The 43,963-nt window shown below is 57.7% G+C and carries 41 protein-coding genes; 21 read left to right on the top strand and 20 right to left on the bottom strand.

Annotated elements, in window-relative coordinates:
* On the top strand, positions 1–723 hold a 723-nt coding region (locus tag GSQ73_RS10565; RefSeq protein ID WP_216844763.1), incomplete at its 5' end, for a hypothetical protein.
* A 148-nt stretch (positions 724–871) separates the two neighbouring features.
* Here the strand turns inward: GSQ73_RS10565 and GSQ73_RS10560 are convergent.
* From GSQ73_RS10560 to GSQ73_RS10550, 3 genes are all read right to left on the bottom strand, one after another.
* Positions 872–2,230, bottom strand: coding sequence for a metallohydrolase (locus GSQ73_RS10560; RefSeq protein WP_254063380.1), 1,359 nt, complete (start codon positions 2,228–2,230; stop codon positions 872–874).
* A gap of 115 nt (positions 2,231–2,345) precedes the next feature.
* Entirely contained in the window at positions 2,346–2,846 is a 501-nt protein-coding gene (locus tag GSQ73_RS10555; protein WP_158883787.1) for a hypothetical protein, read from the bottom strand.
* A gap of 47 nt (positions 2,847–2,893) precedes the next feature.
* Positions 2,894–3,358: a nuclear transport factor 2 family protein gene (locus GSQ73_RS10550; RefSeq protein ID WP_158883785.1), complete on the bottom strand. Its 465-nt coding sequence runs from the start codon at positions 3,356–3,358 to the stop codon at positions 2,894–2,896.
* Between the two features lie 148 nt (positions 3,359–3,506).
* Between GSQ73_RS10550 and GSQ73_RS10545 the strand changes: the two genes are divergently transcribed.
* Positions 3,507–4,262: a M90 family metallopeptidase gene (locus GSQ73_RS10545; RefSeq protein ID WP_158883783.1), complete on the top strand. Its 756-nt coding sequence runs from the start codon at positions 3,507–3,509 to the stop codon at positions 4,260–4,262.
* Positions 4,263–4,540: 278 nt separating this feature from the next.
* Positions 4,541–5,515 carry a hypothetical protein gene (locus GSQ73_RS10540; RefSeq protein ID WP_254063379.1) on the top strand — a complete coding sequence of 325 codons (975 nt, stop codon included), beginning with the start codon at positions 4,541–4,543 and terminating at the stop codon, positions 5,513–5,515.
* A gap of 182 nt (positions 5,516–5,697) precedes the next feature.
* Here GSQ73_RS10540 and GSQ73_RS10535 read toward each other — a convergent pair whose 3' ends face one another.
* Positions 5,698–6,417, bottom strand: coding sequence for a hypothetical protein (locus GSQ73_RS10535; RefSeq protein ID WP_158883781.1), 720 nt, complete (start codon positions 6,415–6,417; stop codon positions 5,698–5,700).
* 406 nt (positions 6,418–6,823) lie between these two features.
* Here GSQ73_RS10535 and GSQ73_RS10530 point away from each other — a divergent pair, with 406 nt between their 5' ends.
* From GSQ73_RS10530 to GSQ73_RS10505, 6 genes are all read left to right on the top strand, one after another.
* Positions 6,824–7,672, top strand: coding sequence for a hypothetical protein (locus GSQ73_RS10530; protein WP_158883779.1), 849 nt, complete (start codon positions 6,824–6,826; stop codon positions 7,670–7,672).
* A 491-nt stretch (positions 7,673–8,163) separates the two neighbouring features.
* Entirely contained in the window at positions 8,164–10,299 is a 2,136-nt protein-coding gene (locus GSQ73_RS10525) for a TonB-dependent siderophore receptor (protein ID WP_158883777.1), read from the top strand.
* Positions 10,300–10,316: 17 nt separating this feature from the next.
* A complete protein-coding gene (locus tag GSQ73_RS10520) occupies positions 10,317–11,072 on the top strand; it encodes a tetratricopeptide repeat protein (RefSeq protein WP_158883775.1) in 756 nt (251 codons plus the stop codon).
* A 4-nt stretch (positions 11,073–11,076) separates the two neighbouring features.
* Complete coding sequence (locus GSQ73_RS10515) at positions 11,077–11,760, top strand: Fe2+-dependent dioxygenase (RefSeq protein ID WP_158883773.1); 684 nt, start codon at positions 11,077–11,079, stop codon at positions 11,758–11,760.
* 55 nt (positions 11,761–11,815) lie between these two features.
* On the top strand, positions 11,816–13,768 hold the full coding sequence (locus GSQ73_RS10510; protein ID WP_158883771.1) for a S41 family peptidase: 1,953 nt from the start codon (positions 11,816–11,818) through the stop codon (positions 13,766–13,768).
* A 176-nt stretch (positions 13,769–13,944) separates the two neighbouring features.
* Positions 13,945–14,316 carry a YciI family protein gene (locus tag GSQ73_RS10505; protein ID WP_158883769.1) on the top strand — a complete coding sequence of 124 codons (372 nt, stop codon included), beginning with the start codon at positions 13,945–13,947 and terminating at the stop codon, positions 14,314–14,316.
* 66 nt (positions 14,317–14,382) lie between these two features.
* Here GSQ73_RS10505 and GSQ73_RS10500 read toward each other — a convergent pair whose 3' ends face one another.
* From GSQ73_RS10500 to GSQ73_RS10490, 3 genes are all read right to left on the bottom strand, one after another.
* Positions 14,383–14,931 (bottom strand): DUF922 domain-containing protein, encoded by a 549-nt coding sequence (locus GSQ73_RS10500; RefSeq protein WP_158883767.1) that lies wholly within the window; start codon positions 14,929–14,931, stop codon positions 14,383–14,385.
* Positions 14,932–15,039: 108 nt separating this feature from the next.
* Positions 15,040–17,694 carry a GH116 family glycosyl-hydrolase gene (locus GSQ73_RS10495; RefSeq protein ID WP_158883765.1) on the bottom strand — a complete coding sequence of 885 codons (2,655 nt, stop codon included), beginning with the start codon at positions 17,692–17,694 and terminating at the stop codon, positions 15,040–15,042.
* A 338-nt stretch (positions 17,695–18,032) separates the two neighbouring features.
* Entirely contained in the window at positions 18,033–20,084 is a 2,052-nt protein-coding gene (locus tag GSQ73_RS10490) for an alpha/beta hydrolase domain-containing protein (RefSeq protein WP_158883763.1), read from the bottom strand.
* A 286-nt stretch (positions 20,085–20,370) separates the two neighbouring features.
* Between GSQ73_RS10490 and GSQ73_RS10485 the strand changes: the two genes are divergently transcribed.
* Positions 20,371–20,961 (top strand): hypothetical protein, encoded by a 591-nt coding sequence (locus GSQ73_RS10485; protein WP_158883761.1) that lies wholly within the window; start codon positions 20,371–20,373, stop codon positions 20,959–20,961.
* A gap of 77 nt (positions 20,962–21,038) precedes the next feature.
* On the opposite strand, the gene GSQ73_RS10480 is transcribed toward GSQ73_RS10485, so the two are convergent.
* Positions 21,039–21,956, bottom strand: a complete 918-nt coding sequence (locus GSQ73_RS10480; protein ID WP_158883759.1) for an acyltransferase — start codon at positions 21,954–21,956, stop codon at positions 21,039–21,041.
* Positions 21,957–22,199: 243 nt separating this feature from the next.
* On the opposite strand from GSQ73_RS10480, the gene GSQ73_RS10475 reads away from it, so the two are divergent.
* Entirely contained in the window at positions 22,200–23,099 is a 900-nt protein-coding gene (locus GSQ73_RS10475) for a Dyp-type peroxidase (protein WP_158883756.1), read from the top strand.
* Between the two features lie 215 nt (positions 23,100–23,314).
* Here GSQ73_RS10475 and GSQ73_RS10470 read toward each other — a convergent pair whose 3' ends face one another.
* From GSQ73_RS10470 to GSQ73_RS10460, 3 genes are all read right to left on the bottom strand, one after another.
* Positions 23,315–23,725 carry a hypothetical protein gene (locus tag GSQ73_RS10470; RefSeq protein WP_158883754.1) on the bottom strand — a complete coding sequence of 137 codons (411 nt, stop codon included), beginning with the start codon at positions 23,723–23,725 and terminating at the stop codon, positions 23,315–23,317.
* Between the two features lie 51 nt (positions 23,726–23,776).
* Entirely contained in the window at positions 23,777–24,283 is a 507-nt protein-coding gene (locus GSQ73_RS10465) for a hypothetical protein (RefSeq protein WP_158883752.1), read from the bottom strand.
* Between the two features lie 489 nt (positions 24,284–24,772).
* Complete coding sequence (locus GSQ73_RS10460; RefSeq protein WP_158883750.1) at positions 24,773–25,030, bottom strand: hypothetical protein; 258 nt, start codon at positions 25,028–25,030, stop codon at positions 24,773–24,775.
* 522 nt (positions 25,031–25,552) lie between these two features.
* Here GSQ73_RS10460 and GSQ73_RS10455 point away from each other — a divergent pair.
* The gene (locus tag GSQ73_RS10455; protein WP_158883748.1) at positions 25,553–25,945 is read left to right on the top strand and encodes a nuclear transport factor 2 family protein; all 393 of its coding nucleotides are present in this window, start codon (positions 25,553–25,555) and stop codon (positions 25,943–25,945) included.
* A gap of 121 nt (positions 25,946–26,066) precedes the next feature.
* Here GSQ73_RS10455 and GSQ73_RS10450 read toward each other — a convergent pair whose 3' ends face one another.
* Positions 26,067–26,807: an SDR family oxidoreductase gene (locus GSQ73_RS10450; protein WP_158883746.1), complete on the bottom strand. Its 741-nt coding sequence runs from the start codon at positions 26,805–26,807 to the stop codon at positions 26,067–26,069.
* Positions 26,808–26,908: 101 nt separating this feature from the next.
* Between GSQ73_RS10450 and GSQ73_RS10445 the strand changes: the two genes are divergently transcribed.
* On the top strand, positions 26,909–27,502 hold the full coding sequence (locus GSQ73_RS10445) for a TetR/AcrR family transcriptional regulator (RefSeq protein WP_174236090.1): 594 nt from the start codon (positions 26,909–26,911) through the stop codon (positions 27,500–27,502).
* 514 nt (positions 27,503–28,016) lie between these two features.
* On the opposite strand, the gene GSQ73_RS10440 is transcribed toward GSQ73_RS10445, so the two are convergent.
* The gene (locus GSQ73_RS10440) at positions 28,017–28,484 is read right to left on the bottom strand and encodes a hypothetical protein (protein ID WP_158883744.1); all 468 of its coding nucleotides are present in this window, start codon (positions 28,482–28,484) and stop codon (positions 28,017–28,019) included.
* A gap of 289 nt (positions 28,485–28,773) precedes the next feature.
* On the opposite strand from GSQ73_RS10440, the gene GSQ73_RS10435 reads away from it, so the two are divergent.
* The gene (locus GSQ73_RS10435; RefSeq protein WP_158883742.1) at positions 28,774–29,430 is read left to right on the top strand and encodes a hypothetical protein; all 657 of its coding nucleotides are present in this window, start codon (positions 28,774–28,776) and stop codon (positions 29,428–29,430) included.
* A gap of 159 nt (positions 29,431–29,589) precedes the next feature.
* Here GSQ73_RS10435 and GSQ73_RS10430 read toward each other — a convergent pair whose 3' ends face one another.
* The 3 genes from GSQ73_RS10430 to GSQ73_RS10420 form a co-directional block, all read right to left on the bottom strand.
* Positions 29,590–29,979, bottom strand: a complete 390-nt coding sequence (locus GSQ73_RS10430) for a hypothetical protein (RefSeq protein WP_158883740.1) — start codon at positions 29,977–29,979, stop codon at positions 29,590–29,592.
* A 366-nt stretch (positions 29,980–30,345) separates the two neighbouring features.
* The gene (locus GSQ73_RS10425) at positions 30,346–31,497 is read right to left on the bottom strand and encodes a M50 family metallopeptidase (RefSeq protein ID WP_158883738.1); all 1,152 of its coding nucleotides are present in this window, start codon (positions 31,495–31,497) and stop codon (positions 30,346–30,348) included.
* An 86-nt stretch (positions 31,498–31,583) separates the two neighbouring features.
* On the bottom strand, positions 31,584–32,528 hold the full coding sequence (locus tag GSQ73_RS10420) for an RDD family protein (protein ID WP_158883736.1): 945 nt from the start codon (positions 32,526–32,528) through the stop codon (positions 31,584–31,586).
* Between the two features lie 314 nt (positions 32,529–32,842).
* Between GSQ73_RS10420 and GSQ73_RS10415 the strand changes: the two genes are divergently transcribed.
* From GSQ73_RS10415 to GSQ73_RS10390, 6 genes are all read left to right on the top strand, one after another.
* A complete protein-coding gene (locus GSQ73_RS10415; protein WP_158883734.1) occupies positions 32,843–33,943 on the top strand; it encodes a hypothetical protein in 1,101 nt (366 codons plus the stop codon).
* A 299-nt stretch (positions 33,944–34,242) separates the two neighbouring features.
* Positions 34,243–34,746: a hypothetical protein gene (locus GSQ73_RS10410; RefSeq protein ID WP_158883732.1), complete on the top strand. Its 504-nt coding sequence runs from the start codon at positions 34,243–34,245 to the stop codon at positions 34,744–34,746.
* 107 nt (positions 34,747–34,853) lie between these two features.
* Positions 34,854–35,297 (top strand): lysozyme inhibitor LprI family protein, encoded by a 444-nt coding sequence (locus GSQ73_RS10405; RefSeq protein ID WP_158883730.1) that lies wholly within the window; start codon positions 34,854–34,856, stop codon positions 35,295–35,297.
* Between the two features lie 61 nt (positions 35,298–35,358).
* Positions 35,359–35,910, top strand: a complete 552-nt coding sequence (locus GSQ73_RS10400) for a lysozyme inhibitor LprI family protein (RefSeq protein WP_158883728.1) — start codon at positions 35,359–35,361, stop codon at positions 35,908–35,910.
* Positions 35,907–36,299 (top strand): hypothetical protein, encoded by a 393-nt coding sequence (locus GSQ73_RS10395; protein WP_216844761.1) that lies wholly within the window; start codon positions 35,907–35,909, stop codon positions 36,297–36,299. Before GSQ73_RS10400 ends, GSQ73_RS10395 begins: the two co-directional genes overlap by 4 nt.
* Positions 36,296–37,537: a lysozyme inhibitor LprI family protein gene (locus GSQ73_RS10390; RefSeq protein ID WP_158883726.1), complete on the top strand. Its 1,242-nt coding sequence runs from the start codon at positions 36,296–36,298 to the stop codon at positions 37,535–37,537. The genes GSQ73_RS10395 and GSQ73_RS10390 overlap by 4 nt, the downstream gene beginning before the upstream one ends.
* Positions 37,538–37,825: 288 nt before the next feature.
* On the opposite strand, the gene GSQ73_RS10385 is transcribed toward GSQ73_RS10390, so the two are convergent.
* Positions 37,826–38,983 (bottom strand): lactonase family protein, encoded by a 1,158-nt coding sequence (locus GSQ73_RS10385; RefSeq protein WP_158883724.1) that lies wholly within the window; start codon positions 38,981–38,983, stop codon positions 37,826–37,828.
* 437 nt (positions 38,984–39,420) lie between these two features.
* Between GSQ73_RS10385 and GSQ73_RS10380 the strand changes: the two genes are divergently transcribed.
* Positions 39,421–39,855: a DUF1801 domain-containing protein gene (locus tag GSQ73_RS10380; RefSeq protein ID WP_254063377.1), complete on the top strand. Its 435-nt coding sequence runs from the start codon at positions 39,421–39,423 to the stop codon at positions 39,853–39,855.
* A 175-nt stretch (positions 39,856–40,030) separates the two neighbouring features.
* Here GSQ73_RS10380 and GSQ73_RS10375 read toward each other — a convergent pair whose 3' ends face one another.
* The 3 genes from GSQ73_RS10375 to GSQ73_RS10365 all read right to left on the bottom strand — a co-directional run.
* Entirely contained in the window at positions 40,031–41,089 is a 1,059-nt protein-coding gene (locus GSQ73_RS10375; RefSeq protein WP_158883722.1) for an SIR2 family protein, read from the bottom strand.
* Positions 41,090–41,435: 346 nt separating this feature from the next.
* A complete protein-coding gene (locus GSQ73_RS10370) occupies positions 41,436–42,137 on the bottom strand; it encodes a hypothetical protein (protein ID WP_158883720.1) in 702 nt (233 codons plus the stop codon).
* A 281-nt stretch (positions 42,138–42,418) separates the two neighbouring features.
* The coding region (locus tag GSQ73_RS10365; protein WP_158883718.1) for a hypothetical protein at positions 42,419–43,963 on the bottom strand (1,545 nt) is incomplete at its 5' end.

Below are 43,963 nucleotides of genomic sequence, written 5' to 3'. Positions count from 1 at the left end.
CCTAGCACGACGACCTTCTTCTTGATCATGGCAATCTCCATGCTATTCCATCTGCTGCTGGTGCCGCTCTACGCAGGCTACCTGCAAGTGATCGATGCAGCGGAGCGCGAGCGGCCGGTCAGTGCATTCGACATCTTCAGGCCCTACCGACAGGGTGACGCATTTCGCCTGATGGGCTACGGGCTGGCGATGATCGCGGTGTATCTCGTTTTGTTCGGCATCGTCATCGCGACAATCGGCCGTCAGGTCGCCCGGTGGTACATGGAATTGCTGACGGCACAGGCCAGCCATCAGGCACCGCCGACCACGTTGCCCGAGGGCTTCGGCATCGTCGTCGCATTGTTCGTGGTGCTTGCCCTTTTCATGACGGTTTTCTATGCCATAAGCCTGGGTCAGGTCGCGCTTAATCGTCGCAATATTTTCGGCGCCATTGGCGATGGCTTGATCGGCGCATTGAAAAACCTGTTACCCCTGCTCGTTTACCTGGTGGCGTGCATCCTTGCGTGGATAGTCTTCGTGGTCGTGTTTGTGGTCTTGGCACTCGTGCTCGGTTTCATCGCCAAGCTCATCAGCTACTGGGTGGTATTCGTGGTGCTCGTCCCGCTCTATATCGCCATGCTGCTGCTCATATTCGCGGTGACGTTCGGCGTGATGTATCACATGTGGCGCGATGTGTGCGGCGAGGATGCCGTAGCTTCCGTAGCACCCCCGTTCGCTGCCTGATCACTCCACACTTTGCGAACAATCAAGGCGGCCAAAGCTGCCTTGATTGTTCGCTTCGAGGCAAATGTCGCTGAGCTCATTCAATACGCTGCGACTTGCCGATACCTTCACATTGGCTATTCGACCTCGACGCGCCAGCTCCATCGATTCAGCGCGCCTGGTACGGCCCGAAGCGCTTGATCACTTCGCGCTTGCGATCCGCATCGTTGAGGATGAAAACCTCATAAGTCGCTCCACCGGGAGCGACTCGAATGACGACGTGTCCACCGTAGCTTTTGTAGACCTTGTCCATGATCGGACCGATGGCGATATGCGTTTCCGGGCTCATGCCGGTCGCGAAGACATCGCGTGGACCGGGATAAAACTCGCGAGATGCCAATCGCACGACGACTTCTTCTCCGGGCTGTGCGGAGAGCCAGTTCTGCTGGACGATGACGCGCGGCTGTAACGCGCGCAGGATCGCGCCGTTGGTGGAATCGCGATTGCCATGGTGATCAAGACTCATGGCGTCGACTGGCCCGACGACGGCGGCAATCGGCGTCTCCATGTCGCGCCAATACGGCTGCGTGTAATCGGGAACGCCGGGAATATCGCCGCCCGCGTAGTAGGAAAACCTGCCGTCATTGATCCTGATGACGTCGCTCAACGGGTTCTCGTCGAAGTGGCAATCCTTGATCGCGTCGAGCGGAATGTATTGCTGCGTACCGCTGCCGCGTCCGGTCCAGATCACGCCGCTGGACGCGATGTTCCTGACATGAAAATCGGGAAATTTTTGCGCCTGTTGCAAATGGATCTGATCGAGCGCGCCCGGCTGAAGTTTGACGACCGGTTTTCCGTGCTGTTCGCGGTACGCCGCCATGTCCATGTAGTTGGCAAGCGAAAGCCCGTCATTGCCGCTGGTCTTTGTACAGGCCCGAAGATCGACCGGCAGGTTGTAATTCGGCGCAGCACGATCAATGAGCGTGCCGATCGGGATCAGGTCGTTCACTTCGGTGATGCCCGCCAGCCGATACGCACCCGTCGCCGACATCGGGCTGCTGGCCGAAATCGTCCCGATATGATCGGTATGGAAGTGCGTGATCAACGCATAGTCGAGCGCGATCGGCCGACCCTGCGGGGCGAACTGGCGAATGTAATCGGCGATCCAGTAGCCGGCCGAATGCGTGGCGTCCGGCCGTGCCGGAAACGCGACCAACGGCGCCACGGATCTGACGAATTCCGGATCCGCCTCACCCGCGTCGAGCAGCATCGTCGTGCCATCGGGCATGACGATGTACGCGGAGTTTCCGCGGCCGGTGCTGATGTGATGGATGTAGAGATAGCCTTCCGTCCACGGCGGCAGCGTTGGTTGCTCGGTCGATACTGGCGAGTTCGACGGCGCGTCCTTGTTCGAGAATGCGCTAGCCGTTCCTGCACCGAAGCACGTCAGCACAACGAAGCCTGCTAACGCCAGGGCACAAGCTGCGGCCACGCCGCGATCGTTGCGAGACAGAAACTTTGAAGTCATGAGCTATCACCACGCGAACGGGATTCAGTGCGCAACGTGGCTTAAACCTTGCGGAGCGTCAACCGGCAAAGGCCATTCGAAGCCGCGTGCCGTGCATGCGCAAGCGCCGCGACAACTATTCCGGCGAGCTGCCGGAATTCGCGGCCACGGCACCGGTGTTCTCGTGCATCAGCCGATGCATTGCCGCGTCGTAGCACTGCTGATAGTCGTTCCAGAATTCGAGCACGCCGGGATGATCGCAACGCGTGCGTACGAAGTTGGCGATGTTCTTCAACTGCTCGTCACGATAGCCACCGGGTGGCGCCGTTTCCAGTATCTGGAAATGCCAGCTCTCGACGATATTGAGTAGACGTCCAAACAGGTGCTCGAACCGCAGCTTTTCGCTCGGCGACAAACCCGACATCGACGCGCGTCCCCGTACCACCAGCGCGGCCACCTCGTCGGACTGCGCGATGGACGCGTCGAACTGGTTGATCGCGTCGTACGTATGCTGGAACGACGCAAGAATCGTCTGCTGCCGAAGATGATGAATCTGCCGAACGACGTACACCAACGTCGCCGCCACCACGATGGCACTGAATGCTTCGGAGATCGCACCGATGGCCTGCCAGTTCATGCTTTCACCATTGCTTGGTTCAACTCGGCAACGAGTTTTGTGGGATCTCAGTGCGTCGTGGCCGCCGGATCATCTGACGCGTGATCGACTGCGTACAACCACTGTCCATGGATCTCGCGCGATACATCGGTGAAACGGCCGCGTTCGGTGACGGGTTTGCCGCCGGCCTTGGAAACCATCACGATCTTGAACGTGCCCCAGGTTTTCCTGGCGTCGCCGGCATCCACGTGGCCCATGTCTTCGAGGTGGGCATCCTTGATGGTGAAGGCGCCGAAATAGTCGGCATAGCCTTTGCGAATGGCGTCGCGTCCCCTGGCCATCGCGCCACCGGGAAACCACATCACCGCATCGGGCACGTAACACGCGGCCACCGCGTCGACGTCGCCGGCGTTCATCGCCTTGGTCCAGCATTCTCCCGCTGACGTAACAGGCGTGCCTGGCTTGCCCGCCTGCACGGTCAACGACAATACCCCAAATACAACCAGCAGCCCTGCGTTGATTCGCTTGCGCATGACGATTCCCCCGTGGTGTGTCGCGAAATATACGCTGGACCCGAAATAATGGAACGTCTTGCGCTGCATGCCCTGTTACGCAGCGTCCTTGAGAAAGCGCTCATCGGTCCTGATGTTGTGATTCTGCGACTCTTTCCGGTGTGCGCCCATGTTCGACAAAATCAGAAACTGGCGCATACGACGCATCGTCGCGCGACATCCCATTCCCGAACCGCTCTGGCAAAACGCATTGCAGCGCTGTGCCGCGGCGCGGCGGTTGGGTGCATCCGATCAGGCCACGTTGCGCGTGCTGGCCACGTTGTTCCTGGAGAGCAAGTCGGTGGAGCCGACCAAGGATCTGGAGCTGGATGATGCCGACCTTGTCCTGCTCGCGATGCACGCGTGCATTCCCGTCCTGAAACTCGGCATGGATTGGTACGACGGTTGGCACAGCGTCATCGTGTATCCGGACGCGTTCATTCCGCGTCGCCAGAAGATGGACGCGGCCGGCGTGGTGCATGAAAGCAACACCATGCTGGCCGGTGAAGCATGGGGTCGTGGGCCGGTAATCCTTTCCTGGGCGGAAGTACTCAATGCGGGAACGAAACCCGGGCACAACGTGGTCATCCACGAAATGGCGCACAAGCTCGACTTGCTCAACGGTGAAGCCAACGGCTTTCCGCCCTTGCATCGACGCATGGATCACGTCGCGTGGTCGCACATCTTTTCGGGCACGTTCGAGCGCATGAAAGAAGATCAACGCCACGGCGTCGAGTTGCCGATCGACCCTTATGCGCTCGAAAGTCCGGCCGAATTCTTTGCGGTCACCAGCGAGCAGTTCTTCGAGTCACCGGCAAACTTGCGCGAGCATTTGCCGGATGTGTATCGGCAGCTGGCGTTGTTCTACCGGCACCATCCATTTTGAGCGCCGTTACCGAAATCTTCGGGCCTTGCGAAGAAACGGGATGAACAAAATCAGGGAAACACAGGCTTCTCTACATCCCTTTACGCCCAGGGAACCCTGAATGAAAGATCATGTCTACTGAGGTTGGCCGTAACACGCGCTGACGACATGCGCAGGTTGGTCTGCGTGATTGGCTTGAATGAGGCAGTGTCATCGAAAGTTCCGAGCAGGTCCGAAATCGACAGCAAGAAGATCGTGCGCGCGGTCTGGCATTGTTCGATGGCGAAACGCGGGCGACCTTGAGTCGCGGACGCTGGCGACAGCCGCCACTGACGCGCCCGGCGTTGACGCTGGTGCTATTTGCGGTGTTGCTGCTGCATGCGCTTTTCGCGCTGGTGCTGTGGCACGAGATGCAGCCGAAGCCGCTGCATGTGGCGGTGATGCATGACGATATCGAGCAGGTGTTGCAGGTTCGTCTGATCGATCATTCGAGTCCGCCCATCGTGCACGCGCCCGAGCCAATCGCGCCGCCCACGTTGACACCGCCACGCCCGACGGCGCCGCCCCGCGTTCGTCCCATTACGCGCGAGAAGCCACATCAGGACGCGATGGTCGTGCAGGATCACGAGCCGCCACCGGCACCTGCCACTTCCGCGGCCGTATCGCCTGCCAACAGCTTGTTCGCGAAAGACGGCTCGGTGCGGTTGTCGCCCACGCAACCTGCGTACGCGGCGGCGAGCGCCAAGGCCCCGCCGGCCAAGCCCGCAGACGATCGCCAGATCATGCAGCACGACACCAATCGCATGCACTACAAGTCCACCCGCTTCGAAAAATATTTTCCACCGCCGAGCGAGACGGCCGGCGGTGCGGTGGGTCGCCACGTCGGCGATGCGCTCAAGCAGATCGCCGACAGCATCTGCGATCCCCACAAGATCAGCACGGCATCCAACATGCTTTGCGGCGCGCCTCCCCTGCCGCCTGGCCCCAAGGAAGGCGACGAACGGCTCAACCTGCCGCCGGCGTCGCTGGTTGACGATCCAAATACGCCCAAGCCGCCACTGGCAAGTTGCATTGCCGAGTACAAGGCGACCAAACCGTTGTCCGATGGTTGCCCGTTGAACACGCCGGAGCTGGCCTTCAAGGCCGAGATGCGCGAGTGCATCGATCTCTTCCGTCAGGGCAAGCGCCTCAAGACCTGGTGCCCGCTCGATACGCCCAAGCGCGCAGCGGAGGAATCGCCGCAGGGCGCTTCATCGAGCACGGGTTCGCACTGAGCATCGTCGACAGGATTCCGCAGCGCATCCCGGATATGGAAGGCTAAATACCAACGCCTGTCTGAAAGTATCCGCCGTGGATACAACCACCGTCGTCGACGCGACCGCTCAGGCCGCACTTTTCACACTCAGAAATGCGCTGCGTTTCCAAGACGTGCCGTGCCGCGCGGCCCAACCATTGATCACGGATGATGCTGCGCCCACACGGTGATCCGCTGCGCGAACGGGGTGTGCACGACTGCGCCCATGATCGGGTTGGCGATGAAGAAGATCAGGCCGCCGATCACCGTGACCAGCAGCGGGCGTCGCCACGCGAAGAGATCGAAAACGAACAGCGCCAGAATCATGCCGAGCGGAATCATGCCGATCAGATAGGGATGGGCGTCGACGAACGGCAGGCGGCTCAGCGCCGGCGGCATCAGCATCACGTTCGCAATGAACAGGATGCGCTTGTGCACCTTGGCATTGTTGCGTTTCCAGATCGCAACCGCCACGAACGCGCCGAAAATCAGGATGCCGATGACGTTGTCGATCAGGAACGATGCCGGCGTGAAGAACGAGGGCAACTCGGCGCCGCGCCGCAGGGTGCCAAAGGTCGCCAATACGCCGAGTACCACCATCAGACCGGCGATCACCGCGCCCAGCACGCCAAGCTTTCGATGCAGCCGTATGTTGCCCGCCGAGACAAGGCTCGACTGGATGACGAACAAAATGATCCACGACGAAAAAACCGCGCCGTGCAAATGCACCAGCATGCTCGGCAGATGCGCGAAGACCGCGCCTCGCAGAAAATAACTCGGGGCAAAGCCGACCAGCACGATCAGCAGCATCGTCAAGGACATGACGGTGAAGAACACGTCCTCCGCACGCTTCACCCCCGTACGCACAACCAGAATCGCCATCATGTTTTCCCCTGAGTCACTGGCGTGGACGGTCCGGGAATCGGTAGCCGTCTCTATCGCAGTGACGCAGTTATGCCAGAACCGGAAGCCGTCATCCATATCGAGGAAGGGATATGCCTGGCGACTTCTGCGTCATTTCCTGATTCGAAAAAAATTGCGGGCGGCAGGACTTGCATGCGCGGGCGAAAAAATTTGTCCGGAGCGACCCGCCGGGAGATTAAAGCTTTCCGCTCACCCGATATGGCGAGCTTCACGAACTAGGCGTATGGTCCGAAAACGGCGCCGACCCCGGGGGTGAGGCTCGGCCATCCACCAGGAAGGCAGCATCGACGCGACGGCGACGATGCGACAACGTGGAACTATCGAAGCACATCATCAGCGAACTCCAACCACGCAAGGATTCCACATGTCACGTTTCCATTTTCTCCGCAGCACCGCCATCGGCATGAGTTTCGGCATGGCTGCCGCCTGCATGTCGCTGCCCGCCTTTGCCACCGCGCCTGTCGCGGTGACTTTCGCGGCCAACAGCGTGTGGGCGCAGGAAATCGGCAACCTCACCCACTCCGACAACTCAATCGATTACACGGTCGCGGTCGGCGCGGGCAAAACCTTCCAGCTCAATCTGCTCAGCCGCAATCCGAACGTGCATTTCAAGGTAAAAGACCAGACGCACGACAAGAAGCTGCTGGACACCCTCAAGACGGGTGAAGCAAGCTGGACGCTGCAGAACGCAACGGATACGACCTACGTGATCCAGGTCTACATCGAATCTGCCGCGATCGGCTCCGATGAAACCGCAAAATTCGCGTTGCAGGTCGGGCAATACGGCGCCTCGGACATGCAGCCGCCGACCACCGCGGTGACATTCGAAGCCGGCAAACCATGGGCGCAACAGAGTGGCAGCCTGGCCACCGGCGCGACCGCGCACAACTTCACCGTGGCCATCGCGGCAGGCATGACCATCAAGGTCAATCTCGTCTCGAGCAACCCGCAGCTGCATTTCAAGGTGACGGACCAGACCCAGAACAAGATGCTGGTCGACACGAACTCGGCAGGTGCGAACACCTGGTCAGAATCACCCGCGGCGGCGACGAATTACACGATCCAGGTCTACGCCGATCCGGCAGCGCTGCCGGCCGGACAAAAAGCGTCGTTCGCTCTGCAGGTCGGGCAATACAGCTCCGGCATCGCACAACCCGCGCCCGCCGGTGCGAGCACAGCCACATCGCCCGCGCCGCCTGCATCGTCAAAATGATCCAACCGCTGTCGGCGTCGACATAGACGCCGGCACCCGGATCGATATCTGAATCACACAACGTCCGCTGCCAATCCAGGCGGCGGACGTTATGGTATCGCCCCATCGGTCGCTCACTCAGGTGCTGATGTTTTTTACGTTCTTCTGTTTGATCGAGTTCGCTGACCACACGCGCAACGACAATCACTTGAGAACCGCCGCGTCTGAAGGCCGCAGGGATCTTGGCTTCAAACGGATCCGCACTTCGCATCTTGCCTGCAGGTGCCACGCCATCGCGTTTCCTCGCGCCCAACCGTGCCGCGACTCGGCCAGCCTGAAAGTCCAAACACCGCCTTGAGGCGCCTCAGGGCCAGCAAATCTCCGTGGACGCAACCTTTTGAAAGATTTCGGGCACCCAGATCAGTGAGCCGCAAACGCGAATCACTCTTATTGGTGTTTGAGTCATCCCGATTGAAGCATCGACATCCACCAAAGCCACGGAGCTGACCCAAGTGCAACGATTTGAATTGCGAAAGAGTCCCAAGCCGCTTGGTTTCGGCTCGATGGTGTACCTGGCGTCCTTCTCGCTGGGCGCGCCGCTGATGGCCCACGCCGACGATGATGCAACCAAGCCAACCCAGACCCTTCCCGCCGTCGTCGTTACCGCTCCAAGCGTTGGCGCGATTGCCACGTCGCTACAGGACACGCCTCAGAACGTCACTGTCGTTTCCGCGGAAGTCATGCAACAGCAGGCGGTGAACAACCTGCAGGATGCCCTGAAAAACGTGCCGGGCATCACGTTGAACGCCGGCGAAGGTGGCACGCACGGCGACAACATCAACCTGCGCGGATTCGCTGCCAGCGATGATTTCTTCCTCGATGGTTTGCGTGACACCGGCTTCTACACCCGCGACAGCTTCAACATCGATGAGCTCGAGGTTTACAAAGGGCCGGCATCGACATTGTTCGGACGCGGCTCGACCGGCGGCGTCGTGAACCAGGTGAGCAAGTCGCCGCAGTTGTCGGATTTCTCACAAGGCAGTGTCGTGCTCGGCACCAACAATGAAGTCCGCGGCACTGCGGATTTGAACTATCGACTCGGCAACGCATCCGCCTTCCGCCTCAATGTGATGGACATGAAATCCGATGTCGCCGATCGCGATTACGTCAGGAATCGGCGCTGGGGCATCGCGCCCTCTTTCGCTTTCGGTTTGGGTGAAAACGTCACGCTGAAAGTGAACTATCTTCATCAGGAGCAGAACGATATTCCGGACTACGGCATTCCGTTCGCATTCGGTCGGCCAGTGCCGGTTCCTCGTGACACCAATTACGGTTTGCCCGAAGACGACCGCTACAAGACGCGCGACGACGTGCTGACCGGATCGTTGAACGTCAAATTCAGTGACGACCTGTGGTTCACCGATGCCGCGCGTGCGGGCCGCTACTGGTTCGACAGTCGGGAGACCGCTGCGCACTATGGCGACACCTTGCCGACGCCGGGAACACCGCTCGACGACGTGCTGACTTTTCGCGATAGGCCGAGCGTCCAGGGCGCGGTGACGACGCTTATGAACAACGCGAACCTGCACTGGCAATTTGCCACCGGTCCGATCGACCATCATTTGATTGCAGGCCTGGAACTGGATCGCGAGGAAGCCGACCTCACACGTTTTGCGAACCAACTGGACGAGATTCCCGGTACGCCGATCCTCGATCCCGATCCGTTCGAAGATTTTCCAGGGCATCAAACTCAGGTTACTCAACGGCCGGACACCGTCACCAAAACCGTCAGCGGCCTGATCGAGGACATCGCCGAACTCGGACCGCAATGGGAATTGACCGGCGCAGTGCGGCTGGACCGTTTCGACGCGAATTACAGTGAGCCGATCACGCATACCTATCTGAGCCACACCGACACCATCGCGAGCCCGCGCGCGTCGCTGGTCTATCGCCCGATCAACGAACTCAGTTTCTACGCGTCCTACGGCACGTCGTATGACCCGTCCGCCGAGAGCTTGTCGCTGAGCACCAAGACCGCGTCGCTCGATCCGGAAAAAGACCGGACGTTCGAGCTCGGCGCGAAATCAACGGCGCTCGATGGACGTCTCGCATTGCAGGCCGGTGTCTTCCAGACGCAGATGACCAACGCGCGCGTGGGTGACCCGACCAACCCGACCGCGCCGCAGATTCTCGCCGGCGAGGAACGCGTTCGCGGCTTCGAAGCCGATGCGACCGGACATCTCACCGATCAGTGGGAAATCACCGCAGGTTTCACCCATCTGGATTCGCGCACGGTGAAATCGTCGGACACGGCGGCGGTCGGCGCGCCTCTGTTGAACACCGCTCCGAATCAGGCGAACCTGTGGCTGGTGGATGAGATCGACAAGACGTGGTCCGTCGGTGGGGGATTCAACTTTCTCGATCGTCGCGCGGCGGATGTCGACGACACCGCGCACGTTCCCGCTTACATCACGTTCGACGCGATGGTGCGCGTCAGGGTCAATCGATCACTGGCGCTGCAACTCAACGGTTACAACCTGACGAACAAGCACTACTTCGCCAACTCGTACTTCAGTTCGCCGGCCGAGAATCACACCGTGCCAGGCGCTGGAAGAACCGCGTTGCTGACCGCGAACTTCAACCTGTGACGCAGCAAGCGGATCGCATGAATACCGTATCGATCACCGAACGGCTGTTGCAGATGCATCCCGATCAGGTGCGCAGCCTTTTCCTGCATCGACCTCAAAGCACCGCGCGCTGGATGGGCCTGCTGGCTTTCGAAGGGATGCCGCAAGCGCAGCTTTATTACGGCCAGATGTTGCTGGAAGGGATCGGCGTCGCGAAGGACGAACGCGCAGGTTTGTCCTGGTTCAAGCGAGCGGCGTCGCAGAACAATCTCGATGCGATCAACATGACCGGCCGCTGCCTTGAAAATGGCTGGGGCTGCACCGTCGATGTGACCCTCGCTGCCACGTACTACCAGCGCGCGGCCAATGCCGGACACGCCTGGGCGCTGTACAACCTGGGCCATCTATATCTCGACGGCCTCGGCATCGAACGGAACATGGAGGAAGCCCATCGTTGCTATCTTCAAGCGGCCACGCAGGGACACGCCCGCGCGATGAATCTGGTCGGCCGCTGCTACGAGCATGGCTGGGGCACACCAAAAGATTTTGCAGCGGCGGCTGACTGGTACCGCCGCTCTGCCGAGGCCGGATATTTTCGCGGGCAATACAACTGGGCGAGCATTCTCGTCACGAGCGGCCGGGCCGAACAAGCGATTCCCTGGCTTGAGAGAGCGATGGCCACAGGCACGCCGGCTGTGCAAGAGGCATCGCGGCAATGCCTGGCGTCCTTGCACGGAGACTCGCCATCGAACGCGGCGACACTGCGATGTGACGCCGCTGCAAGGAGTGCATAGCTTTATGTTTCTGCGTCTTCCTCAAGTACTGAATGCCGCGCAGCTGAGCTCGGTGCGCAACGCGCTGGGCAGTGACCAAGCATGCTGGGTGGATGGCCGCGTTACCGCCGGCCACCAGGGCGCCAAGGTCAAGCGAAATCAACAGCTCGATCAGTCGAGTGCGCTGGCGCGGGAACTGGCGGACTCGCTGCTCGGCGTGATCGAACGCAACGCGACGTTCGTCAGTGCGGTGCTGCCGAACCATGTGTATCCACCCATGTTCAATCGGTATGACGAGGGGATGCATTTCGCGATGCACGTCGACGGCTCCATTCGTGTGCTCGGACGCGGACAGAAACTGCGCACCGACTTGTCCGTGACCGTGTTTCTGTCACCGAAAGATTCCTACGAAGGTGGAGAACTTCTCGTCGAAAACGACTTCGGCACGGAACGCATAAAGCTCGACGCCGGCGACATGATCATCTACAGCGCAACGGCTCGCCATCAAGTCACTCCGGTCACGAACGGAGTCCGACTGGCCGCCGTGTTCTGGGTTCAGAGTCTGGTCCGCGGCGACTACGAAAGGCAGCTGCTTTTTGAACTCGATCAAACCATCCAGCATCTGACAGCACTCGAAACCGAATCGGAATCACTGGTACGCCTGACTGCCCACTATCACGGTCTTCTTCGTCTTTGGTCGGACACCTGAGCAGACATTTGCAACCTTTGCGACTACTCCTTCGATGACGAGCAAGGTCCAATTCTTGACGTCCACGCGCGCAGGACGTGTGCTGCTCGCCTGGACTAATGACTTATGCGGCGTCACGAACTTGCGTCCCGGGAGCACCTTCGTCAGCACTCCCTCTCGAATCGGATATTCACTGACTTGTTGGTCGGACCGGGCGTGGATAAGCTCGCGTGGCATCAGGGGACGTGATGGCATCAATCGCTCGAGAATGAGTCCGCGGCTTTCATTGGGGCGGCCGTGCAATGTGTCTTTGTCCATCACCACACGTGGCATGAGTTTCGGAGACGACATGATCAAGACGCAAACGCGCAAGCGTGGTCGGGTTTTCTTTCTTGTAGGCTGCGGTGCGATCTTCACGGCAGCCGCGCAACAACCACCTGCGTCCGCAGCCAACCTGCCCGAGCGCTACACCGAATCGCTCAAGCTTTATCAAGCGAAGCAATATGCCAAGGCGGCCGCGATCCTCGAACCCTTTTATGCAGCCGGCGCCGATGGCATGGACTGGCACTGGAACGCTGCGATGTACGACCTTGCCTGCGATGAAGCGCTCGCGGGTCGCAAAGAGAAAGCGATCGATGTCCTCACTGCCTCGCAAGCTCGGGGCGGCAGCGTGCCAGCGGAGCATCTGGCCACGGATCCCGATCTCGCATCGCTCCATGGCGATTCGCGATTCAAGCAACTCGTGGAAGCCGCGCGCAATCGTGAACGCCTGTGGGTACAGGAGCCCGGGCAAGCCTTGCCTCTCGCGCCGAATTTGAGCGAAGACGCCAAGATCGCAGGGCTGTCCACGGTGTGGTCAGAGGCCCGTTTCAACTTTGCATTTTTCGACCGACAGCCCGATCTGGATTGGAACCAGACGTACCTGGACTTCCTGCCCAAGGTGCGGGCAACCACATCGACCGAACAATATTTTCGCGTGCTGATGCGCTTCGCGGCGCTGCTGAAGGATGGCCACACCAACGTGTATCCGCCCGAGGCCATGCAAGACAATTTCTATAGCCGCCCAGGGCTGCGCACGCAACTTGTCGAAAATGCTGTCGTGGTCACTCGGGTCGATGATCCCGCATTGATCACGCAGCGGTGGCGCGTAGGCGACGTGCTTCTGAAGATCGATGGAGAAGATATCCATCGCTATGCGGAACGCGAGATCGCGCCTTACCAGAGTTCCTCGACACCACAGGATTTGCAGGTACGCACCTTCGATTACGCGCTGCTCAGTGGACGCGCCGGAAGCCACCTCCACGTCACCGTGAGGACTGCCGAAGGCAAGCAGGAAGATCGCGTCCTGACACGATTGACGCTGAAGGATCAGTCGACATGGAACAAAGGTGGTGGCGCTCCCTTCAAAATGAGACCGGACGGGATCGCCGTCCTCACGATCGATGAATTCGAGGACACGGAGGGAACGAAAGCACTGCTTGCGAACCTGCCGCTCGTCAACGCCGCCAAGGGGCTGGTGATTGATGTGCGTGCCAACGGCGGTGGCAGCACGCCTATCGACTTGCTCCAGGTGCTGTCGCGGAAACCGATTCGCGGTCCCATGATTCGAACGCGAAGCTACGTTGCAGCGGACCGCGCGCGTGGGACGCTGCCAGGATGGACAGACGTGCCGCAGTTCGAGGTTCCAGCCGATCCCGTACATCACGTCGACGTGCCGGTTGCGGTCCTGACCAGCGCACGCACGTTCTCGGCAGCCGAGGATTTCGTCGCGGCATTCGATGCCATGCATGGGGGCATCACCGTGGGTGAAACGACCGCAGGCAGCACCGGACAACCACTGTTCTTCCAGCTACCCGGCGGCGGTAGCGCGCGCGTCTGCACCAGGAATGACCGCGCCGCCGATGGAACGGTCTTCGAGGGCGTGGGCCTGCGCCCTGTCATCGCCGTTTCACCCACCATCGAAAGCATTCAGCGAAATACGGATCCCGCCCTGGAACGCTCAGCAGCAGCACTTTTAGCTGCAAAGTGAGAGGAATGGAGGCGAACATCGATGGTTCGCCCCGGTCTAACAGCCATCGAGCCCGCGTCCACTCTCAGCGGCGAAACGCGCGTGCTTGCGACACCCGCTACAAACTCTCCCGGAAGATTGTCGATTTCCGCCCCTCCCCCTCGTCGTCAGTGCATCTCCCGCTCAAAGGACTTCACATGAAATACCTCGGCCTCGCCTACTTCACCCCGGAACAATTCGCCGCGATGGCGCCGGACGACGTCAAGAAACTGGTCAGCCAGTGCCCGGCATTGGACGAGAAGATGCGCGCGACCGGCAAGGTGCTGGTCTCCGCGTCGCTCGGCGATCTGGACGGCTGGCGGACGCTACGCCCGCGCAAGGGCAAGACGCACATCAGCGATGGGCCGTACACCGAGTCGAAGGAAGTGGTGGGCGGCCTGTTCATCATCGAGGCAGACACGCATGACGAAGCGCTGCGCATCGCGTCCATGCACCCCGCCGCCACGCTGGGCGAAGAAGGCGGATGGGCCGTCGAGCTGATTCCCATGGATTTCTATCTGGCCCAGTGACGTCTTTGGACGTCCGCTTCAAGGCTGCTATGCCTTTTTCAGCAAACCACTTCGTGGCTACATCAATCACCACGATATGGCGACGCCCTCGTCAGTGCCGTGATGCGTGCGCCGATCGAGTTCGGTGTTTCGTTCCGCGTCGCGCTGAAATATTTTCTGAGCCTCGGTGTGCAGATAGGCGTTGAGTTGTTTGCATGACGCATCGCTGGGATGCGTCTGCATGAGCGAGACGAGGGCATCGCCCTGTTCCTTTGCGATTTGTCCGTGCTCACCTTCGTGGTGCTTCAACGCAGCGAACAGCTCGTTCCATTTGGTGACCAAGATGCCTGAGGTTCCGGTTGGCGCATTCCACTTGGGAAGCGTCGTGATGATGTGGACGGATACGTGCGGGTTCGTCAGCATGCATCGCTGTCCATTTTGCTTTTCAACATCGAACGTCCACTGGACGGTCGGCGATGTGTAGCCCCAGTAAGTGGCCTTGCCCACACGGTAACCCTTTGCATTCATTTCCCTGACGAGATCAGCTTCGTGCTGGCCCTTGATCTCGTAATACTTGACCGTTTCCACGACGACAGGACGCGGGATGGGAACCGTTGGCGTTGTGACGGCAAACATCTTCAGCGCTCCTTGGAAAAGCGATGGTTGTTGCAGCGTCGAAGCGTCAAACCTTCGCCTGACACGATGTCCGTATCTCGCGACAGACGTTGACTGATCGCCATGCCGCTAATGCGTCGCAACATCCGGTTCAAGGATAGCCGTCTGAATTCTTCGCTTATCGAACGCTTGCAGATGCGACGAAAGATCCAGTGTCGCGCCGGCTTTCACGGCGAAAGAAGGAATCGAAACAGTAACGGCTTCGTCGGACGCCGTGCCGATCGGCTCGATGACGATCTGCCTCAACACCATCGGTCGGTCGTCGAATCGCCTGATGATGTGGAGAAGAACCTTCCCTTCGCTCGGCGCGTATTCCAGCGTTGCCCAGAATCGCGGGAAGTAGAGCGGGATCACCGTGCGCGACTGGCCGGGCAACAACGTGGGGCCCAGCGTCAATCGGCCCTGCGTCAAATCCAGCGACGCATTGCTCAACACTTCGGGCGAAAACCATGTCACCGGCGCCGCGACATAGGTCAGCTCCGCAGGATTCCAGAGGTTCTGGCTCCACGTCCATCCGTTGCGCAGATGCACAAGCTGGATGTGCCGCATGATGTCCAGCCCGTCGGTGAGATATCCCAACTGGATCGCCGGCATCGCCGTGTAGCTTTCGAGATAGAACGGCCACGTGCGCGAACCGGGCATGTCGACGCCGCGCTGCATGTCCATGTCCCACACTTTCGGCGCATAGAAGTCCGGCGAGTTGCGCACGGACGTGCGCAACAGTTCGCTGATGGCGGATTGGCTCTCGCTGATCGGCAGCACATCGCCCCAGCCGGCGTAGCGGCTGATGAACTGCCCGGCGAGTTGCCCGCTGAAAAGACGATCGTCGCGTCGGCGCCCTCCTCCGACGTCCGTTCCATACGCAAAGAATTTTCCGTTCCAAAGCGCGTTGATCAGACCGCGTTGCGTCTTGCGGAATTGTTCGTCGCACTCATGCGACAGCTGCGCATCGCCGATGCCACGACCCAGCACGGCACCGGCACGCAACGCGGCGAGATATACCGTGCCGGTATAAATCGAAATATCCGGGTGCGGATAATCGTCGAACGTCTGGCCGCCGACGGGAATGAAAGACCCATCGCGTATCTGCGCTTTCATGTACGCAAAGCCGCGACGAATGTGCTCGGCGTTTTTCCGGATGAACGTGTCGTCGCCGGTCTGCTGGTAGTCCTTCGCCAGCTGGATCACCCACGCGCCGGTGTTGTCGATCATCTTTTCGTGCGGCACCGGCGTATGGCCGTCCGCATCGGCGATGCCCACGAAATAGCTGGCGTCGAAATGCAGGATGCCGCCATCGGTATCCTGCGTATCGGCGTAGCGTTGCAGCTCGGCTCGATCGAGCGGGGTAAAGAATTTTTGATAGAAAGGATGCGCCACCATCCGCTGGTCCATCGTGCCCGCCAGCCCGCCCATGCCGCCTTCCATCACGCTGAAGTCGCCGTGCTTGTTGAGCATGGTGTTGGTGTACATCGTGTAGCCGCTGTTGATCAGCTTGAACTGCAGCCACTCCGGCAACGTGCTGTCGAGAATCGGCTCCTGCCACGCCGACGTCTGTTCGAGAATCCGTTGCCTTTGAGAAATCTCGTAACCCATCAACGATGAAAAATTGCGGAAGTCATTCTGGAAATATCGGCCGTAATCGCTGTTGCCGAACTGCACCGTTGCATGCGACATCGGCGGAATGGACCACGTGACCAGAAAACGAAAGGTCTGCTTGCCGCCCGCCGCAATGCGCGCCTTGATGGCGACGACACTCGCGCTGGAAGCTTCTGCGTTTTTATCGAGATCGGCTGCCACGCCCATCGACTGAAACGCTCCGTTCTCGCGAAAACTCTTCCACGCATCGGCGTTCCTGCCGGACCACGCGGGCAGAACACTGATGCTTCCGCCTTGCGGTATTTCCGCGAGCAACCCCACCGCGTCGATGTAGTTCTGAAAAGTCGCCTGGCGAATGGCGGGCACGGTAGTCGTGTACTGGCGCAAGCCACTCATCGTCCCTTCGTGAAGCGCTTCAACCTGTGTCGAAAGCCCCGGCATCGGCACCAGTTTCTCTACCGGAAACGCGCGGTCGTAGCCGGTTTTTTCATCGCCCGGTGCCACGTCGTATACACCGCGTCCGATCAAGTCGGGCCATGAAAGCGCCACCGACGCCTCGACCGGTTTCGAGTCGGAGTTTGCCAGCGTCACCTCGATCCAGAACCCGGGCAGCGATGAATCCTTGACGTTCTGCGGCACCAGCCCGCTATACGCGAACACGGACGCCAGCGAATGAGGGTCGGCCGAAACGGGATCATCAAACGCCACCCGCGCGGTGGGAAAAAGCCCGCGATACGTGCTGTGCCGGTAACCACCCATGCCCGCCGAATTGTGTTGATCCCGCTGCAGGCGAACCGACACGGCATGGCCGGACGCGTCCTTTTCCCACAGCGCGAGAAAAGCCTCCGCGTCCCACTCGGGATGTTCGTCACGCGCACGCGCGACACCGCCGTCCGTCGCCCAGTTGTTGATGGCGATGCGGGTGAAGTGTCCATCCGGCGCGAGATCGACCGCGCCGACACCGATGCCGCCCAGCGGTACGCCACTAGGGCCAACCGCGTCATGCAGCGCCAGATAATTCGGCTCGACCACAACGCCCGCGTTATTCGCCGGTTTGAATCGGTCATTGGCCTGCTGCGCACCATAGTCGCCGCCGTCCTGCGCGAAGGCTGTGCAGGTTTGGCCCACGCAGAAGATCAAAGCAAATTGCGCTATGCGGCGAAGCAACCGGACATGGAGGGTCGAACGAAGTATCTGACGATGCATGTGGCCTCACGTAGTGGCTGGCGAGCGGAATCCGAAGTGGCGCTTTTTGTTCGAAGCGACGAATGAGACTTGTGCTTCATCGACGAAATGGCAGTGCCCGAAGTTGAAACGGAAATGTGGAACGATGAAACGGAAGAGGCGGTGAGAGCCTCGCTGATCAGCAAGCCGGTTTGCGTTGATCACTTTCTCTGATGGCTGTATTCGGTCAGTAAGGGAGACCTCTTGGACTCGACTGATGAAGCGCAATCCCGTCAACATTTTTATTTCACGACCGCCACCCGCTTGCCGAGATACCAGTCGAACTTCATGGTGTCGTCCCAGTTCTTTCCCATTTTTGCAAGGATGTCCTCGCGCTGGATCGACAGCAGGAACCGCTTCGCGATCGCATCGTCGATGGAAACAGCAGCGGCTTTCATGAAGCCATCCCGGTCGTGGTACCGCTCTTCAATCGACAGCCTCGGGTCGTTCGCGGCCAAGCGCTCGGCGCGCGTACGGGCGAACGGTATGAATGCGCCGTTGAGGCCGGAGATGAAACCGAAGCGTGCGAACTCGGGCGACTTCCAATCCCAGGCAGTGAAGGTGCCGAGCGGCACGGATGACATCGCGCCACGCCAGCCGCCCAATTCGTTGCCATCGCTGTCGACCTTGGGCACAAGCAGCGGATATTTCCGGCCGACACGCACCGGCTCGTTGATGATGCCCTGACTCGCATAGGCGTCACCCAGATCGAGTTGCCACAAAGGCGGCGGACCGGTCGGCACACGAATGCCGGGAATCGCAGGGAATTTGATCTCGGTCGCGGCGACAAGCGTGGCGCCCGGCACTGGCGCAATCGTCGGCGGCGGAGCGATGTTTTCAACCGCCCACGCACGCAGGTTTTCGAGCTGGGCATTCATGCCATCGGCCAGATCGACATTGGCATTGTAGGGATAGGCGGCTTCCTTGCCGGCCTTGGTGAACTGGCCCGGAAACTTCAACGCGTGCGGCACGCCAGCAAAATAATACAGCCGGCTATCCACTCCCAATGCGACCGGCCGTTTTCCATCGGTGGTCGTCTGCAGCAACGACGCATTGCGTGCCCAGTATTCGCTGCTGCTGATGATGTACATGATTTTTGGCACGGTGTTGTCGTGCCGCGCGCGGTCCAGCAGGCCCGCATGACCTTTGCCGTCGATATCCGGCGTCGGCATATCCGCGAATGGATAAAGATCCACGGCACGCAAATTACTCATCACCGAACTTCCCGCCTCGCCAGGGAGTGCGTAACGGTGATTGAAAGAACCACGCCCTGCACCCGCCGTTGTAACCAGCATGCCATCGAACACGCGCCGCTTGCCGGGGCCGGTGTTGAAATCACGATAAAGAAAGTCGCGCAGGAAGCGCCCGCCTTGCGAATAGCCGAACGCGAAAATCGCAGCGGCATCACCGGGGCGGCTGTTGATCGCGGAAGGAACATTCCGGAATTTCAGGTGCGCCGCGAAATCACGAAAAGCCGCCTCGCCCAAGCCCATGACAGCAGCATTCTCGCCTTCGTACACGAGGCTGAAATAGGCATCCGCCGCAGCCGGTTTATTCAACACGATGGCGCAGCGAGCATCCACATTCTTGTCGGCGGATGCAGCCGCAAAACGCCATGCGCCTCGTGGCACCACGATGCCCGGATCGTCGAAACGGACGTGCGAACGCAGCACGGCCTTGGGCTGCTGCGCATCGTGCGCGCAATAAAAGCCGTTGCCTGGCAGGTCAAAGGCCTTGTGATCAGTCGTCATGTCCTCAGCGGCGAAGGTGGCCCGCGCAGAACTGTGCACGGGCGCGACCGGAACCCGAAGGCCGAACTCGTCAGAGCCCAGCCGGGCCTGCCACCCGACCCACGCCAGCGAATAGCCCAGCTTGAAGAAAGTCGGGTCCGTCAGTTTTTCGACTTTGTCGGGCGACATCAGGTCCAGCCCGTCTTCGGTTTCAAAGAACACGCCATCCATCTCGGTCCGCCCGCGGTTCGCCGCCTCTAGCAGCGTGGCGTGATTCCCACGGGCGGCGTCGACAGGACGAATGATCACAAACGGCCCCGAATATTCGACCAGGCCGCTCGCGTTTCGAGGTGCATAGCGAATATCGGCAATATCACGCGCTGAAACGCTGCGCGGATCGATGGCGTAGTGGACAGTGCCACGCAAAACTTCGTACGCACCGATCTGACCAAATTTCTGGCCACCCACCCAAGGCTGTCGGCTCGTAACGTCGACGGACACAACTTCCGCATGTGCCACCAGCGAGATGAAAACACAGGCAAACAGCGCGACGTATTTCAGCATGTCAATCTCGTTTATTTGAATGCAGGAGTTGAGGTCGAAGCGGGATTCATTTCAAAACGGCAAGCAACTCAGTCTCGCCGACGAGCTTAAGCCTTTTCCTGAAGTCGCCAACGGCGTCCGGCCTGCAACATGTTCGTGAGCAGTCGTTCGAGCGGCGAGCTCCATCCTGACAGCTGTCAGATGCCCTGCGTGACGGCGGACAACTGCGCGCGAGTTGACTGCATGGAATCATGCACCGTCCTTCCTCGTCGGGAAACTCGCTGTGATCACAAACGCATCCATCTTCTTGACCCGTTCGGCTCTTCGTGGACGCAGCGCAGGCGTGATGGCCTGCGGACTCTTCGGTGCACTGTGGGCAAACTCGTCGTTGTCGTTCGGGCCATCCACATTGCGCAATGTCGGTTACGTGGTGGTCGGGTTGATCACATGCATGCAGCTCTGGGGTTCTTTCGATCTGCGTCGGCAGAGTCGTCAGATCACTGTTGCCAACGATCCGCCGTCGTCGGTGCAAAAACGGACGACACGTTTGTTTTTCGCTATCTTCGCGGCGGAATTCATCCTCATTTTCGCGGCGGCAAACGTGCTCGCCAGCCAGCATGCGACGCAGTACCTGATGCCGGTGATCGCGATGGTGGTGGGTCTTCATTTTTATCCTCTGGCATCGCTGTTTCGCGCACGCCAGTTTTACGTCACCGCCAGCGTGATGACCTTGGCAGGTCTCGTCGGCGTGCTCGCTTTAAGCGCGCATGTCACGTCGAATCCCGTAAACGTGGTGGTCGATGCGATTTGCGCTGCCACGTTATGGCTGACTGGCCTGTACTCCTGGCGTTCGACCATGCAGCTTGCGCACGTGGACCATCGGCAAGGGATGAAGTGATTCACGGCGAAGAAGCCCGCTGCATAAAGCCGAAATGGCGACACTCGTATCACGAAGGAAATCTGCCACTACCCTTCCTAAACGACGTTTACGCTGCCTGTGTCATCGCTTCCAAGGCGTCGGCTCGGCTTGAAGCGCAATGCTCTCTTTTCTACGAGATGCCAGGAGGCGGCCGCGAGAGCAAGCGTCACGATAATGGTGATGGATAGCAGCACAAGGTACGGCGTTTGCGTACCCATAAGCGCTACCCCTATCTGCTGCACCGGCCAAGCGTAGATATAGATGCCATAGGACAGGTCGCCGATTCTTGAAACATCTCGCAGACCTGCCCATGACCGCAAGCCAACCGCGACCGTGAGCGATGGAACGACGAATGCGAGACCAAGTTTTGTCTGATCAACGAGCAGCAATGCACAGCCCATGACAAGGAACAACAGGGTCGGCAGCAATTTGCGGATAGACGGAAAGGCTCGCAACAGGCTTCCTGCAGCGAAGAACAGGCCGAAGTACGCAAGAACACTGTTCCCAAGCTGCAGGCCCGAAAGAAGGAAGTAGCCAAAAATTCCGACGGCCAACACGATTGATGCACGTCGTGTTGCGACTCCCGCGATGAGAAGGAGTACGTAACAGCAAACCTCATACTTGATTGTCCAAAGAGATCCGTTGGTGAGATGTCTTGGGTTCGCAGGGAATCCCGTTAGTCCAAGCGCACCAATCACCGCGAAAGTCAGAGGAATCGACACGCAAAGGGCCGGCACCATTCGCAGGGCGCGGCGTGCGCTGAAGCGCAAAACATCAGGATCTTTTATCCAGCTGGATGTGACCAGATAGCCGCTGATCGAAAAAAAGATGAGCACGCCAAGGTTGCCAAACGAGTGATCCGCAACGAACCTTGGCTCCCAACGTCCGGATAAAGCGAACTGGTGGCTGATCAGGACCAGCAATGCGCCGAGCAATCTCAAGGCGTCAAAATTGTTGCGCCCTGCCTTGTTCATACCCTGCCTTGATAAGCGCCGCTAGCCGTCAAAAGGTATCAACTGCTTCTGGCAAACTTGTGTCTGCTCCGGGTCGAAAGCTGACCCGTTCCATTTCATGGATGCTCTTCATGGAGCCCGTTCGTACAGCGGCCTCATCGCTCGAGGAAGCCCGTGGCTTCGGAAAGCGGGCGTGCAAGCAGAAACCCCATCGGAAACAACGGCTCAACCTGATCCGGTTTTCGCCCGCGTTATCATCGCCGCATGAAAACATTTCAAGCTGGGATATTCGCGCTCGGAACATCGTTCCATGCCTATCTGGAATTTGATGTGCTGGGCAAACAGGACGGGTTGGCGCTGGTGAGGACGATCGCGTCGCTTCGCGAACCGAGAACCACGGTGGGTGGCGTGAATCTGGTGTCGGGTTTTCGTCCCGAATTGTGGCGCAAGGCGTCGCCCGCCAATGCGCCCGTGGGCGGCGAGGGGTTCAATGAAAACCTCGTCGGGCTGGATGGCTTCGTCATGCCGGCGACACAGCACGACGCGGTGCTGTGGATCTCCGGCGGGTCGTACGACATCGTCTTCGATGTGGCGCATCAGATCATCGCGGCGCTCGGTGCACTGGCATCCGTCGCCGAAGAAACCACCAGCTGGCCGTACCACCATCACCGCGACCTGACCGGCTTCATCGACGGCACCGAAAATCCGCCGCTGGTCGATGTGCCGGAAGTCGCGTTCATCCCGCAGGGACAACCCGGCGAAGGCGGCACGATTCTGCTGCTGCAGAAATGGGTGCACGACGCAGCGAAGTGGAAGTCGCTGGCCGTCGAGGACCAGGAGCGCGTGATGGGACGCACCAAGTCGGACAGCGTCGAGATCGAAAACAAGGCGCAGAACTCCCACGTCGCCAGCACCGACCAGGACACCTTCGGAGAAATCTTCCGGCGAAACATGCCGTACGGCACCGCCACGAGTCATGGAACGATGTTCGTCGGCTTCAGCGCCGAGCAGCAACGCCTCTCGCGCATGCTCGACAGCATGGCCGGCCTGGTCAACGGCGTGCGCGATGCACTGACGAACTACACGCATCCGCTCACCGGCGCCTACTACTTCGTGCCCGCCGCAGAGGACTTGCGCGATCTGGCTGAGCACGCGCAGGGCTGAGTTGTCCCGACGTTGATGGGCACGAAAAGCCAGCGTGGACCGATGAAGTTGATTGAACGGATTGATGCTCGCTGATCAGTAAGCCGGTCCGTGCTGATCACTTTCTGTGGCTTGAGTGGTCCATTAAGGCCCGCTGCGGGTCGAAAGCGGACCTTCGATAGGAAGCGGACGCGACGGAACAGCGCACAAGCCAAATACGGGCTAAGCGCCTCCGATCATTTTTCTGTCGCTCCAAGTAGACGACTCAACTCCTTGTCGAAGTTTATTTCGTCGTTTTCGGAAAAGGCTTCCGAAAATGCCTGGAAAGTCAGAGTCCCTGACAAGTTGGAAAGAGTGAGCCCTACGTTCCCTTTCTTGAGGAAAGTAAATTCGTAGAACTTTCTGCCATAGATACTGGCAAACGCTCTTTCAAGCTCTTCATTCTCAACTTCCTTGAGCCCATATTTCGCGCACAACTGACGAACAGACCCTATGAAGTATTTCTCGTGAACTTGATCCACATGCAAGGTGCCTTGCATCACTGGCCTCTGATTGTGAGTTATTCCTTCATCCGCTCCCCTAGCATCACCCACTGTCAACCATGTCAGCAGCAGCATCAAAATTGGCATCGATTTGGCCTTGCTCATTGATCTGTCCAGAACTTGTGTCCAAGGTCCGCTTTGGGTCGAAAGCGGACTTTATGGAATGCCCTGTTGAATAGGATGAGAACCTTTGGTGCAGCGATATAGTGCTGCTCCAACCTTCGGCAACAGCGACGAGGCGTCTTGCTTGGTGTTCGCCGATAACTTGATGTAGATCCTGTCGGTGATCCTCGCGCCTCTGATGTAGAAGTCATCCGCGGTAAAGCCATAAAGTCTTTCCGCGCCAAACGCAGGACCGGGGTACTCGGCAACGAGCGACAGAGTTGGTGGCAGTTCTTTCGCTCCGACGGCGTACCACTGCCTGTCATCGGCCTCAAATTTGTCAGGTCCTGGATGGCGGCTGATCTCATAGTTCAACGCCCGTCCACGTCTACGAATTGTTCCCCTGATTCCATCGATACCCACCTCGAAGGTGAATTTGTATTGGGACGGACTTCCAATACATATTTGAAAGGATGAGCTGATGGCCTGATGTTTATCAGCAGCGATGCTGGTTAGCGGCGCAAGGGCAAGCAGGCACGCAAAGCCGGTCTTCCGGACCATCAAGTTATCTCCCGTCTCAGACTAGCGGCCAATACTACGAGTCCTCCAAAGGTCTGCTTTGGGTCGAAAGCGGACCTTTGCCGCATGCCAGTTGAGCTGTTGAGGCCCAACGTGTCCTTGCGGCTAAAGTGGACATTTAACGCTTAAGTTCATCGCCTTCAGTGGAAAGGCATGAGGCTCATTCAGTGCGCGTAGACCAGTTTTAAAAATATAAAGGAGCTGCACAGAAGCAGCGCGAGCACCACAATTTTAAGGCGCTCGTGCCCAGTGAGATTCCCCCAAGAAATCCAAGCTGGCAACCATAACCCCAGTGACTTTCTGCCCATGCCAAGACGCTTACATGCGCGAATGAGTACGACGTTGGAGCCGATCAACCATAGCGCCACACAGGCAATCAATAAAACGAGTGCAAAAATTCGCATTTAAGCATCACCTCGATGTTGGAAGGCGTGTTGACAATGTGCGCTTCGCGTCGAAAGCGGATACTCGTTACCTGCGAACGGATTCGCCTTCACCCATAGCCCGGTCACCCAGACTCAAGTTGTTTGCTTCATCTGCCTGCTGCATCTGAAAAGTGATCTGACCTACGCCACCTGCTCCAACAAAATTGCTGGTCGCATGAAAGTGTTGATTCGGATCGACCTTGATCATCTGCAACAAGGCAATGAGGCGATCGACGTCTGAGGATGAAAGACCTACCTCGACCTCAGTCCAACCGTTGTTCCAGTCCTCCAATGAGGCGCGCATGGCCCTTTCCTCCGTCGAAGAACTCAACTTTATCGGTGTCCGCTATGAGTCGAACGCGGATACTTTGCTTTTAAAAACGAAATTGCGTACGAAACGCCATGGGAAATCGGTCTCTTCATTTCCTTAAGAGTCACGAGATCGCCCCTCTTTGCGAACGGTTTGAAGACCCAAACCTCCTTGCTCGAAGGTGTAAGAACAACAACGCATTGGTTTGCTCGCTCGATGACCTCGGAGTCCACCACGTGACCAACGACCCGGATGCCAGTGTCTTCAAGAGCATCAATGATGGACCATGCCAACACTGCTAGTACCGAACCTGCGGCGAGCATCGTGGCGATTGCTGTTTTAACAGGTTTGAGCACTTATAGAGGTCCAACGCTGATAGCTCGCGGTGCCATGATACGGATCGACTGGCCGCTTTGGGTCGAAAGCAGACACGCCCTTCTTCGGTGGATACAAAAAATGAATCGGCCGTATGGTTTAAGCAACTCCTTTGTCAGTCAACGAGCAACGGAGAGTCACATGCCAGCCAGTACCCCTCAAGAATGCATGACAAGCTTCATCGACGCGATGGTGCGCCGTGACATGGCTGCTGCTTTGGATCTCCTCGCCAACGACGTTGCGCTGTTCTACAGCAACGGTGCTGCTCTATGGGGCAAGGAAGCGTTTGAATCGGCGATGACGGTGAATTGGAAACAGGTCAGCAACTACAAATATTCGACGCTTGATTCCATCTGGCTTGCAGAATCCGAAACCGTTGCTTCAGTGATCTATACCTTTTCATGGTCGGGAAACGCAGGCGGCAAGGAAGTAAGCGGCAGCGGACGAGGCACGCGGGTGTTTCTCAAAGCGGGCTTCGGATGGCTCATCGCCCATGAACACCTCAGCACGGGCGCCTGGAGGGCTACTGACTAGGTCATACGTCCGCTTCGGGTCGAATGCGGACGTATCCGCCTGCTCCGCACTTCGCTGAGCGCAACGGCTGCTACCCCGAACGCGACGACTCTCATCACTGTCGCCGCGTCCATCTTGGCATTCAGGCGTTCGCGCCACCATCGACGGTCAGAGCCGTTCCCGTGATGTATTGCGCTTTCGGACTCGCCAGGAACGCCACCATGTTTCCGATGTCCTCCACCGCGCCATAGCGGCCGAGTGCAGTGATCGACTTGAGGGTTTCACCGAAGGGACCATGCGCCGGGTTCATGTCCGTGTCGATGGAGCCGGGCTGCACGACATTCACGGTGATATTGCGTGGACCCAGTTCTCTTGCCAGTCCTTGAGAGAAAGCAGTCAGCGCGGATTTCGATAGTGCGTAGACGGAGAGTCCTGCGCCGCCCGGGACGCGATCGGCAAAAAAGCTTCCGATGCTGATGATGCGGCCACCCTCGCCGAGATGGGGAATGGCGGCCTTGCTTGCGACGATCGGGGCACGAACGTTGACGTGCAGCAGCGCGTCGATGTCTTCCAGTGAAATGTCCTTGACCTCGCCCAAGCGGAGGATGCCGGCGTTGTTGACCAGGATGTCCAGCCCACCCAATGCGGTGACCGCTTTCTCGATCGAGCCCTGGACGGCGGCAACGTCCGCGCTGTCCGCCTGGATGGCAAACGCGCGGCGACCCAACGCCTTGATGGCTTGAACCACCTCGGCAGCCGCATCCGCCGACTTCTCGTAGGTAATGGCCACATCCGCGCCTTCGGCGGCGAGCGCTTTGGCTATCGCAGCGCCGATACCCCTGCTTGCGCCTGTTACCAGAGCGCGCTTTCCTGTCAGTGTCATCGTCATTTCCTCTTTCTGTGTTGATCGATACAGAAAGGCTATACTTGCGCCGCACAAGGCGTCAAGCTATTTCTATGTCGACCATTACAAAAGGAGCAACCATGGCAATCACCGGGCGGCCCAGAGGGTTCGATCGCGGCGCAGCGCTGGAGGCCGCGATGCTCGTGTTCTGGCGCAAAGGATTTCTGGCGGCCTCGATGAACGATCTGTGCGACGCCATGGGCATCCGTTCCCCCAGCCTCTATGCCGCGTTCGGCAGCAAGGAAACGCTGTATCTGGAAGCGGCCCGGCACTACGCCAAAACCATCGGGCCGTCTGTCTGGGATCAGCTGAAGAACGGCACGACGGGACGCGAGTCGGTCGAAAACTTCCTGCTTGCGGCCGTCAGCGTCTTGCCGGAATGCGGAAAGATGCCGGCTGGCTGCATGGTGACTCTGGCCGGCGTCAGCGAAGAGTGCACCGACGCGATTCTGCAAGCCATGAAGCAAGTCAGGATCGATTGCCTGGAGTTACTGCGGACGCGGTTGAACGACTCGCTGGTCACGGGAGAGCTGCCCCCGTCCACAAACATCGAGCGCCTGAGTCGATTCTATTTCGGCGTCTATCAGGGGATGGCCATCCAGGCGCGCGATGGCGCGGCCCCGGAAGATCTGAAAGGAATCACCGAAACGGCCATGGATGCTTGGCCAGGTTGATGCGTTTGTCGGCGGGATCGGCGTTGAGGATGGGAGACGCACCACGATCATCCAGGCCCGGCCAGACGATGAGCGACGTTCGCGCACGGGAAGCAGCGGCTCCCGGACGCCCGCCTCTTCCAGACCACCGATGCCACTTTTTGCTCCATTGCTGAGGCACATGAGCCTCATGCATGAGCCGATTTGCTTCAACGATGAGGCTCAAAGACTCAGCGTCGAGTCTTTTTGGCTCATCGATGACTGAAAGAGACTCAAGCGTGGGGCATTAGAGCTTCATCGATGAGGTCCATGAGCTCCATGCGTGAGTCTTTGAGCCTCATCGATGAGGCAAAAACATTCAGCGATGAGGCGGCGAACCTCATGCATGAGTCTCAAGCACTCATCGGTGGGGCAAAAAGACTCAACCGGCAACAAAAAGGCCTGACGGGTCGCCCGGTGGGGCGGGCCGCGTCAGGCCGGTGGGTTCAGCGATGTGTGCCGGCCGTCGAGGCGGACGGCACGCGGGTTGAGGCGATCAGCTCGTCGGGGCGACGACGGGCTGGCGCGTCTTGGCGAAGCGGCTGGACAACTCCTGCCGCATGCCGTCCAGGCCCTGGTTCTTGCCGGACAACTTGAGCTGGCCGTAACCCTCCAGCGAGGTGTTCATGATGTCGCTGCCCAAGGCCATCTCGGTGTCCTCGCCCCGCTCCACCAGCTGTTTCATCCGCTGCAGGCGCGGGCGCAACGCATCCAGCGCAGCCATGTCGGCCTGCGCATCGGCCAGGCCCAGGCTGGCCGGCACGATCTGCGGGTTGTTGGCCAACACGTTGAGCGTCTGCCGGGCGAACTGCTCGGACTTCTCGCCCATCTTGAACAACTCCCGCCGCTGCGACGGCTGCAATGCAATCAGCCCGGCCAGGTTGGACTCCAGTACCGTCAAAGCAGCATCGATGGCAGTCAGCTGTTCGGGGGTCAGGGTCAGGGAAACAAGGTTCTGTGACATGCGGCAAACTCCTTTTTGCTTGAGAAAGACCGGCCCGTCGCTGGATCGGATGATGGCGACGGGCCGGCTATGGTTGTCCCGGCAGCGATGAACTCAAGTCAGCCGGAACGTCTCCACCGTGCCAAGGCACGCGCGCCTGGGCTATCAGGCTTGAATGGTGGATGTGTAGTGTTTGGCTGATGTGCGAGGGCGGAATGGATGGCGCGTGACTTCGGGATCACCGCGCGATGGGCTAAATTCCATGGCACATCGGATCAGCGCAAGCCAACGCGAGTCACAAGGAGAAGACATGGAATCACCGCTGACGTTTGCGGCACTGGAAGCGAAGATCAATGCGATGCAGCAGCATCCCTATGCTTCGACTGACATGCCTAAGAGAGCCCGCTGGGGTCTAGCCATCGGCTTCATCGCTGCGGTGCTCTGCCTGTTAGCGGGAAAGTTTCTGCCTGCGAGCCACCTCAGCACGGCGATCATCGCTGGCACCTGCCTCGTGGTGGAACTGGTTGGGCTAGCCATCGGTCTGGCGGCCCAGCTACCGCGCTCATGGCCGACTTTCGTTAGCGAACGACGCGAGGCCGCAGAAGAACTCGATTTTGATTTGCCCCATCACCAAGACCTGATCCGCTGGCTACAGGGTCACCCTCGAGAACGACTGGAAAAATTGAGCGACTACGCCAGCTATCGGCTGGAGCGCTCGCGCGAACGGCTGCCGATGCTGACCGGCGGCATCGAAAAGCTCGGTGCCCTGCCCGTCTTCATCGCGCTCTTCATCCAGTTCAAGGACGCCCAATGGCCACCGCATCCGAGTTGGCTTGAAATCGTTCTGGTCTTTGCATTGGTACTTAGCTACTGGATGAGCCTGCTGCAGATCAACGTGAGGTTTCGCCTGCAGAGTTACGACATGCTCTTGAAAAAAGCGTTAAAGGGTCAGCTGGAAATTGTGTGAAACCGAGAATCAATGAGATCGGAAGCGGTGTTTATCACTCTTCCAAAGACCTAGAAAACGACGAAAAATGACGCATACGTATTTAAGACCGCAAATGATCGCTCTAGGTTTCACCCATATAAATACGCACCAATTCAACCTTAAATTGGAACCTAGAAATTATGCCGGCTTCCACCAATAAGTTGAGCGGTATACAACCTCCCCCGTGACAGGCCAAACGAACTCCTCCCACATTACTTTCTTCTCTTTGCTACTTAACTTTGCAGCCTCATTAAGCCTGCCGAAAACCCGCTTTGTTATAAATGAGGAATGATTTCCGTCACGAAGAGCACACAACTTTGCGGCAATGTTCGCAGATTTTCCGACCCATACGAGATCATTAAAACCATGAATTCCCGTCTTCGCAACCAGCAATTTGCTAGCATCGACACCAACTGACTGCTTCATTACATATGTTGTGCTTGGATAGTGCTTTTTAATCGCCGTATTAATCACATTATTGACCACATAATTTATCTGCAGAGCAGTTCTCGCAGCAGCCGAATTCATCTCGCTTCCAAAGAAAACCGCCATAACTCGGTCACCATCAAATGCAGTGATCGAGCCGCCATTATTTTTGATAATTTCACAGGCCGAGTAGAGATAAATTCATGCAAGCGCGAATATTTATGAATTAGCCTGGCGAGATTTATATCTCCTTGAACTAGAGAACTCAACAAAATCTGTTCTATCAAACGCTTTTTTTCAGGCTCACGCCCCTTAAATCGCCGAAGTAATGATCCAAGCTCAAGGGGACTTTCGCCTCCACCAAAGTCTGCGCCCACATCTAGCGCTTGGTTCTCCCTTGTCCGATCTTTGCTAAGATCGAGCATTGTTTTCGACATTTTTGGAGAGGTGTGCTTTGTATTTTTTTCGTCAAAGCACGTCACCTAGCGAATTAAACTTTAAGGTGTTACTCATCTCTATGGAAAGCATATGCGCCCTTATCTTGGCTTCGCTTCGCGGCAGCGCCTTGTCCATAGATTGTTTGGCTATTTTTTGTGCGTTATCAAGCTGCCGATGCGCATGAGCCGTATCGCCGTTCAACAGGGCGCGTAAGGCAAGACAACGGGGCCACAGGCTGGGAGCGCTCCATGTCTGTGCTTTTGTAAGCAGGTTGTCGCTCAAACCTGTCGCATCTCTGTTCTGCATGGCGCGGGAGAAAGCCAGCTCCGCACGGAGTTGCGCAAAGGCGCCGATAAGCTTGATCCTCACCGGCTCAGGCAACGATTGGACCATGCTATCGAAGCTCGCCTGCAAGTCCGCGGCATGCTGCCACTCTCCACGGTTCTGATGTGCTTTCACTCGATACCAGAGGGCGACAAGCGGCGCTGGCATGGGTTGAGAATCAAGCAGCGCTATCTGATCGACGGGCAGCTGATCTGCGGTAACACCTGAAATCGACAACGCCTGTAGACGCGTGTGCGCCAGTAATGGGCTGTGTTCCAACTCTTTCTGACTCCAGATCAACAACCGCATGCCGTCACTGGCGAGGCCGCGCATGGACGGCAGCAGGTTGGTGACGCCCATGGCGACGTTGAGTACCGCGAAAGCCATGCACAGAGAACCCGCTGGTGCCGACGACCAGACGTTTGCCAGCGCGGCAGAGATGGCCGCTATCACGAGGTTGGCTGCTGGACCACCTGCGGTCATCAAAAGTACTTGGGGGCGCAAGGCTCGGATAGGATCACAGGCGGCGATCACGAGACCATCGACTCTGATCTTCTGTCCCCTGTTCCAGCGCATCCGCCAGCCACGTTGTTGCGGAACGATTTCGATGCGACCGACGACAAAATGAGTCACCGTCATACCGGCGAATCGTGCCGCCGCGTAGTGACCTAGCTCATGGATGAGCAGCATGAAGAACATGGAAAGCAGAAGCGCAATGAGTGGAAGAAAGTGTCCGATACCTGTGATGTTCTCAACTTCAGAACACAGGACGAAGGCAGTCACGCCGCTTGCGAATCCAACGATCCATTGAATGGGTCTGAAGATTCGATCCAGTCGCTTTTGCGTGAGCGGGCTCATGTTGTCAACGCAAATCTTTTCCGAACTTCAAATTTCCAGCACGTGACGGCTCGATGCTGGAAACGACTTTGCAAAACGTACCCATCTCAACGCAGCTCCTCCGGCTTAAACGAATACCCATGCCGCTTCCATCCCGAAGCGATGCCCATGTCGTAGCCATAAACCAGCGTCACCACGACATCGTCTTCTTTGGCTATGTCGGGATCGCCTTTCGCCATCAGTTGCGCGATGTGCCGGGCCATGGCGTCGTCACCGACCAGCGGCGCGTCCAGTCGAATGACTGATTGCATGGTGTGCGACACGTTGCCGTTGAACCACATCGTTTTCCGCCCGACTTGCGCCGTGAGCACATGTGGCTGCGCTATCAGCGTCTCGTACAGCGCCAGCATGCCGGCAAATGTCTGCGTGTTTGCGAATCGACTGGCCAACAGCGGTGAACCGAGGGCGAGAACGACGAGCAGCGCCGCCACGATGAAGTGACCGCGCCACATGCCTGGAAATGTCGTTGGTTGCCCGACACGATCGAAACGCTCCACGTACGAGCCCACTGCCAGATCGTGCAACGACTGCCGCGTGCGTCGATTGAAGATGTAGAGATAGAGGGTGGCAAACGTGCTGCCGAACACGACAAGCCCGAGCAGATAAACCAGCGGCGAGGATGCCGTCATGCCCGGAACGATTGGCAATCCGTTGCAGAAAAACGGAATACCCAGCACCGCGTAGCGCAGCAACGAGCGCGGCAGGCTCAGCAACTGATCATTCGCATCGACGACGCGCACACCGAGCCAGCGTTTGGCGAGCGTCTGCCCGCCACCGATGCGGCTATTCAAGATGCCGAAGTAAGCCAGCGCGATGGCAAAGCCGATCAGCCGTGCGTAGAAGCCCATGCGCGCCAACGGATCGAAGAACATCCACCCGAGGACCAGCCCGACGATGCCGAGCAGGATCAGGTCGATGATGAAAGCGCCAAGGCGGCGCCAGAAACCGGCAATCGTCCGCGCCGGCCAGCCATCCGTTTGCCATGCGTCCATGTGCTTCCGCCTAGAAGTCCACGCATCTTGCCGCAAGCGGGAGCGCGAGGCGATGTGCGCTGCGGCAAGCGGCGCTGGCGTGACGCGCGCGGCCAGCAGAAACCCGTCTGCAGTAAAGATCAACGCACACTCTTGCGCCTTCACACACGCAAGAATCTGCAGCAAAAAAGGTGAACCCGTCGAGCCCTTCGGCGGTTGACGGTCGGCCATGATTGAGGCGGGACGGGAATCCAGGGTGAGCGTGTTTGACGTGTCGGAGAATCTGGATGGTCCAGGTTCGACGGTTACATCCACCGCTTTCCATGGAGAACAACATGCAGTCCAAAAAGAATTTTGGTGCTCGCCGGCTGATCCAGATCGCCGTTGTCGCAAGTTTCGTGACCGCCGCCTTCGCCCCCGCGGCGTTTGCTGCCGGCACGCAGGTCGGTGCCGACACGGCACAAGCGCCTTCGATGGTGCAGGCGCAGGCGATTCAGAACTGGCATGAAGACATGACACGCACGGCGACGCCGGCGGAAGGTTGTTATCAGGCGTCGTTCCCGAGCATTTTGTGGAAGCAGGTCAACTGCACGCAGGTGCAGGCGGTGCCGCGTACGCATCCCCTGCCCCGACATGGTGATGCGCTGAGCGGTTTCGCCGCGCAAAGCCTCGGCGGTTCGCAGACCACCGGCAACGGCAACGACTACACGGTGAATGTGTCGGGCACGATCAGCAGCACCACCGGCACGTTTCCCACGGTGACGGGCGTGACCTCGGAGAAAGGCGTTGGCGTGGCGGCGTTCGGTGGCGGCGGCATTCTCGGCGCCAACGAGTACACGCTGCAGGTGAATTCGAATTACGACACGACCACATCGGTATGCGCCGGCCATTCGGGTTGCACGGTGTGGCAGCAATTCATCTATTCGCCGGACTACAACACCAAGGGCAAGGCCGCGGTGTTCATCCAGTACTGGCTGCTCGGCTACGGCGGCTCGCGCTGCCCGAGCGGGTTCGGCAGCGATGGCGAAGGTGACTGCTACAAGAACAGCTCCGCCGTGACCGCGCCGGACGTGCCCGCCACGCAGCTGGCCAACCTCAAGATCACCGGCAGCGCCGCCAGTGGCGGCAACGACAAGGTGGTGTTCACCAACGGCACCACCGCGTACACGGTCACCGCGAAAGACAGCGTGCTGAAACTGGCCACCGCCTGGCACCAGTCGGAGTTCAACGTGGTCGGCAATGCCGGCGGCTCCGAAGCGGTGTTCAACTCCGGATCGTCGATCAAGGTGAACGTGGGCATCGCGCACTCCAACACCGCCACGCCGACGTGCGTTTCCAACTCCGGCTCCACCGGCGAAAGCAACAACCTCAACCTCGGCAGCTGCACCGCCACCGGCGGCTCGTCGCCGGGTATTTCGTTCACCGAGTCGAACTGAGCTGACGACGTTGTAGGTTGAGATGGAACGGGCGCCGCGGGATTTGTCCCGCGGCGCTTTTTTTTGGTGATGGAAGAGAGTGGGTTTGGACGGCTATACATATCGACTCTATTGCGACACGGCTAGCACTTCGAGAACGAATATCAGCGCCATGAATCAAATGGCCACATTACTGTGATGCCACTCCATCAGCCGAGCCGATCGCCTACTTCATTTCCCGCTCATGCTCACGCTGCTCCACGAATCGCCGATGATAGGCTTCCGGTGAGGCATTCCAGCCCCATCCTCAAGGAGCAAACGTGTTCTCCACCTCGACTCACCCGCGATCGCATTGTCTACGCAATGCTTTCGTTTTTTGCTCGTTGGCCGCTGGCGCCCTCTTCTGCACAGCACACGCAAAAGATGCCGCATCGAAAACCTTCGACGGCTCTTGGGAATATCGCAGCGATTGTCAATTCGGTCACTACGTCCAACTCGATTTGAAGCAGAAAGACGCAGTTGTCACAGGTGATTGGAGCGACGGAACACGCGTCGAAGGCTGGGATGGCTCCCTTGAAGGACGCATCAGCGGCAGCAGGCTGTACGCAAGGTACTGCAGCACTGAGGCGAATGGCGGCCATGCCGTGTGCCCGAGTTACGATCCCGATGGGAGCGACTATTTCGCGCGCCAGAATCGTGATTTGATCTGGTTCAGGTCAATTGGGAAAGGGGCCGAAAAGTCGTTCGAAAAATACGTCGTGCTTCATCCCTTCATCAAGGGAAAGCGCAGACCTGCAGATACGAAGTGCCCAAGCGACAATTGAAAACAAAAGCAGGGCCAACGCAACACAGATTTGATCAGCACCTTCAAGTGCAAAGCGGCAGTGCTTTCACCGACTAACGAACAGGCTGCAAGTTCAGGGACAGCACCATGAAAACTGCCGCGCCATTCGCCGTCGCCTTGGCTCTTGTTGTCCACAGCGTTGGCGCAATCGCTACCGACAGCACACGCGCATTGATCCAACGCAATGCGCCAAGAGGCATCACGACAACCTTCTATACCTGCATCGAAAAGACGGGCTCCGACGCAGTTGCACTCGGCGCGTGTTTGTCTGCAGAAAAGGCTACCCAGGACGATCGACTGAACAGCACGTACAAGGCGCTCCTCGCCAAACTGGACGACAAGGCAAAAGACAAATTGATCGCCGCGGAACGAACCTGGTTGAAGTTGCAGGATGAGAACATCGAATTCGAGAACTCACTCTATGGCGATGAAGACATCGCCGACCTCGCAGTGACGCAAAGGGAACTTTTCAGCATCTGCGATCGAGCCAACAAGCTGAGCAACTACCTGATCGTCGCCAACAATCGGTAGCTGTTTGGCGCATTCACGACACGCGGGGCACTGCGAAAATTTCCCGAGGATCTGGACAGTCATGGAGAAGACGATGAAGAAAGTACGAACTGTTGCGCTACCGGTATTCGCGTTCGCCATATTTGCGACGAACCCTGTTTTGCTGCATGCGACATCCGCATTCGCCAACGGCAGTCAGGACATGATCAACGGCATCGCCATGGTGCCGGGCGTGGAACGGTTGTCCTACGTCTCAACTCAGTACTACGGCGTTCGATCGACCTACGATGCATGCGTGAAGAAAACTCAGGGACGCGTGGCAGAACAAGGTGATTGCGCGGATACCGAGTTCGAGTATCAGGACGAACGACTCAACCGTGCTTACAAGGCGTTGATCGCCGGCTTGAGCGGAATCGACAAACGATCTGCCGTGGACGCTCAGCGGGCGTGGCTGGCCTTCTATGCCAAAGACTGCGCAGCCCGGGCCGACCGCTTCGGTTCGGACGTTGCGCCCGAGACCGAATCCATCTGCCGCATGGAAAGCACCGCCATGCGCGCGCAGCAACTGGAGGACTGGCGTGACAGCCTTTCGGCTAGCCACAGGCAGGCGTCCGAACCAAAGGGTGAGAAATGAAGATGTTCAAGGTTGCAGGGTGCATTCTTTTTTTCGCCATATCGCCGCTCTCCATGGCAGCCAATGAATCGCCTGCCGAAGCTCAAACGGCGATGAGTGCTTACTCGATTCGCACGGAGCGCTACCCGCGTCCACCCTCCTCCGGCGCCACCTATTTCATCTATGAAAAAGACGGCAAGGTCATCTGCACCAAGCTGGCTGTGTGCGACAAGTACGACTCTTGCAAATCAACTTATGCGCGAGGGAGCTACAAGGCGCCTGAAGACGTTAAAGCCGGAAACCCCTACGGAACTACACCGGCCGTCCTGATCCAAAGAAGCAAATTGACAGCCCACAAGTGCTTGCTGAAATTTGATCTGAACCGCAGCGAGAACAATTCGGGACATTGAAGAAACCGCTTGCCCACGTTTTTGGGAAGCCGTATTTCTTTTTCAATGTTCATGCGTATCGCGTGCTGCCTCCAAATTGCTTTCCACGCATGTTTACGTTTTTTTCGGAAACGCCGAGGCTGCCTTTTGGCAAGCAGTTTTTGGATCGGTCTTCAAGGAGTTTTATGTCGAATCAGTCAGTTCACCTCCGCTCACGCCAGTCGCGTGGCACGGTTTCCCGCCCCGCATCTACAAATACCCGACATGTGTTCGTCGTGGTGCTCATCGCTGCTGCGTTTGGATCAGGCCTCTCTTTCGCCGAGCAATGGCCAAATCATCCGTCACCTACCAAAGGCTCCGAGGTGGCCTCGTACGCGCGCTCCATCGGCCTAAGGCCTTCGGTGAGTGCGTGCATAAAAAGTGCAGGCGGAGCGACGCCAGGCACGCGCGATTGCCTGCGCGACGAGCATGACTTTCAGGATCATCGGCTCAACCAGACTTACAAGAAGTTGATGGGCTCATTGGTTGAAGTCGATCGAAAACATCTACGCGAAGAAGAGCGGCAATGGATCACGTTCCGGGACAAATATTGTGCCGTTGGCAATGAGCCGGGCCAAGGACAGGAACTCGACGCGGACGAATGTGTGGTTGATCAAACGGCTGATCGTGCGACAGAGCTGGAGTCGCGAATGGCCTCGGAGTCACGCCGCCATTTGACGACGACCGTACCCGACGATGTGCGCGCCCTTGTTGCACCAACCGACACTCTCCTCGCCTATAAAGCGACCGATCTGTACGGCGACGGTCAACAGGCAGCAGTGGTCGTCGTGCGCCACCCCATTCATGGCAAAACTGATTACGACTTCAACAACAATCCTTGCGACCTTGTGGTGTTACGTCGGCAGGCTGGGAAGCTTTCCGAAGCCGACCACAGCACAAAGGTGGTGGACTGCACGTACAACGACATTGCTCGCCATGCCCCCGCGATGTCGTTAAGTGACAACCTGTCGGTATCGCCCGCGCACATTGTCTACGTCAACCAGAAAGACAGAGGCTACAGCACTTTCTACTTTGCGTGGTCAGAGCAAAAAAGCATGTGGTATTTGCAGCGAGCGACTACATCGAACCCGGATGGCGATCGAGTCGCCAACGCGGGCGCGTCATATCCAGCGGATTTTGCGTGGACGCCCATGTCGTCCGTCGAGCCGGACGCCATGGCTAAAATTCTCCAGAAACAACACGGAACAAGCAGTGAGTAACGGAGTTCACCACACCGTCCTTCAATGAGTTCCAACCTTTTATTCGAGCGTTGCGTTGACGCGGGCATCGAATCTCCGACTGAACTCGCCAACATCATGGCAATGCTTCGGTCGAACCCAAAGGCTTCAGCACGATGTACGAAGCACCGGATTGCCCCTCCGTTGATAACGTGGTCAGCGCTGTGCACGTTGCACACACGACGAGATACAGACCGCCGTCACCAGACAAGCCCGGAAATGAACCTGCCCCTTTTTGGCGAAGAAAAATCTACGCCACTTCGTTGCTTTCTACGGCTTGAGGAATTTGATATCCGAAGGCGCGGTGACCTCGATGATCTGCAACGTCTTGCCCAGGTGGCCATTGGCCGGATCGCGGGCGATCACCGCGATACGGTTGTCGCCCTGGTCAGCCACCAGCAGGAACCGGCCGCTGGGATCGATGGAAAATTCGCGCGGCTGACGGCCTTCGGCGGCGCGACGCTGAAGCAGCGACAAGCCGCCATCGACGCCCACCGCAAACACGGCGACGTGGTTGTCCGTGCCACGATCGACGGCATACAGAAACCTGCCGTCCGCCGACCGATGGATGGCACCAGCGCCCTTGTCGCCGTTGAAGCCGGGCGCAAACAGGTTCACCACAGTGCGCAGTGTCAGGGCGCCATCGGTGGCCACGTCCAGCACCGCGACCTGCCCTGCCATTTCCAGCGTCAGGTACGCGTGCTTGCCGGTTTTATCGAAGACCAGATGGCGCGGGCCGCTGCCTGGCGGCAATGCCAAAAAGGCTTTGGCGGCGGGCTGCAGCGGATGCTCGGCGTTGTCGCCGGGCGCATAGCGATACGCGTAGACACGATCCCCACCCAGGTCGGCGACATAGGCGAACCGGCCATCCGGCGCGAAGTTCACCGAATGGATGTGCGCCGACAACTGCCGCGCCTTGTCGACGTGGCTTGCCTGATAAGTGGAAAGCTGGGTGACCGGCTGCAACGTGCCATCCGCAGCCACCGGCAGCACGGCCAGGCTGCCGCCGGGATCGGCGTGGACCGAATAATTGGCCACCAGCAAATAGTGCCCATCGGGGGACAGGCTGGCAAAGGTAGGTTCGTCGCCCAGCGTGGTCACCTGGTTGCGCAGGGTGAGCTTGTGCTGCGCATCCAGCGACAGGGCACTGGCGCGACCGACCCCATCGCGCGCGCCGGGGCCGTTTTCATTCACCGCATACACGTGCTTCTGATCCGCGGAAAGCACCAGCCACGACGGGTTATCCAGGCGCAGCTGCTGCCACGGCCTGGCGTCCAGCTTGCCGTTGTCGGTATCGAACCGATACGCATAAAGGCCCGGCTGCTCGCCCTTGGTGTAGGAGCCCACCAGCAGATCGACCGTGGCCGCCGAAGCGATGAGCGGGAGCACGCTCGTGACCAGCGCCATCAACCGGAACAAAGGCAACATGTGGAATCTCCCGAGGTGCGCAGGCGCACGGCGCTTGCTTTGGTGAGGTTCGAGGAAGAGCGGAATAACACGGTGAGGTTAACTTACCGACGAACGGGTTAGGCCGAGTTCCACGAGGTAAAACATTCGCCGGTTCTGCCGCGGAGCCAAGCTGCCGCGGACGCTGAAGTGAAACCCGGGTCAGGGTCGACTTTCTGCCGGCGACGCTCAATTAAGTGCACTCTGACCCCTGTTTTTGAGAGCCGCTGTGCAAAAAATCGTCTCCGACACCTTTTTCTGTTTCCTTTTTCGCATGTCGATCCGGCAGCGACTCGTTCGTCTTACTCATGAATCCAACTGGTTCAACACAGGAGTCCGCCATGGCGACCAAGAAAGCAGGCAAGTCCGACATATCCGACGCGACGCAAACACCAAATAGGGCCGCGAGACGCGGCGCGGTGGCCATCACCCTGCCGGAAGAGATGAACGGCAAGGCCAGCGCGGCCAAGGCGGCGGTCGGCGACAAGCCGGTGTTTGCCTACATCGCCAGCCTGCCGCAACCGCAGCGTGGCATCGCCGAACGCATCGACCAGCTGGCGGAAAGCACGCTTTCCGGCCTGGAGCGCAGCGTGAAATGGGGCATGGCGTACTACGGCGTAGGCGATGGCTGGTGCTTTTCGTGCGGCGCTTTCGCCAACCACACCAAGCTGATGTTCATCAATGGCATCACGCTCGACCACGTGCCTCCCGTAACGCCCGTCGCCATGGGTAAAGCAACGAGGGGCATGGAGCTGATCTCGCTTGACGATATTGACGAAGTCCAAATCGTGGCGTGGATGAAGCAGATTACCGTGATGCCGGGCGTGGGCAAGCGAGCGGCAAAAAAGAGCTGATCTACTCGATGAGTCAGAGAACATCCGTGTCGGGAAACCCGCCTTTTCGACCGCGCCCGACCGGGACGACTTCTTGCCGAGTTCTTTGCGCGCGCGTATTCGACGGGCGAAACCGGGGTCAGAGTCGACTTTCTATAGGCCTCGCGCAATTAAAGTGCACTCCGACCCCTGTTTCTTACGCGAGGCTCAACATACGTCGCAGCATCGGACCAATGTCAGAGTAATCAGCTACCCAAACAAGACGAACGCCAAGGTGAGCAACCAGGGCCTCGGTCCAGCGCTTCTCTACATCGCGTGCTGGTTCCTTCGCAATCCAATAGTGAATTGTCGAAACAGGCGGCGCACCGGTTTCTGATAATTCCTTCAGACGAAGGGCGTGGACCCAAGATAGCCATCGACGAATATTACTGTCCGTCAGAGACAATCCGATAAAGACGACTGAATGATGCGCGGCAGCGCGAATGAAAGACTCTGCCTGCCAAGAATATGCATTGTTGGCCAACTGGAGGTAAGCACCTTCCGAAAAAACCAACTTATCCACCGAGCTCAGAGCGGGCCGGCGCCTAGCTTCGGGCACTGGCAGAAGACCGTGGCAAAATTCGTAAGGAATACGACCTCGCTTTCGGTTAGAAGTGGCATGAGTGACGTAGTCAATCACGTCCGTCGTTCTAGAATCGCCCCAGCGTACGGCGGCACTTGCATTAATGAGGCTTGCAAACAAGGGTTCTGCGTTAAAAGAAAGAATTGCCGCCGGCTTTATTGCGGTATCCAAAACTTCCGCGACGGTATCCGCCAATGAATACGCCGTGAGATTAGGATAATGGTCTGATATTACCGCTAGAAATTCACTCCATTTTGCTAGACTTATCTCGCCCACATGCCTGGCATTTAGCGCCGATAGGAACGTCTTCCAAGCAGCGGCCGGAAGCAATGCCTTGGCATCGAAGTAAAGATCAGAAGCTAAATTCCTTGCAAACTCCTCTTCATCCATCTCAAGACGGTTCAAAGCCGCTTGAATGAAAGCATCGGGCGGATAAGCTTTTCTCAGTGAGTCCAGCTCGGATGTGGCCGCCAAGTCATCGTCTCGGAGGATAAGCTTAGCCACCAACCCTTGCCAATCGGGGAAAACCGGATTCGATGTTCCGGCGCCGACACACAGCACCCAGCCTCTAGCTTCTGCCGCAGCAACTAGAAGTCCCTTCGGCTGCATACCAGCCATACCCAACTTGGCCATGCATTTCTCCAAAACTTAGAAGCGAAAGCCACATTAATCCGCCGTTGTGCAAAGAGAATTACAAGCGGGGACAAGCTCACTTAATCCGTCGGTATGTGCCATTAAGTGAACCTTACCCCGTTTTCGCTAGAATTTGCGCCAGCCCGCCCATCAGGCTTCCCCCTCACACGCGTCAGCCGATCCAAACCTTCTTGGTAACGGGCTCTGACCCAGCTAGCTTGTTTTGCAACCATTTATCGGCGCCAAGCCCTCACGCCACTCGCCTCACACGAATTCAAACGGCTGTAAGTGAACCTGACCCCGTTTTCTAAAGTGCACTCTGACCCCTGTATTGTTTCGGATATTTTTAAGGCAGCGGCGGAGGTTCATGACTTAGACCCAAAGCTCTCCCTAACCTACCAATAAAGGGGGACGCAATACTGCGAAGGTCATTCTTTATCGCAAAGTATATCCTGAAGACCCACATATATATCGAAATAGATATCATTGTTTGAGTTACCTGAAGCCAAAATGATTGCGACGACGCCAACTCACCCTTCAGAACAATGATTAGCTGCGAAAGCATTATGATCAAAGCAAATATAATAATAAGAGGTATTGGAAGCAAGGCCAATGACTTCAGGCCATATTTTTTCCATGTAATAAAAATTAAGGACAAAGAGATCACAAGCCCAGACACCAGAAAAGGAAGGCCGACTAGACCAACGTCAATATCATCTCCCGTAACCTTATGATCGGCAAACACATAGACAACTCCGAGGCATAGGAGAACTACTACTGAAACAATATAATCTCGCGCCACTTCGCGACTAATTCTGTTCTCAACACTCCCTTCGGACAATCGCCACGAATCAACCATATTGGCGATATATATAGCAAACATAAACCATGATGTATAACCAGCGGCGATGCTGAGGAGGAACCCCAAAAGCGTCCTTGCAGTCAGACCTCCCCACATGCAACCAGCAATCGCAAAAACTGGAATTAGCACACTCCAGATCTTCATTCCGTTGTCCTCGACCAAGGTTCCATCAAATCCATCCATCATCACAATTTCCTATAGTGCGAAACTGCTCAGGGACATTTCAACCACTTGGAATAATCTCCCTCAAATACTTCCTCCTCGGCCTTGCTGGCGCACGGCCCTCTCATAGGCCAGCACTCGAAGATTCAAACGGCTATAAGTAAACCTGACCCGTTGTTGCCGAATTTCGCAAGAAATCTTCCAAAAAGCTGTCCCTGACCATTTTTTCTCGTTTACGCGAAAATTCAAACGGTCTTAAGTGAACCTGACCCCGTTTTTGGGCTCAGAAAGGCGCTCACGTGCTCCTAGCCCGACAAGTACTCCAAAACAGAAGTCTCCGCAGCATTTTTCATCTGCCTCGCCCGCGCCGGACCAACATAATAAGCCTGCTGCAACCGATCATCTGGCGCGCTCAACACATCTCTAATCTTGGTCAACGAAAGTTCTTCAAGCTTGTCCTTCTGCCACTCAGTTAGATCGAGCTCACGAACACTACGACTTAATCTCCGCTTTAGTGCATCCGATACGCTAGTACTCTCTTGATCAGACGATATAAACGCTAAGGACTGAAATATCTCTTGCGTTCCTCCGAACTCAACCATCCGTCTGGGGTCACTTGCTTTAACAATAGCGAGACCCGTCTGAGATGGGTTCGACTCCCCCGCTAATACGCACCCAACGTTGACAACATATCGAGTGCCAACTTCCCCTCGGGTGGCTTTGATTCCCAAAGCATGCTCTTTTAGAACCCCTGTGTATTGCAATATCCGAAGAGCTTGCACCGCCCGCTTTGGAGCATCGCGATGCACCCATATTGCAAGAGACGTTCTACCGCCAGCAGCCATCGCCACGTCGTTTCTTAATTTGAGCAACGCAAGCGCGGTGGATTCAATGAACTTCCTCCCCCAATCCACCAGCTCTCGATGGCCAGAATAAACTGACGCAAGCTGCGAATGTTCACTCCAAATTTGGTCTCGATAAAATTCTCGAATTGCGGAATTAACTTCAGCCGCACTCAAATTGGGTGACTTCGTAATAGATTTTAATAAAAGTCGCGGATTTCCGGAAGCTGCATATGCCAAAATGGTAAAGTTCTCACCCTTTTCTCGGAGAGTTTTTAATAATTTCGGCTCCGCCTGTCGCTCCACCATTTCCTTCATACTAGTCACATAGTTAGCTGACCATATGTCGCGATCTAACGTAATGAACTCCGCATCATGCACAGGCTGGAATGCTTCCCCATAGTGTGTAACACCTGGATAGACAGCAGCATTCATATTTAGAAAAGGCGACCTTAGATCACGAAACAAAGTGAAGAAGGTTCTTTGTTGCTCAGGCACGAAAATGTGCGCCGCCTCATCAACCAGAAGCGCAATGCGGGAAACTCCCATATCTTCGCAAAGATCGGAAACAGCCTCCTTTATGTCCTCCGCCGTCGGAACCATTGAAAAGTCGAAAGTTTCCGCCTCATCCTTCCAACCAGACTCTAAACCCTCGGCGAGCTGTTCAAGTCTAGTAGTGTTAATTGAAGCACTGGTTCGTCCTCCGGCAAGCATGGTTAAGGCGGCAGATGGCTTGTCTAACAACCCAAACTTTTTTGCCGATCGGATAATCGCGGAGGCAACCTTCGACATCATCCAAGCCTTCAGCTTGATCGGGTCATCAGTCGCCAACAGCGAGCTTCTTACAAATGATAGATACACCGGAAGAACACGATCTTCCGCGAAACTAGACTTCAGTTCACTTGCAGCCACTTTCAATAAAAATGACTTTCCAACCCCCCGACTACCTACCAGAATTGCAGGGGATCGACTTTTCAGCACGTCGACAACTCTTCGATCCAGTTCTGT

Source organism: Rhodanobacter sp. L36 (assembly GCF_009765755.1).
Lineage (GTDB): Bacteria > Pseudomonadota > Gammaproteobacteria > Xanthomonadales > Rhodanobacteraceae > Rhodanobacter.
This window is presented reverse-complemented; position numbering and strand designations above follow the sequence as displayed.

Coding starts and splice junctions, on each gene's coding strand:
- GSQ73_RS10560 (WP_254063380.1), bottom strand. CDS start 2,230: ATGACTTCAAAGTTTCTGTCTCGCAACGATCGCGGCGTGGCCGCAGCT.
- GSQ73_RS10555 (WP_158883787.1), bottom strand. CDS start 2,846: ATGAACTGGCAGGCCATCGGTGCGATCTCCGAAGCATTCAGTGCCATC.
- GSQ73_RS10550 (WP_158883785.1), bottom strand. CDS start 3,358: ATGCGCAAGCGAATCAACGCAGGGCTGCTGGTTGTATTTGGGGTATTG.
- GSQ73_RS10545 (WP_158883783.1), top strand. CDS start 3,507: ATGTTCGACAAAATCAGAAACTGGCGCATACGACGCATCGTCGCGCGA.
- GSQ73_RS10535 (WP_158883781.1), bottom strand. CDS start 6,417: ATGGCGATTCTGGTTGTGCGTACGGGGGTGAAGCGTGCGGAGGACGTG.
- GSQ73_RS10530 (WP_158883779.1), top strand. CDS start 6,824: ATGTCACGTTTCCATTTTCTCCGCAGCACCGCCATCGGCATGAGTTTC.
- GSQ73_RS10520 (WP_158883775.1), top strand. CDS start 10,317: ATGAATACCGTATCGATCACCGAACGGCTGTTGCAGATGCATCCCGAT.
- GSQ73_RS10515 (WP_158883773.1), top strand. CDS start 11,077: ATGTTTCTGCGTCTTCCTCAAGTACTGAATGCCGCGCAGCTGAGCTCG.
- GSQ73_RS10505 (WP_158883769.1), top strand. CDS start 13,945: ATGAAATACCTCGGCCTCGCCTACTTCACCCCGGAACAATTCGCCGCG.
- GSQ73_RS10500 (WP_158883767.1), bottom strand. CDS start 14,931: ATGTTTGCCGTCACAACGCCAACGGTTCCCATCCCGCGTCCTGTCGTC.
- GSQ73_RS10490 (WP_158883763.1), bottom strand. CDS start 20,084: ATGCTGAAATACGTCGCGCTGTTTGCCTGTGTTTTCATCTCGCTGGTG.
- GSQ73_RS10480 (WP_158883759.1), bottom strand. CDS start 21,956: ATGAACAAGGCAGGGCGCAACAATTTTGACGCCTTGAGATTGCTCGGC.
- GSQ73_RS10475 (WP_158883756.1), top strand. CDS start 22,200: ATGAAAACATTTCAAGCTGGGATATTCGCGCTCGGAACATCGTTCCAT.
- GSQ73_RS10470 (WP_158883754.1), bottom strand. CDS start 23,725: ATGAGCAAGGCCAAATCGATGCCAATTTTGATGCTGCTGCTGACATGG.
- GSQ73_RS10465 (WP_158883752.1), bottom strand. CDS start 24,283: ATGGTCCGGAAGACCGGCTTTGCGTGCCTGCTTGCCCTTGCGCCGCTA.
- GSQ73_RS10460 (WP_158883750.1), bottom strand. CDS start 25,030: ATGCGCGCCTCATTGGAGGACTGGAACAACGGTTGGACTGAGGTCGAG.
- GSQ73_RS10455 (WP_158883748.1), top strand. CDS start 25,553: ATGCCAGCCAGTACCCCTCAAGAATGCATGACAAGCTTCATCGACGCG.
- GSQ73_RS10450 (WP_158883746.1), bottom strand. CDS start 26,807: ATGACACTGACAGGAAAGCGCGCTCTGGTAACAGGCGCAAGCAGGGGT.
- GSQ73_RS10445 (WP_174236090.1), top strand. CDS start 26,909: ATGGCAATCACCGGGCGGCCCAGAGGGTTCGATCGCGGCGCAGCGCTG.
- GSQ73_RS10440 (WP_158883744.1), bottom strand. CDS start 28,484: ATGTCACAGAACCTTGTTTCCCTGACCCTGACCCCCGAACAGCTGACT.
- GSQ73_RS10435 (WP_158883742.1), top strand. CDS start 28,774: ATGGAATCACCGCTGACGTTTGCGGCACTGGAAGCGAAGATCAATGCG.
- GSQ73_RS10430 (WP_158883740.1), bottom strand. CDS start 29,979: ATGAATTCGGCTGCTGCGAGAACTGCTCTGCAGATAAATTATGTGGTC.
- GSQ73_RS10425 (WP_158883738.1), bottom strand. CDS start 31,497: ATGAGCCCGCTCACGCAAAAGCGACTGGATCGAATCTTCAGACCCATT.
- GSQ73_RS10420 (WP_158883736.1), bottom strand. CDS start 32,528: ATGGACGCATGGCAAACGGATGGCTGGCCGGCGCGGACGATTGCCGGT.
- GSQ73_RS10415 (WP_158883734.1), top strand. CDS start 32,843: ATGCAGTCCAAAAAGAATTTTGGTGCTCGCCGGCTGATCCAGATCGCC.
- GSQ73_RS10405 (WP_158883730.1), top strand. CDS start 34,854: ATGAAAACTGCCGCGCCATTCGCCGTCGCCTTGGCTCTTGTTGTCCAC.
- GSQ73_RS10400 (WP_158883728.1), top strand. CDS start 35,359: ATGGAGAAGACGATGAAGAAAGTACGAACTGTTGCGCTACCGGTATTC.
- GSQ73_RS10395 (WP_216844761.1), top strand. CDS start 35,907: ATGAAGATGTTCAAGGTTGCAGGGTGCATTCTTTTTTTCGCCATATCG.
- GSQ73_RS10385 (WP_158883724.1), bottom strand. CDS start 38,983: ATGTTGCCTTTGTTCCGGTTGATGGCGCTGGTCACGAGCGTGCTCCCG.
- GSQ73_RS10375 (WP_158883722.1), bottom strand. CDS start 41,089: ATGGCCAAGTTGGGTATGGCTGGTATGCAGCCGAAGGGACTTCTAGTT.
- GSQ73_RS10370 (WP_158883720.1), bottom strand. CDS start 42,137: ATGATGGATGGATTTGATGGAACCTTGGTCGAGGACAACGGAATGAAG.